Genomic DNA, 57,671 nt, shown 5'->3' with positions numbered 1-57,671 from the left:
TGACCAACCTATTGCATCTGGCCGAATGGTTGCAACGCAGCGCAGCCGAACTCGATGGCGAGCATGCGTTGATCCGTCACCTGGCCGAGCAGGTCGATGGCCAGAGCGAAGAAGAAATTCTGCGCCTGGAAAGCGATTCGGACCTGATCAAGGTCATCACCGTGCACAAGTCCAAGGGCCTGGAATACCCATTGGTGCTGCTGCCGTTTGCCTGTAGCGCCAGGGCGATCGATGGCCGAAGCACAACACCGCCCATGTTTCACGACGACAAGGGTCTGGTGATCGAGCTGATCAAGGGCGATCTGGCCAAACCGGCACAGGCGCTTGCCAACAATGAGCGCATGGGCGAAGAGATGCGCCTGCTCTACGTTGCCCTGACGCGAGCCCGTTACGCCACCTGGATCTGTGTGGCGCCTCAGGGCCCCAGGGCAGGAGGCACATCGACGGATCTGCACAAGGCCGGATTGGGCTACATGCTGGCGGGTGAGAAGCCGATCGCAGCGGCACAACTGCCTGGTGTGGTCGAGGGCTTGGCTAGCGGCTGCACGGACATTGCGGTGTGCGCAGCGCCGGTGCCGTCCGACGATGTGCATGCGGCACCAGCGCCACCGCCGGTGGGGCCGGCATTGCGACCCTTACACAAGCTAGCGGCAAACTGGTGGATTGCCAGTTACTCCGCCTTGGCCATTGCTGACGGCAATGTCCTGATGGGGGCAGAACCGTGTGTCAGTCTTGAGCCTGCGACCGCGCTGGAAGCCAATTTGCAGGAACAAGACGAAGCTGAGGCCTTGCCTGCAGGGGCCGGGATTCACGGTTTTCCTCGAGGGGCGGGCCCGGGCACCTTTTTGCACGGATTATTCGAATGGGCCGGCCGCGAAGGCTTCGCCAAGGCTGCTGGTAATCCTGAAACCCTGCATAACACCGTTGCCCGGCGCTGTAATCTGCGCGATTGGGAGACCTGGATCGAGCCTCTGTCCGATTGGCTGGGCAGCTATCTGAATGCGCCACTGCGATTCAACGGTACTCAGTGCAAACTATCGACCCTCAGCACCTATCAGGTAGAGATGGAGTTTTGGTTTTCCAGTCGCGCGGTGAACGTTCAGCGCCTTGATGCACTGGTGCGGCAATACACGTTGGGTGGTGCACCGCGTCCCGTACTGGCCGCCAATGAGTTGAACGGCATGTTCAAAGGCTTTATCGACCTGACGTTTGAATATCAAGGTCGCTACTACGTAGCGGACTACAAATCCAACTGGTTGGGCAGCAACGATCAGGCCTACGACGCCGAGGCGATGGTCGCGACGATGCTGGACAAGCGTTACGACCTGCAGCTGTGCCTGTATCTGCTGGCCTTGCATCGCCAGCTCAATCTGCGTCTTCCTGGTTATGACTATGAACAGCACATGGGCGGGGCGTTGTATCTGTTCGTCCGTGGCCACCAGGCACCGACTCAAGGGGTTCATTTCGAAAGGCCACCGCGGCAATTGATTGAACAGCTGGACCAACTCTTCATGGGGCAACACGCGGAGGCCAGCGTATGAGCCAGACCCTTAAACAACTCAGCAACAGCCAGCGCAACGTTGACCAGCCGGCGGTGTTAATAGGTGATGCCAGCGGCACGGAGCTGCTGCATCAACTGGACAATTGGGTGAGCCTTGGCTGGTTGCGCGCGCTGGATCGTTCGTTCGCCACCTTCATTCTTGAGCAGGACCCCCAGGCCAAAGCCAGTGTGTTGCTGGCCGCCGCGATGACCAGTCACCAACTGGGGCGCGGGCATTCCTGCCTGGATCTGGCCGCCACGTTGCACGCGCCGGACTTTGTGTTGTCGTTGCCACCTGAAGGTGAGGAGGGCAGTCAGTTACCGTCGCAATGGTTGCTGGGCCTGGACATCGCCCGGTGGCGTCAAGCGTTGGCCTTGAGTTCGCTAGTGGAGGATCGGGACGAGCCGCAGCGTTTCCCGGAGCGGCCACTGGTGTTGACCGGGCAGCGCCTGTACCTGCGCCGTTACTGGAATTACGAACGCAGCATTGCTCAGGCGTTGAGTCGCCGTTTGAGTGTGGAAACGGTGACGCCGCACAGCCTCTCCAGTCGGCTCGATGCCTTGTTCCCGGACGCCTTCGAGGTCAAGGGCGAGCGCGGTAGCGACTGGCAGAAAATCGCCTGCGCCCTGGCGGCGCGGGGCAATTTCAGTGTCATCACCGGTGGCCCCGGCACCGGCAAGACCACCTCTGTCGTGCGTCTGCTGGGGCTATTGCAAACCCCCGCCGTGGAGGAAGGCAAACCGCTGCGCATTCGACTCGCGGCCCCCACCGGCAAAGCGGCGGCACGCTTGTCCGAATCCATCGGCAAGGCGGTGCGTGAGTTGCCTGTCAGTGCCCCGGTGCGAGAGGCGATTCCCACCGATGTGTCCACGTTGCACCGATTGCTGGGCAGTCGACCGGATTCGCGCAACTTCATCCACCATCGCGATAAACCACTGGAACTGGATGTGTTGGTGGTCGATGAAGCGTCGATGATCGACCTGGAAATGATGGCTTGCCTGCTCGATGCCTTGCCCTGGCAGGCCCGCCTGATCCTGCTGGGTGACAAGGATCAGTTGGCGTCGGTGGATGCCGGTTCGGTGTTGGGCGACCTGTGTCGTGATGCTGAAGCCGGCGGCTACAGCGAGCAGACCATGGCCTGGCTGAAGACCCACAGTGGTGAGGCAGTCAGCGCGCCGGGATTGCAAACGGCGGTCGGTCTGGGCGATCCGCTGGCCCAGCAAACCGTGATGTTGCGCTACTCCCGGCGTTTCGACGCCGAGCAAGGGATCGGGCGTCTGGCGAAGCTGGTCAATGAGAAAAACGCTGTTGAAGCACGAGGTCTGCTCGATCAGCAATTACCTCAGCTGTTCAACCTCAAGTTGCGAGGCGAGCACGATGCCGCGCTCACCGATTTGATTATCAACGGTAAAGGCGATGCCCCTGGCTATCGTCATTACCTTGAGCAGCTACGAGACCTGCGCCCCGGGAGCGACACCGCCTGGGACGATGAACGCTGGGCCGCTTGGGCCGGCAAAGTGTTGACCGCATTCGATGAGTTTCGCCTGCTCTGCGCACTGCGTCGCGGGCCATGGGGCGTTGAGGGGCTGAACCAGCGTGTCGCCGCCGAACTGCGCCGCTGCGAGCTGTTGTCCGGTGATCAGGGCTGGTACGAAGGGCGGCCGGTACTGGTCACCCGCAACGACTACAGCCTGAACTTGATGAATGGTGACATTGGTATCGCCCTCTGGGTGCCGGGTCCTTCGGCAGAACGGGTGCTGCGCGTGGCCTTCCCGCGAAACGATGGCAGCGGCGGCGTGCGCTTCGTGATGCCGAGCCGGCTGGTGGAGGTCGAGACGGTCTTCGCCATGACGGTGCACAAGTCCCAGGGGTCGGAGTTCAACCATACGACGTTGGTGTTGCCCGATGCGTTGAACCCTGTGCTGACCAAGGAACTGTTGTACACCGCCATCACTCGTGCCAAGCAATGGTTCAGCCTGGTCGAAGCAAGCCCAGGGGTATTTGAAGGAGCGGTGAGTCGCAATGTGCAGCGAACCAGCGGGCTGGCGCTGCAACTGCAGGATGAACTGGCAAAACTTCAACGCACCTGAGTGGGTGCATTCAGGCATTTGTAGCCAGGGTACTGCGCTTCAGCGGTGACCTTTGCCATGGTAGAGGTCACCGCCTGAACCGTGATGGTAAAGTTGGCTTGGGGGCCTGCTGTAGCGACCACACGTTGCATGAAGGCTTTGTAGGTTTTCATGGGTTCAGGCTCTGGTTAAGGGTGTTAAGCCTTCACTGTGATGATCAGCCACGACAGGATGTGTCGAGATGCGTCTGCGACACAAAGTGACGTCGGCATTTCGATAATGGGACCTATCGAGATGATCAACCAGAAGGCTATACGAATGAGCCCTGACAAAAAAATGCTCCAGTTCCTGAACGCCCTGTTACCCGAAGCCGAGTGCATGCGGTTTGTTGAGTCGCGGTCACCATGCATTGCGGATGCAGACATTGGAATGCCGTCCTTAAGAGTGCTGAAAGCGCCTGTCGACGGCAAGCTTGCGTACCTCATGTTCAAGGCCGCGAGCCCCCTGGCCACTATGGCTGATCCCGCTTTGCTGCGCATTCTGTATCGTTCGCTACGCGATGACGCGCTCGCTTCAGACCCAGATGCGCTCAATGATCTCGGCTGGCTATGGATCAACGGTCGTCGCGTCCCTTTCAATAGCGTCCTCGCTCGGCGGTTGTTCAAACTTGCGTATGTACTGGGATCGGGTGAGGCGGCATTCAATCTTGGCGAGCAAGCCTGGTACGGCCGAGGCATGTGCGTTAACCAGGACCTTGCGGCCAGTTACTACGAACAGGCTTATGAACGCGGTGTCATGTGCGCGGCGCAAGCGCTTGGGCGTCTGTATGAAAAAGGAATGGATGGCCAGGCACCAGACTTTGCCAAGGCAACGCACTGGTACCGGCTGGCCGCCGGAGCTGCGCATGCGTCAGGAGATAAATGCTATGGGTTTTGAGAGTTGGGCATCGATGGCAATGCTGGGGCTGATCCTTTCGGTGCTGGTTGCGCTGTATGCGCGATGCGGCAAAACCTGGCGGTTACTCAGCTATTGGCATGTCACGACGCAGGAGCGTCAAACGCGCGCGAATTGGCATGCCGAGGAAAATCGCGAGCTCAAATCGGCGCTGCGAGCGGAAAAGGCTCATGTGGAACAGCTACAGCGCAAGGTAGAAATTCTGCAGGCCTTGCTGCCTGTGGCGTAAACCGAGCGGGACAGAGGAGTAATGACATGCCCATTAGACCAAGACCCTTCACATTTGTCTGTGGCAATTGTGGCTGGAAGAAAACGGTCGCGCCCCTCAGTGATGCCCTTGGACCGGGGGATTGGTGCGATCGATGTGAGAAATGTGGAAACGAAGCGCTAACCTTGCACCCGGCCAACATGATTGATCGTACGTTGGCTGAATGGTTTGGCCGGTTACGAAGGTAGGAAGAGGTCATGATCGAATTCCAGGGGCAGCGTTTGCGCGATGCGTCCCATGTGGTCGTATTTACTGGAGCGGGCGTTTCCGCAGAGAGCGGCATCCCGACGTTCCGCGACGCCATGACCGGTTTGTGGGCGCGTTTTGATCCTGCTGCGCTGGCAACTGCCGACGCCTTTCGCAATGATCCGGCGCTGGTGTGGGGACGGTATGAATGGCGACGCTCAAACGTTCTCGCCGCCAAACCGAACCCCGCCCATTTGGCTATTGCCGAGCTCGCTCGGCTAGTCACCAGGCTGACGGTCATAACTCAGAATGTCGATGATCTGCATGAGCGAGCGGGTTGTCATGGAGTGATTCATTTGCACGGTAGCCTCCACTCGCCGCGCTGCTTTGCGTGTGCCCGGCCGTATGAGCAGGGCACGAGTACGTTGAATGAACCTGAAGACGGACGCAAGATCGAACCGCCATGCTGCCGACATTGCAACGGCAAAGTGCGGCCGGGCGTGGTCTGGTTCGGTGAGTCGCTACCGGAGCAGGAATGGCGCGAAGCGCTGACGGCTGTCAGAGGTTGTGATCTGCTGCTTTCGGTGGGGACTTCGGGGCTGGTACAGCCAGCGGCGCAAATTCCCCAGGTAGCCAGGGAACATGGCGCTGTAGTTGTGCATCTTAACCTGCAGCGAGAATCGGTCCAGGGAGAAAAGGAGTTCAGTCTCGTCGGCAAAGTGGCGGAAATACTGCCGCGGTTGCTTGCTCAGGCAAACGGATAACGGGTGTCATGGGTGCTCGGCGAACGGCTTAACGAGCACCTTGTCTACCGAACATGGGCTTGCTCGAAGCCCACAACCCATCTTCTATCGCCTGGACGACGGCCCCGTTGGTCTGGTTGCTGAATCTCCAGGCCCGGATAAACAACTCGCCCTCCCGGTCTGGCAGCCAATGGCAGAGTTGCATGGCGTAGGTGCCCCTATGGCCGAAGCCCAAGTGTTGTTTGATCCGCGCATCCAGACTGGCGGAGCTTCCGACATACAGCAGGCGTGACACCGGATTCAGGCGGCAATACGCCCGATCATTCTTCCGCGCGTCCTTGGCCTCTGCAAATGCCAGGTAGAGGTCTTCGGGTGCATCGTCTTCGACTGAAAACTGATAGATGTAGCGCGCTGCAGGCGAGGACCACTCCTTGAGTGTAATCAATGCCTGAGCTGGATAGCCGTTGCGGATCTGGTCGAAAGCAATACGCACATCATGGCAGCTATCGACTTTTGCTCCTTCGACATTTTCAGCCAGTTCGCGAAGATTGCCGGCGATGTCTGTCAGCGTGGATTGAATTAGCATGTTTTCTACCTTTGGCAGCGGGCGTTGGTGGGCAGCACGGGCTGATTACAGTGAGCTGTCGACAGGTTCATACGCCGCTGCGGCACGGCGCAATGTATCGCCCACTTGCTGGCGCAGCGCGAGCGGCTCCTGCACCACCAACGAGTCGCCCAACGACAAAATCCACCAGTGCAGTTGCCAGGTATTGGTTACCGTCGCTTGAACCTTGAAACCATCCGACAGCGGCTCAAGCACCATGTCCGTGCTCAAAGGTGTCTCTCGAATCAGTCGAGCCTGGTGATCACTCACCCAAGCTTCGAAGCGGATTTTCTCGGGTTTGCCGAACTGCAAAGCGTCGGTGGCAAGGTAGGTTTGCAGCTCGAACGAATCCAGCCCCTGGCATGACGTCTCGAGCGCTGTTACCGCGCGAAAGCGATGCACCGCGAATTGACGGACGTCGGTATAAGGTGCGGCGGTGGCGATGAGATAGGTGATCAACCCGCGCTGGACAATGGCCAAGGGGTTGAGGGTCAGTTCGCTGATTTTGTCATTGTGCGCCGAGTAGTACTGACAGTGAACCTGCTGCTCGCTGATTAGGGCGTGCTGCAGTGCTTCCAGGGTTTCTGCCTGGATTTCCGGAGCTCGAAGATTGAAATCCGGCCGAACGCTCGCAACTTTGTCGGGCCAGCGGGCAGCGGGGTTGCCGTCTTCGAGGCCTTTGAGTTTTTGCCGGGCATGCTCGAAGCGCGGTTCCAGCACGCTCAACATGCTGCCCGGAAGTAGCGGGCGCACTGCATCTTCGACCAGCGCCAGACTGACGGCTTCAGTCAGGGTGATGCCCTGCAACTCGACGCTCACGCCCGGTTTCCAATACCAACCGAATGGCGTTCCACCATCGTTGCACTGCAATGGAAACACTAGAGACAGGTCACGCAGGTCGCGCTCGATGCTGCGGCGGCTGATGGAGTAGCCTGCGGCCGTCAGGCGGGTCAGCAACTCACTCACTGTGATACCAGGGGCGCGTTTGGGCAACTGTTGCAGCAGCTCCCATTGACGACTCAACGCGGTATGGGTCTTGGCTGAAGGCAAGAAAAATCATCCTTGTATTGTTGAAGCTGGCCTGTGGCCAGCGAATTTGCCGGGTTGTCTGCCTATCGGCGATAACCCGGCAACCTTTAGTTTGGTTAATGTATAAAGCCGATTGGGCGCTGCTGCCCGGCGGATTTGAGTCGACACTCGGCCAGCAACGCCCCCGCCAGCTCATCGGCACTGGTGAATGGCTTGAAACGCCCTCGGCGTGCCACTGCCGCAAAGTCACCCGGGGTCAGACGCGCCTCACCTCGCAAGCGATTGGCGGCGCTGTGGTGCGGGTCTTTCAAGGCTAGCGCTTTTAAGTGTGCGGCAAACAACGCCTGGGCCTGGGCGGTGACCAGATAGCCGAAATGCACCTTCAGATCGAAGCGCCGCAAGGAAGCCTCGTCCAGGTCTCGGATCAGGTTGGTCGAAGCAATGAACAGCCCTTGATAGCTCTCCATTTGCGTGAGCATTTCATTGACCGCAGTCACCTCCCAGCTCTGCCGCGCCTTGCGCCGGTCCTGCAAAAAACTGTCGACTTCATCGAGTAGCAGCACTGCATCTTCCTGCTGCGCGCGCTCGAAGGCGCCCGCCAGATTCTGCTCAGTCATTCCGACATAGGGTGATACCAGGTCGGAGACGCGCTTGATCATCAACGGCTTGCCCAACTCCTGCGCCAGCCATTGGCCAAAGGCAGTTTTGCCAGTGCCTGGCGGACCGTAGAAGCACAGGCGTGCCTGGGGATGGACACGTAGTCCGTCAACCAGACCGTCAAGAGCATGGTCTGCGTTGATCCATTGTGGAGAGTAGAAGGTGGGCAAGCCGCTACCGCCGTCATGTTGCAGCTTCTCGAGACCCTGTGCTTTCAACGTACCGTCGACGATGCAACGGATCGTCGTGTCCAGCGTCTTGCTCGCGCGGTTTCCTAAGCTGCGGCCTACTCGCACGGCTCGCTCCAGCACCGCCGGTGTCACCTGTTCATGGGCGCTGAGATGCTCTATCAACTGATCACTCAACTTGCCCCCGCCACACTCACGGAGCATCTGCTTGCGCTGCGCCAAGGGCGGGTTGGGGATCTCGATAACCAGATCGAAGCGACGTATATGTGCCGCGTCGATAGCCTCAATGCTATTGCTCAACCAGAAACACGGCAGCGCATTCTCCTCCAGCATGCGATTGATCCAACCCTTCTGCGAGCGACTATGAGCGTCGGTGCTGGCGGTTTGAAAAATGTCTTCGATCTCATCCAGTACGAGCAGGGCCCGTTGCGAGCGCAGCACGCTATTGGCCGCACGCAGGGAGCAGAGACGCTGTTTTGCATGCACGGGGTCGCCATCGCTGTCCGTGCAGGCCACTTCATAAAGCGCTCTGTTCAGGCTCTTGGCGAGCAGTCGACTGAGCTGAGTCTTGCCGGTGCCTGGCGGACCATAAAGCAGAATGTTCACGCCTTGACGGCCCTGCGCCAAGGCTTTGGCCAGGTAGCGTTCAGCGATGTTAAGTGGCTGTTTGATGTGTCGGTAGTGTTCCAGGCTCAGGCTGCCTGGCGGACTCAGGCGGAAGGCATAAGCAAACAAATCCAGCGATGTACCCTTGCTGAATCGCAGCAGTCCGGGAAGCTCCTGATTGCTCACCGATAACATCGAGCTCAGTGCTGTTGAGGCGCGGGAATTGCTCCCCACCTCCAGCAAGCCCGCCCGGATCAGGGGGCTATTACTCGCTAGGCAGGCCTCGACCTCGGGGAGTTGCAGGCCCAACAATACCGCGAGGACTTTCATGGCACGGTTGAATCCCACCATGCCCAACTGATCGGTAGCATCACAGAGCACCGGGTCGATATGCATCAGTACGCAGAAACCCAGTACCCGCAACTCTGCCTCTCCCATTCCCAACAATGTCCCCAATGCCTCCAGATTGCTACCCAGGCGAGCCGGGTAGGGTGTATCCGGATTGCTTGCCTTAAAAGCGCGTGCGGCTCGACGCAGGGCAGACAAGGCCAGCGGCGGGCTGTACTCGTCTCGGTCCACCCATTTGGCCAGGCCTAGTTCGCGTGCCAGATCATCGTCATTGAGCCCGTGTCGACTGATCAAATTCCGGTGTCCTCCCAGATCCAGCAGCAGTTGGTAACTCCACTTCAGCGAGAGTGCACAAGTGTCGGCAGCGCGGCGGCTGTCGTGGGCGAAAGGGGTGAGGCGGGATCCCATGCTGAATATCCTGATGCTGTGGAGGTGGCAGGATGGGGTGAGTGGTGGTCAGAATGTGTCGTGGTAATTGTGGCTAGTGAAGATTCAGGCCCGACACAATCTGTCGTGCCTGAGTCTTAGTCTGGAATCCACAAAATGGACCAGAGAGAGATGGGCAATGCTAAAGAACGTACTGGCAACCGTGGGTTTGGTCGTGGTGCTCAAAAAGAGCTTTGATTTTTACCAGAAGTACAAGCAGATGGAGCGAGAGAACGATGTTTGGCGAAAGGCCGCCAGTGGCAGGGATTGATTACCTCTGACCCTCAAGACTGCACGACCGGATAGCATGCGTCACCCCAGAGCGTGTCGGGATTCTTCAGCATCAGATGGATGATCAAAGGCACCAGCTTACCGAGCAGTTTCCCGCAATCGCGCAATTGTGGTCGGTTGATGCTGCTATCCCAGGTCGCGCCGCCATGCATGATCTGATTGCGCAAGGTGTAGATGCGATTGAACAGCACCGCGAGTACATCGGCAGTATCGCGTTGTGCCAGAGCGGACTGTGCTTTGCGTCGGCCGTCGGCGAAACGTTCGCTCCATTGTTGCTCGGTGATCTTGCCGTTCTGGTGATCCCAGAAGCTCTGGAAAACATATGGGTTATCCAGTAGCACGCGGATGCTTCCCGAGAACTCGGACCAGACCAGTTTCTCTATCTGTCGTTCGCGATCCAAATCGCAAAGCTTGCGCAGAAAGGCGCGGAAGGTTTCCTGTTCGGATAGTCGATAGTTCTCGTCGATGTCAGTTGCGTAAGCGGCATTGAAGGCAATCCACAGGAACACGAAACGACCGTCCGGATCATCAGCTTGTTCGGCGCGCTGCAACCAGCTCAATGACCGGTGCACACGCAATGTCAGGTTGACGTGATGGTTGTCGCGTTCAAGTCGGTGACGCGCCTTGAGGGTTTGGTAATCCATGAGGCTGACTCTGCAGGAAGAATGGAATGGGGTGGGTCATGGTTCAGGGCCATGCCATGACGCTGATGGTTACACCTGTTCATGTTAAAGCCTTACTCCCAAACGGGACTTGGAGTAAGGCTTGCACTTAAATCAGGAAAACCACTGCTTCAATGTTTCCTTCGCCTTGGCCACGTGTTCGGCCTTGATATGGCTAGCGGTCGCTGCCAACGCTGCGCACAACACGCCGATGTCGTCGGAGTAGCCCACGATTGGCGTGATGTCGGGAATGACGTCGATCGGAGAGATAAAATAGCCGAGCGCACCATAGATGGTGGTTTTTGCCCAGGTCGGGGTATCTGAGTCGGTTGCGGCGTAGTACATCTTTAGCGCCGGTTCCAGTGCCGCCTCGCCGGCGGATTTCGCATAGTTTTTAACTTTGTCCCAGAACGAGTCGTCTGAGTAATCCTTTTCAAATGCGCTGTCTGACATGGTGTGCTCTCTACGGTTTTTTGGTTTTGAAGAGGTGTGTGTAATTAATAGGGACGCTGAAGCGGTTTTCGCCAAACCCGCTTCACAGCTTGAGTTCCCTCCATTCATAACCGTTGTACTTCTCCCAGACTGCGCCGTTCTCAAAGTGCAGGTACACCCGCCACTCATCCGAATTTACCTGGATTTCTCCACCAATACGGGCGCAGTTACCGAACTGTGAGCGTAGAAAGCTTTCCAGTTGCAGAAAAAACGCATCGGGCAACCTGGTGCTGCCGGAGACGTAGCAAGACGACCCATTGGCAAAAAGACTGCAGGGTTGAACGCTTGACCATAGCGTTGCTGTTGCCTGGTCCGGATGTTTCTTGCTCCAGTCCAGAGCGAACCTTTGAAGCAGGACATGCCAGTTTCCGTCGGCGTACTCGCCTTCAATCCCCCACATATCGATGGCCAGGAACATGGTGGGCTGCTTCGAGCGTTTCTGCGACGGATAGAAGGACTCATGCATGGGGATATCTCTCGCTGGTTCAGATGTAAAACAAGACGAGTAAATGTCGAACATTCCCACGACATATTGTGTCGCACGCGACATCTGGATTGCATGGGCGGCGATGTGTAGCACTCACCGCGAAGTCAGCCGGATCGACGCCTGTCGTTTCGTGGCAAAGGAAGGGGGAACGAGAAAAGGTGCGAGGGACGGATATATCAGAGGTGCTACAGACATTCGCAACTTCCTTGTGCGTGTAGGCGTTCATGGCTACGAAGTGAGTTCCACTACACGATATCGGCATGAGTCCAACAAGCTTTAATGGAAACCCGTATTAACGAAGATGGATAACGCCATTGTCGGTTTCTGCTTGATAAGGCAGGCCTCTTGGATGTGGGTTACCAAGTTTTTTTGATCTCTATTCGCAAGTCAAAGCAGCCCTGAAGCTGACGTGGACACGACTACGGCATTTTGCTAGCGTTCTTGGCCATATGTAGGCACAAGTATTGATTCGCTTTGAATTTATGCGCTTCATGCATCCCCACCTTTCAGGTGCAGATTTATTTAGTGGCTGGGCTTTGCGCGTCTGCGGTTGCAGTGGCTGTTCGGTTTTTGATGTCAAGCGCTGCCGAGGTGTCCGAGCGTGTTGCTGAATGAGTTTCTGACAGAGTATGACGACAGTCTTGGCAGTGAGCTGAATATCGATCCGTTGGGGTTGCAGGTGATTTGGTCGGCGTTCGGCCAGCAGATTTTTCAGAACCGGATCAGCTCGATCTCCAACGATATCCGCAACTACACCCTGAATCTGTTCAATCACTGGTTGATCAAGAACTTGATTGATGACGACTCGGTCGCGTTAGGCAGCGGTTTGAAAAAAGTCTACGCCGGCAAAAATGATCTCAACTTTAAGCATGCTTGCCTGGTATACCTGGAAAATCTGTACGTCTATAGCGTCATCGCTCATCAAGACACTGCCGGCCTGGAAAGCACCGGTGTGCTGGGAATCAGCAAGGCACGACGCAGGTGGTATGAACGCGGAGCGAACCCTCGGCTTTCGTTCAGCCATAACAGCGAGGCTCAGGTACTGGTTCGTCAAACCATGCTTGGTGTGAGCGGTCGCTATAAGACTCCGCTGGTGGAGATGGGCTTTTTCGATCGTCAGTATCACTACAGTTTGCCGACGGCCGCACCGCTGTGGAAAAGCGCAGAGACACTGATCAAGAGTGTCCCGACACTCTCCCGCCTTTACCACGTACTGCGCCTGCATCTACGGGAAATACTGGCGAGCAACAGTGGCGAGCCGAAGCGGGATTTTTCCGACATACCCACGACGCTCACGCTGGCTCTGATTGAGGCCTTTCCTTCTTCGACGGTTGTCGGCGCCAGGACGTGCGACTTCTGGCTTTCCATCACGGAGTTGGATCAAGGCGCACCGGGAGCGTTGTACAAGGTGCTCTCACCCGCCAAGCGCGGCGAGGGGCTCAGCAGCGCATCCGCTGCCGCCGTGTTTGAGAAGGCGGTGAAGCAACCGCTGTCGCTAGAAGCGCAGGGCAAGCTTGAACACGTGCGCCTACTTGAGCCTTTACTAGGCGAGCTGGATCTGTTGTTCAACCTGATGCTGGCCGAGAAGTCCCAATCCTTGAAAGAGGTTCAACGACGCTGGGAGGCCCTCGGCCGTAATGCCGCCACCCTGAAATCCTATGCCGACCCCATTGAAGAGAACGTAGCGATGTCTTCAGTGCTTTCGGCAACCGGACAATCACGACTGAATCGCTTGCTGATATTGGCCCGGCAGGGTGACGCGCCGGCCCAGATATGCACATTGCTGAACTACCATGCGAAAGTCATGGAAAGCCGCGGGCAGTCGCCGTGGCTGACATTGGTCAATGGCGCGCAGCTCAAGCTACATGTACGGCCACGGGCCGAGCCGACCCTCGCCGACAGGCCGTTGGGTTGTTGGGTGCATCAGTATTATATTCCTCAGTTTCGTCATTTGCTCGGCGGCTTGCAGGGAGTAGCTGCATGAAGCTACTCGATGCCTTCAAGCAGCAGTTGGAGGAACTGGGCGAAATACGCCGGGTCTGGCTGACTACCTTCAATCTGAATATCGGTTTTGTCGAAACTTACCTGCTTCCGGCAGTGCTGGGCATGGATCAGCCCCGCAATCGCATGGACTACGAAAGCTTCCAATCGTATCTAGTAGAAAAAGACATCGATTTTCGGATTTTCTGCGACAAACGCATGCTGGGGGCCGAGCAGTACAAGCGTACGGCCATCCATGTTCATTGCGTGTCAGCGCGCGCATTCAGTGAAGACGATGGCTTCACAGACCAGACACTATTTCATCCGAAAGTCATCTACCTGGAGAGCAAGTCGGGACAGATGGTGTTAGGCGCGGGCAGTGCCAACCTGACTGTCGGTGGCTGGGGGCGTAATCAGGAGGTGTTCACTTTTCATCGGGTCTGCAATGTCGGTCAATACAAACAGATAAAAACTTTTTTCAATGCATTGATCGAACCGTGGGAGTTGACGTTCAATTGGCCCGACAGACGCTTTGCGAACAACGGTTCCGATTGGCAGTTCGTGCACAGCTTTGACCGAGACACTTTTCTCCAACGACTCATGGCGCAGGACAGGATCTCTTCGTTGCAGGTGTGGTCACCTTACCTGGCGGCGGACCTGCCCGATCTACTGGCTCGACTTCAGCAAGTGTCGGGCAATCCCAGGTTGAAGGTGGCACTAGTCGCGGACCGGCTTGAGGGCCGCTACTTCCGAACGCCTTGGAGCGAAGCACTGGCAACGAGTATTGACGATGAGAGCCTGGCTTTTCATCACAACCCTTCCTTTCGCCATAACCTCGTCGAAATAACTCACGCCAAGGCATGGTTGTTTCGCTCAACCAAGGGTTGCCGCCTGGCGATCGGCTCGTGGAATTTCACGCACGCAGGTACCAGCAGTTTCGAGCATCGCAATATCGAAGCGGGCATCGTACTGAACTACAAGCGCAACGCAGACATGCTTGGAGACCCCATCGATGTCACCGAGGCTGACTTTGCCAGCGACCAGTTGTTGCTAGAGGACAGCCTGACCCTTCCAGAGGAACTGCCATTCGACCTGAACGTGCATTACGACTGGAAGAGGGCCTGCTTTACGGTGACGGGCCATTGGTGCGCAAACAAACCCAATAGTGATTATTGGTTGAAGCTGCCGGGTGTGAACGAACCGATGCCCCTGCACTGGAGGACACGACGTCAGGGTGGAACCTTTTCGCTGACGCCGATCGAGCGGATTACCCCGGATAACGAGGCAATGCTGGCGGATCACAGCTACAGCATTCTTCTGCGAAACCAGACTCCTCCGGTCTATCGGGGGATTATTGTTGAAAGTGGTCAGTCTTTCCGGCGTGCGCAAGGTTTCGAGTCGCTCAAGGATTTGCTCGACAGTTTGGTCACTCAAATTGATCCGCAGAGCGATAACAATACGGTGCTCCGCGCGTGCCTGCGTACAGGTGCCGGGCCGGATGAAGACCTGCCGATACCTTCGGCCTCTATCGAACATGACGCGTTGTCTTATTTCCGACTGTTCCAAGCGATTGAGCACTTTCGGGAGCGCCTTAAGGCAGCCACGGAAACGGTACAGCTGGAGAAGTGGCTTTTCGGCTACCCAGGTTGTCTGCAGGAGCTGGCGGCCAAAACGCGCCAGCAACTTCAAGGGAGTCAACCCAGCGTGTTCAACTGGTTTCTCGCACAGGAAGTCAACTCGCTTTATGACCAGGCAGTGCGGTCATACCGGAGCTATGAGCGCCGCAACCCTGCACAGACATTGTGGTCGACATTGCGAGTAGTGCCGCCAAAATTGCCGCAGGGATTGGAAAAGCATCTGGGCTATCTTCGTTGCGTCGAAAAGGAATGTGACTATGCGCCGCAGTGAGTGGGGGGGCTTGAAGCCAGAACAGGTCGCGGACTGGATCAACTTCGACGCGACTGATCGCGACTGGCATTACGCAAGCAGCGAGCGTATTTCAATGCCGGCGCGTCAGGCCGAAGGCGTCGCTGGTTTGTGGAACAAACTGTCTATGCACAACGTGGCACTGCTGGCCGATGAGGTCGGCATGGGCAAGACGTTTCAGGCGCTAGGTATAATGGCGCTGCTATGGAAACTGAAGCCCTCTGCCCGGGTGCTGGTTATGGCACCCAATCGGGACATTTGCCATCACTGGGCGCGGGAATATGCGGCCTTCCTACGCGACCATTACCGGGGCGGTGAGCATTTGACCAGCGATGCGCCCCACCGCAGACCGCGACATGAAGCGCAAATGCACTGGCGGCTTGCGGATCTGGCGGAGGCGGTCAGTGAGGGCAGTGGACAGCTCTATCTCACCACGATTTATTCGCTCAGCAACCTGGTTCTGAAATGCGAAAAAGAAGAGGGTGATGTGTTGGCAAAAGCGCAGCAAGCCGCTGCCGGCATTCACCGAGAACTCAAGTCATCGCTGGGAGATAATGGGTTCGATCTTATCGTCGTGGATGAAGCCCATTATTTTCGCAACGCTGATGGAGGGTCACAGCGTGCCAACGCAGCCAGAAAACTCTTCGGTGAACCGGGCAATCGACTGGGGCAGAAAGTCTTGCTGCTGACCGCTACGCCCAGTCATTCCTCGCTCAAGGATATAGCGGCCATTCTTGGCTACTTCATCGATACTCCGGCCGACGGGCGACAACTAGAGCCGGATGAGCTTCTAACCAAATATGCGTTGCGGCGTCTACGTCTGATGCAAGGTGCACAGGGCTACCGCAACAAGTACAACTATCGTCATGAAAAAGCCTTGCCGGCAAGCTTCCAGGACAATCCTGAAGCCGAGATGTTCTTCGCGTTGTATCAGAAAAAACTCGTGCAACAACAGGGGCAGGCTGGTGGCAATCGCAGGTTTTTGTATGGCTACCTCGAAGGATTCGAATCCATTGGCGCCAAGCTGGATGCCGACGTTATGGATGCTGCACAGGCGGAACAGGATCACTCCACACAGGCATTCTCTGGAGCTCCGGATACGAAGATTCTTAATCATCTAACCCAACTGCACCGTGAGTATTTCCCCAGCTATCCCGAGCATCCTAAATACGACACGCTGATGTGCGAGTGCCAGCCTGAAGATGTTTTTGATACGCGCATAGCTTTGCACGAACACAAGCATCTGGTGTTTGTGCGGCGGATCGCTTCGGTTCGGGAAATCACCCAGCGCTTGAATGCAGCGAGTGACCAGATGCTGGCGCGACGAATTGTCCAGGCCTGGCAACCGGAAGATCAGGAGCGAATAATAGAGCGGTGGCGGAAGAATGGTTGGTCGCGTAGTTATTTCAATCAGTTTGTTAGGCAGCAGGCATCTGAGGATTTGGGCGATCAGGATCTGTTGGATGATCAGGATCAAACAGATGTTGCCGATGCTCAGGAAGGCGATGAAAAACTGGCCTCCCGCATTGCTGATCTGTTTGTAGTGAAGAAGAATCGCAAGGAGCGCAGTACGGACTGCTCGAATTTCAGTTTGCGATTGCGCAAGCCCGAGAGCCTGTTCTCTTTATTGTTGGAGCCGGCAAGTGATTACCGTCGAGGCGGGTATACGCAGTATGACCGCAAACATGTTGGCGAGCGTGATCGCGACGACTACGGTACGGCGGCGCTGCAGGCGCGTCTTGCATCGCACCAAGGGGGAGCGAGTAGCAGCGAACTGGGGGATCGGGCCGGCCGAATACAAATCGATTACGACAGACCAATGCCGAGCCTGTGGAGTCTGATGTATGAAGGCCTGCCCGAAACTACGCGACAGAGATTGAATGTCTGGCTGGACCCCGAGACGGGAAATCGAGGTATCGCCGAAAACTTCGGCAATTACGTGAAAGCAGGCTTCCTGTTTGCCAGCCCCGTAATCATCGAACTCTATAGCTGGTTCACTGAGTTTCGTCGCACCTCTCATGGTGGCGATGCTCAGCAGCGTTACCTTGCTTTTGTCAATTGGATGACACCGCGTTTGCCAAGTTCGCTGATCCGGAAATACTTCATCGCGGCCCTGGATTCTTTCGAGCAAATCTGTGAAAAAATAACCGATCATGCGCTGGCGGACTGGCAGAAAGATTGGCGCACGCTCACCAGTTTGCAAAGCCCTACCTGGTTCGCCAGTGGTCAGTCAGGTAACCGGCAGCGGCTGATTCTTGGCTTCAACAGTCCTTTTTATCCAAACGTGCTAGTGGCGACTTCGGTATTCCAGGAAGGAGTGAATCTGCATCTGCAATGCCGCAAGGTGCATCACTATGGTATCGCTTGGACGCCTGGTGACAACGAGCAGCGAGTAGGTCGTGTGGATCGGCTGTTCGGTCGAATAAACCGGCAGTTGCAAGAGCACGGAGAGGCTGAACTGGCGATTCACTATCCCTATCTCACACGTTCGTTCGACCAGGAGCAATTAGCCTCATTCGTATTGCTCAAGCATGCGGTCGAGACGCGTATGGACGCCTGCCGTCACACCGAGTTTAACGACGAGATAGATCTGCGTAATGTGACGGACGATTGGGAACAGTACTTGCGCAAACCGGTTGGGGGCATGCATACCGATGACCCATTTCCTGCGTGTTTTGAGGATAAGTTTTTGCCAAAAAAAGCCTATCTGCCGCGTGCGTGAATCTTCTCGGCAATCCTTCAGGGGTTTTTAACTGCATTGATTAGCCCTCTCCGCTATGTAGGAAAGACAAAGCTGGTGTCAATAATTTTACTCGGACCCTCTGGTCAAAAAGGCCCAAATTGGCAAGGTGGAATTATTCCTAATAGCTAGCCTCATAATCAGCTTCGGTGAGCGGGATTAGCTGTGTCGCTACTGCACTGAGCTTGACTTGCATTTGCGGCCGGAAGGTAAGTTCTCTTGGGAAAGTACTGCTTCAATAGTCCGTTCAGTTTCTCATTCGTCCCAGTGCAGTCGGGGTGTCTTTTCTCCACGGGCCGTCGGGGACCACCTTTCTACTCTCGAAACCTTCAGTTTGTCGCAGCAAATACTGTCCGGTGATGGAAGTAATAGTCTTCGTAGCGGCTTTGCAGCAGTGACAAGGACAGCAGCGTGGCAATGCGGTTTTCGACACCATGTTCCTTGCACAGCGCCGGCAGGCTTTGAACCAGACAGGCGAAGCTGCCGGTAAGGGCGGACTTGGCCACCTCATACGGTGCTGCAAGCTGCTGATCAAGGTGCTGCTGCAAGTCTTCGGTATCGTGTGCCAGGCGATTGATCGTGTGCTGTGCCGTTGCGAAGAAATTACGCACCGGGCCGATTAACTGTTCCATCTCCTTCTGCCAGTAATGCAACCACCATTGCGTTAACGGGTGCCCCGGTGCAAGGGTAGGCACGTTCCAATCTTCGAGCGTTGCGGTGTCGGCTGCCAATTGCCGAAGCCAAGTCTTGAGAACCTTTTCGCGAAGTTGTGGGGCCTTCAAATCCATTAGCCGGTACATGTTCATACCCGCCACGAATTCCCCACCGAGGCGTGCCTTGTCCAGCAGAAGCTTGCCCCGCTCCAACAGTTCTACGGACTCGAGTAACCCTGGACTTATGTCCCATTCGGCAGGCCAGCTTTTGAGCGTCACCGCCCATGGGTTAGCATCGAGAGGGGCCGCAGAGTGTCCGAGCGGGGCGAGCAGTCGGTTCCAGAATTGATCGCGAAAGCGTTGAAGATTGTCGGAGGGCAGGTCTTGGAAGTCGATGCAGAAAACGTCCAGTTCCAGTTCATCCGCCACACGATCAAGCTCCTCCCATAACCGGTAGGCCAGATCCTGCGCGCGTTTTTTGAGGTGAACCGCATCCATGTCCGGGCAGGCGGTAATCACCATGAGCAGCTTGGCCCGGCCTAAAAACCTCACATCGTCGTAGGCTTCGGCCAGGGCCGACATGAAATCCTTCAGGTGATCGGCATTGGTTGCGCCATCAAGCCGGGCGGCCTGACTCACATAGACCAACGCCAGGTTGTGGAAACCGGTCATCAGTGATGCCGCGTTCAACTCTGCGATCTCATCGTCACCGGAGTTCCAGCCGGGGGTGTCGATCACAAAAAGGCGTTTTGGGCTCTTGTCGTCACCGTAGCCATCGCCGTTGGGCAGGATTAGCCGCGGCTCATTGATCGTCAGGCGCAACCTGTGCAGCATCGGGTCCAGGTGGGTGAGCTCATTGCGTTCGGGAAAATGGTCAAAGGCTTCGAGGGTAATGGCCGGTGAATAGTCATGCTCACGCTGGATCAAGGTCAACGCTGGCGAGTCGCCGCAGGTGATTTCCAGTGGCAAACGGGTCTGGCGCTCAAGGGAGCTGATCGGGAACAGTGCCTGTGGAATTTGATCGCCAAACAGCTCTCGCAGCAGGCGCGTTTTGCCGGCGGAAAACTCACCGACGAACCTGGCGGTGAGGACTCCGTCTTGCACAGGGGGAGTGTTCATCACGCTTGCGCTGAAGGACAGCAGGTGCTGCTGTACCGCCAGCGAACGGGTGAAGCCAATGTTTCTAGGCACTGCATTGGAAGTCATGGCATTCATACACAGAAAGGTTCAGAGAGCACGCCGATCAATTGATCTGCGTTCCAGACGATGCGTTTGGCAGCATCTTGCCAACCCAGGCGGGAGAGGGTGGCCAGTTGTTCGGTATCCAGGCACTGCGTCACGAAACCGAGCAAACGGTTTCGCAGCGTGGGATCAGCCAGAACGCCTTGTTTCCATTCATCGCCTGCTTGTACCAAGGCGATGAGATTTGATAATCCGCTGCGGCACGCTTGATACGCCTCGCTGTTATCCGACAGCAACAAAGGTACAAGCAAAAGGTGATGATTTTTCGGACCCCAGTATTGCGGATCACGGCAAAGGTCATCGTTTTGCACCGCCGACACGGTTTGGTAAATCAACTGTTCGGCTTCACCGGCGACCGTGGCCGAAACGTTTGCCCCAATACGTTGCACCGCTTGCCAGAACATCGGTTGCGCGCGAAGCAGGTTCTGCCGGCACACGGTCAAGCCTTCATCGAGCGCATCATCAAGGACACGGGCATAGAGATGAATGCGCGCGCAGTCGAGCAGCAACTGTTGTGTCCGTTCACTCACGGGGCCATCGAGCCAGGGCTCGGCCAGCACGGCGAGTAAGGCGGGAGCGTGCTCGGCCACCGCCTTTAGTCGCTGAACGGCATGGCGGGATGCAACATTGTTGTCGGTCAGATGAATGCGGCTGATGTCGTCGGACAGCTGCTGTTCAAGACGGCTGACGATGTCTTGCATGGACGTTCTCTTTTATTCGCCCTGATGGGGCAAGGTCGGCGAAGCGACAGTTCTCATTCAATTGCCATAAAGCTGCTTGAGTAAACGGCCCAATTGTGGGGGAAGTCCCGAGGTGCTTTCGGCAGGTTTTTTCACCTCGTGATTTTTTGGCTGAATGTTTTGCCATTGAAGCAGTTGCGCTTGCATCGTTGCGATTTCGGCCACCGTTTTAACGTGCACCGCCGTCGTGGCCAGTTGCCTGAGGTAATCATCGCAGTGGCGGTGCAGTGTGTGCTCAAGCAACTGACAAAGCCGGTTGTGCCTTGCCTCCTCCAATGAAGCAACGGCCTGCAGTTCGGCAGTCTTTGCCGACGATGACCTGCTCGCCCGTGATTTCCCAGCTTTTGGTTGTGCTTTAGCTTTGGTTTGACGCGATGCCATGGGGGAACTCACTTATCCAGATCCAGAAGCGACAGGTTGTCGAGATCATCGTCTTCGATGGCCTGACGCGATATGGCCGAGCAAATTTCGATCATGGAAGGCCCGACGATGCGGGCAAAAACCCGTTGACCTTGAAGATTTCCAGGTAAGTCCAGGCGTTTCTTGAACAAACCAGGATCACCCTGTTTCAACGCACCGGTATGCGCTTGTGGCGACTGGGAGTGATAGAGATTGAACACCCCCTCGCTTGGCGCGCCGAGTTCGTGCCACTGCTCATACTCACTGCCTTGAGCGACGACCACCTGAAAGTGCCCCTGGCGAATTCGGCCCAAATAATGTGCAAAGTGCGCGTCGTCGCCCGATTGCTCCTGCGAACGGTTGATCACTTTGACCGCACTGCCCGGACACAGGCGTAACAGCCCCAGTGCGACACCGGTCTTGGCGGTCGGCGTAAACGGCGTTTTCTCGCAAGCCGGTAACGGCTCATGGATAGTCAGCGACAGGCTTTGCCCGGGGAACAACTGATTGGCATAGCGGCACACCCGTGCCAGGGATTCGCTGGCATGAGTCTCGGCCTGACGGCCGGTTTCGAGCGCCTTGAAGGTGCCCAGAACCCAGTGCGATCGACTGGCGTTACCGGCCAGTAATACCTGAACGTGATCAGGTTTGCGTTTGGCGAAGGCTTTTTCGAAGGCCGCAAGGAAATTGTAAATACCCTGTTCGACACGCTGTTCCAGATAGGCGTTGAGTTCTTCGAGGGGAATGGTCAATTGACAAGGAACCTTTTGCCCTTCGCGGTCCAGCAGGTCCAGGGTTTCGATGCCGCAAGTGCTGTCCAGTGCGCCGTTCTCCCACAGCGGGCGCAGCCGCGCCATCAGCATTACTGTATTGGTTGATGCGGCCTGGGTCTGTTCGAGGAACATTTCGCTGCCGGCAAAGTCGTCAGCATCCAGCGGTCGGGTGAAGGCGATGCGATGTTTACGGCAGGTATCGAGGTTGTGACGAAACACCCGGAACGCCAGGTGCTCCAGCAGATTTTCGCCGCCGAGGAACTTGTCTCCGGCCGCGCCGAAGTGTTCGAACACTTCCTCCTTGCCTTCGTCCTCTTCCTCTGGGGTGGGCAGGCGATAGTAGCCAAAATCGAAATCGGTGGTGCCGCCGCCAAAGTCGAACACGGCGTAAGCAACGCCCTCAGGATGAGGTTTGATACCCAGGTACGGCATGATACCAGCGGCATAGGCGGCCGGCTCCGAAGCACGCTCTTCAACGGCGAATCGAGCGAACACCGGTTCGCCGACCAGGCTCGCAGGCAGGCTGCGCAACAGGCCACGGCGAAATGAGGCGAGGATCTTTTCCTTGACCTCGCGCGGGTAGCCGACCGGGAAAGTCATGTAGTAGCGCAGGAACAGGCCGCGACCGCGCCAGTTGATATTCAGGCCAAGAAACCAGGCGTACAGCTCAATCGGATCGAACGGGTCCTGCGGGCTTACACTCATGGCCTGGCCGCGCACCGGATTACGCAAGGTCAGGGCGGCGAGTTCGTGCTCCATCCCCTGAGGTTCCTGCCGATCGCTCAAGCGTACGCGAGGGGTGGTGCTTTCGCGCAAGGCCCAATGTTTGATTTTGGCCAGGGTGCTGGCGACGACGCGTGGGTTGCCGTTGTTGTCGCGAAACGTCTGCAATGCCGCGTGGGAGCAGCGTACATGGTCCCAGGACACGCCAGGGCGAAAGGTCTCGCTCTGCCAGGCTTCGAGCAGTCCGGGGAAATTGATGAACTCCAGCAGCGTCGGGTTCTCGTAGTGCTCCGGGCGCTCCTGCTCCCAATAGTTGCCCAGACCGACCCGCAATAGCTTGTGCTGGTCATTGTCGTCGTAGGCCACCACCGTACTACTGGTGCCAAAATCGATGGCCACATTGCAGTCCTGGACATCCAGTGCAGGGTTGCGGGCACGTACGCCTTGCTTGGTCAGCAGCTCTTCATCCTTGCCCCAGAACTCCCACAAACCTTTGTTGGGATCGGTGAATTGCATGGAGTCTAGCTTGGGCAAGCGGGCCGACACGTAATCGATATCGAAATACGCTGCCTGAAGGTCGGGCACGTCCTGCAGCATGTTCAGCGCCAGCAGCTTTTCCTGGGGCGTGCATTCGCGTAACTGCCACCCTCGTTGAAGCGCTGTCCCCACGACTTCCATCTTGCCCTTGCCCACCAGCCAATCGTTACAAGCCAGCAGGGCGCCCGAGCGATGCCCAACCAGCTCACAGCTATCGAGGTCGACATTGCCATTTGAGGTGACCCAGTTATCCTTATCTAGCAGACGACTTTTTACCCCCTTTCGCAGAGGGTTGGCAGCGTCATTGGCGAATGCGGTTAGTTCGCGCTTGGTCGGCAGGCGCCAGTTCGACAATCTTCCGACCTTCGAGGCGGCTGCCTTGGTTTTTCCTTCGGCGACGTTGAATGTTGTGCCGATGTCCGGAGTGGCATCCCACAGCAGTCCCGTGTTGCTATCGTAGATCATGGTTTTCTGGCTGGAGTCGTCGAGCAGCACCCACCAGAACGGCTGCTTGTTCAGCGTTTCAGCGACGATTTGGGTCAACGTTGATATGTAATGCTTGTACAGAAAGTCGGGGATGATCTTTTCCAGGTTATCCATGCGCAAGTGTCCTTGGTCTGCAAAATAACGATATCGGCACGCTAGGTGCGAACCAGTGGTTTGCGCTGTAGTTGTCCGGCCGCGTTGCGCAGGCCAGGCAGCCATTGCGCGCTTACGGTGTCGCCATGCAGCGTGCCGCGCTCGTGGGACAGCGGATCGAAAGGCGTGCCGGTCTGTACGGGTTGCAGACTGGCCTGATGCTCATGCCACACGAGATTGTGCAGCGCCAGGCAACGGGCCAGGATTTGCTGCTCGGTCGCTGATGCATGGCGTTGTTCGTCTTTGCATCGTGCGGCCAGGCGATCCCAGAGCAGTAGCAGTCGATCCCACTGCGAGGCGACGGCGATCAACCGTACCAACTGACGCTCGACCGGTTCGTCAACGCTTAGCCAAGCTTGCTTGAGGGCAGGGTCCATATTGATGCAGTCGAGCAATTCGCGCTCCGGGCCAAAGGCTTGACACTCAACGGTAAGGGGGGCAGGCGAGGGTGATGGGGCGCAGAGCTCGCGGAGCGCCTGCTGCACCTGTTGGTCGGACGCAAGCAAGGCTAGCAAGGTTGTGCGGACAGTGCCTTGCAGCGCGGAATTGGGGAGCTGTGGCTTATCTTCGTTCACGCAGAAGTCTCCAGCAACATCTGCATTGAACGGCGAACCTTCAGTTGGTAAGGCAGTTGGTGACAGAAGGCCACGATGCTGGCACGGTCTTGATTGCTCAATTGAAGGAAGCGCTGTTTCATGTCCAGCACTACCCATCCATCCGGTTCCTCGTAAGGTGAGGGGATCACGGGGACATATGTGCTGCCGGCCAGTACGGCCAGTTGGTCGGGGGGCACCGTATTCCAGAAGTTGTGATAGATGATGGGCAAGTAAAGGCTCAGTAAGTCCATGCTGGCGGCGGCCCTTTTCTTCCGTTCACGCAGTTGCTTGTTTTCCTGACGCAACTGATTCAGCTCGTTGAGTCCAATGCGCTGTTCCAAGGCCTGGGTGCGCTCGGCCAGCAAGTCGAGGTAACGGAACACCACCGCAGTTTCGGTGAATGATCCGAGAAAGCGCTCCAACTGTTCGGACGGGGCGGAGTCAAGAGTCTGCTGGGCTGATGGGTTTGCAGAGGTCATACAGGGTTGCTCTCGGGCGTATACGCAATGAGCCCGCTTCGCCTTTTATGGGAAGCGGGCTGGGCGGTTCAGTGCAGCGTTTGTAGGGTATGTTCCAGAGCCAGCGCCTGCTCGCGCAAACGAACCAGGGTGACCTGTTTGTCGTGAGCGCTGGCCTGGGATTGGGCAGTGAGCAGATCAATGTCCTGCAGGCGCTCATTGAGCAGCGCTTCGACGCGATCCTCCCAATAACTGCGAACTCGATTGTGCAGAAGCTCGTCCATGGCCGAGGCCTGACGGTCGAAGCTTTGCAGCCATTGGGTCCTGGCTTTTTCCGAACTGCGCCGCAGTTGGTTGAGGCGCTCCTGCTGCAAATGCTGCAGAGCCTCACGATGCTTTTGTTCGGCTTGCAGCTTGAATCGCTCCAGCTCGTTCTGTAAGCGTATTTGTTCTTTCTGGCTCTGTTCCAGTGCCCAGCCGGTCAACTGGCGTTCGTTGGCGATGTCTTCATTGCGAGCCAGGGCTCGGCGCAGCGTCTGACGTTGTTGCTCCAGTTCGGCGATTGCCGCTTCGCGCTCGGCCATGGCATGAGCGTCGACCACCTGAACTTCGGTGGGGCCACCCAAGGCATTGCCGACGCGTTCGCCCCAGTAGCTCAGAGACAGCATTTCCAGGCCGCCGAGCTTGTCCATGATCGGTTGCGGGATGCCTTTGACGGTGGAGCTTCCCTGCTGAACACCTTTGACGACCTTGACGGTAGTACTGATGGTCTTGGCCAGTTTCCCGGTATTAACCGCGATCTTGGCAACCTTGGCCCCTTTACCGATCAGTGCCGCAATCTTCGCTCCGGCCGATGCAGGGTTGACGAGCATCAGGCCAATGTCGGCAACCTCTCCTACCATCCGTCCAATGAAGGCCCCACTGAAATTGCCCGTCTGTTGCAGCGTCATCGGCAGTGGTTGGCTCGTGAGAGCCTGTTGCTGATGGGTCAGCACCTGCAGGCTCTGCTCATGATCGTCCATGTCCTGGACCTGCAAGGCTGCCTGCTTCTGCGTCATCACTTGCTGAGCTTCCTGCTGCTCGTTCAACGCCTGTTGCAACTGAGTCAGTCGGCCGATATCGATAAAGTCCTCGGCGGTCACCGTTTCCGGGGCGGGCAGGCGCAGGTTGAACTCGACGATATCGGCCGCGGGCAGTTCGAGGGTGCCGTAGCTCTGCGAGAGCTCGCTGAACTGTCTGGCGATATTTCGTATGGCGGCCGCCAATTGCTGGCTACCTTGCTGACCGAAGCGCTCCCATTCGGATTCTTCAGAGAGGCTGACGGCCTGCTCATCGAGTTGCTGCGCCAGGTGTTTACGTTGCTGGCCCAGGCTGACGGTGGCTTGCTGGCTGAGGCGGGCGCGGTCTGCTTGCTGGTCGCCATACAGGTTGGACTTGAATTCGGCCAGTCGCTGTTTGCGCTCGACCAGTGCTTGATGCAGGGCTTGTGCCTGCTGTTCCGAGTCGACCTCGCAAGCGCGTTGCTGATCGGCGTTTTGCCCGAGAGCATTCTGCAAAACCGGGCGCAGCTCTGCCTGAAAACGACGCAGGCGTATGCTCTGAAGATCGTCGCGTGCACGCTGCACGAACTCCAGAATGTCTTCGCGCCCCAGGCCTTCGCGATGGCTGGTCGCCAAGCGTGCACGCAAGCCAGTGGTGCTTTCGATCTGCTGGGCCCACTGTTCGAGCGACGGGGCTCTTTCACCCCGCGCAATAGCCGCTTCGATTTCATCCCAGTGACTGACCAGTACTTTCACGCGCTTGCCGGACTGCTGCACGATTCTTAGCGTGTCCATGTCAGCGGCGGAGGGACCACGGGGGCTCAATAGGTAAAGCACTGCGTCAGCCTGACGAACCTGAGACAGGGTGTATTCGCGATGGTTGGCAGAGGTGCTGCCCAACCCCGGCAGGTCGATGATGGATACGCCTTTGAGCCAAGGCTGAGGCAGTTCCAGCACCGCGCACGCCGCGCCCTGAGGGGCATGGGTGGTGACGTCGGCAAATTGCGCCTCATCCAGTGGCGATTGACTGCCATCCCGACCAACCAACGACATGCCCCGGTCGGCGGCATATTCAATGAAGGTGGGCAGTGCGGTTGTCTCTTCGAGTGCGGTTTGCAGCAGCGGCTCTTGCAGCAGCATGTTCAACAGGCTGCTCTTTCCTACGGAAAAGCCCCCCAGCAGAGCCAGGCGCAAAGGGGTATCGGCATGAAGGACTTCAGCGGCCAGGGCCTCGACCGGCTGTTGCCAGTCGGTCGGCAGACTGGACAAGAGTTCATTCAGAAATGCATTAGGCTGTGACATGGTCGCTCCTTCAGGCCTTCAGCGCATTTTGGGTGATGGTCATCAGGTCGTCGATATCTTTACAGGCTTGCTCCAGACGCGATCTGCGCTGGGTAACATTCAGCTTGCCCTGTTCCAGCAGCGAATGGATTTCTCGGCGCTTCTCCAGCTTTGCGTTCAGCGGCTCGAGATACTGCTCTTTCACGCAATCCTGCAGCGCCTGCATTTGATCGGCGAAAACGTTGTTAATGGCATCCTTCACATGATTTTCCAGATGGCGAATGCGCTGTTCCAGCTGACCGGCGGTGTTTTTGATCAGGCGTCGGGTCGTTTCCTTGATCAACTCGCCCTCGGCGGCCTGCGACTTTTGTTCGAACAGCGCCTTCTTTTTCTCGAACTCGGACACTTCGCGCTCGTACTTCTTCTGAGCCTTTTCCATTGTCATGCGCATGCCGGTCTTGCGCTCTTCCTCGGCGGCGATCTGATGCAGACGTTTTTCTTTGTCCTTCAGAGAATCCATCAGTTTGTCCCGCTCCTCCTTCCAGGCTTGCACGTTGCTGTGGTCGGTGTACGGTACTTCGCCATAGGTATCGTCGCTGTACATACCGCCTTTTTTCACCACTTCGCGGCGCGAAGACGCTCTCGGGCTCGGCTGCCCGCCCAGGCTGTCGTGCATGCGCTCGACGCGAGACAAGGCCTGGCGTGCCAATTCCAGTTGGGCTGCGTTGGACATGTATTTGGACATGTCGCTTTCGATGCTGTCGATCTGCTCATTGCGGGCGGCAATTTCCTGCTCCAGGGCCATTGCTTGCTGGCGGTGCTGTTCGATTGCGCTGAAGTCGAGCATGAATTGGGTGTCGAGCGATGGCATCTGAACATCCATCTTGCTCATCTCACCTCTGATTCGACCTGCGTGTTTTTCCATCTGCTTGCTGTAATCGGAACTCAGCCCGTCCAGCGCCTTGGCCAATTCCTGCTTCTGCCTATTCCATGCGTCGCCGACCTGTGCTGAGATGGATCGGAACTGCTCGTGCAGATCGTCCGGCAGGGTCACGGTCTTGACCCGTTTCTTGATCTGTCGCTCCACATAACCGGCGTCGACCTGGTTCTCGATATCGGCTTTGAGCTCGGCCAAGGGGCTGATCAATTCGCGCTGAATTTTTTCGACCAGTATCCGGGCCGCGCGATCATGTTCTTCTCGCGAATCTCGTGCGACGGCTTCGGACTCCTGTTCGAGCAACTGGGTTTCCAGGTCAAACTGAGCAAGTTCACGTGCTCGCTCTTCAAGGCTCTTGTCCGACTCCAGTTGTTGCAGCTCATCTTGTAGCGTTTCGGCCAGTTGTTGCTGGATGTGGGACATCTGTTGCATCGGCTTGCTATAGATCTGTTCCAGCGCTTCACCGTTGGTAAACATTTCAGCAATACGCAACGACAGTTGTTCAATGCCCGACTGTTTGCGCTTTTCTGGATCGCTCTCCATCGCCCAGTGAGCGCTGACCGGGATCAGATGATTCTTGTCAGTCAGTTGCTTGTACTCATTATCGTCTTGCAGATGGCGGCGGAAGTTCTGCCGCACAACGTCCAGCTTTTCCTCAATACGCTGCTCCACCGGCACGCGACGCTCACGTGCGTCGTCGGGTGCCAGTACCTTGTCCCACCAACCAATGACAGTGACAAATTTTCGGAAGTTGTTGCGCAAGGTTTCTGTTAGAAATTCCCATTCCGTAGCGGCGCCACCGAGCTGTGTGGTGTTTTGAACCCATAGGGCTATGTGGGCTTCGGCAATGGCTTTGCGAGTGATGGCTTCGTGGTGTTTGATCACCGTTTCCAGGCCTGGGGTGTCCACCAAAACCAGCCCCTTTTCGAGCAAGGGGTGGTCCATGAACGCCTCGATATAGTCCAGCGTCTGCCGAACATCGGCGTGGCTTTCATCCAGTTCGGTGCCCCAACGCTCGAGCGCCATGTCGTCATTCCATGGCACTTCCCGCACTGGTCTTCCATCTTGGAAATGGATGCGAATGAAGCGCTCGGTGCGATCGGCAGGCAGCATGCGTACGAAGGTGTTGATGGCGGTGGTGGCTTGCAGGGCGGTCGGCAGCAACTCAATCCCCAACAGCGCGTTTACCAGGCTTGACTTGCCACGGGAAAACTCACCCAGCACGACCAGGCGTACGGCATCTGCATTCAATGCATCCAGCAATTCGGCAAAACGGGCATGGGAAGTGCGTAGCTTGTCACTTCCGAACTCATTGAACAGGCTTTGGGTGCGGCTGAGGAACTCCTTGGCCACTTTGATTTTCTGCTGACGCTGTTCGAGGCCTTGAGTCAATATGTTGGTCATGGATTGTTATCTTTCTCAGGTTGTCTGGCGGCCTGAAGCTTGTGCCGATAAGTAAGAAAAGGTCTTCCGCGAGGAGATGCACGACGATTGTTTAAGCATTCAGCAGTCGGTGGCATTTAACCTGACGTGCAGGAAGATAATTGACGGATCAACGCGCAGGGTGTCGGAAGCGAATTCGGTTGGGACCGATGCTCAGAAAATTGATTAGGGTTGAGCAGCATGACTGTGTCTCCTGACAAAAGGTTGTTCCTTACCCGAGAGGCATCTCACTGGTCTGGGTGCGTCCGAATTGCTGACTTGGTCAAACCTGAAGTTTGAGTTTGACAGGTGTTCGCGACAGGTTGTGTCGTCATGCGTTGACAAAGTATTCCTGGCTGACATCCTCCGGATGTCACGTATGCAATGTGTATCTCGGCAGCACATTGTTGTTAGTCGTTAGGAAGTGTCATGGATCCAAGCCACTAATTTATGGCTTTTTGATATTGATTGTCCATTTCAAGACTTGCTTAGACGGAGCGACGTTAGCTCAGCCGAGGTGAGTCCTAGAGCAGGATTCAGAAAAATTACTGATGGGGGGATCGTGCCGATGACCGCCTCAGTATCAGCCAAGGTGTAGTCTATCGGGGTGTGTGAGCATAGGCGTTTTAGATAAGCGCCGAGCTGTTTCATTTTCTTCGTTCACCACATTCCGTCGTTCGTAGGGCTGCCGTCTCGGCTCTGCTGGTCGCCGTAGATTAGGACATCACTGTTGACTCGCTCTAGGTCTCGGGCGTCGAAGTCGACGAAGGGGGGCGGGAATAATCTTGCTCAAAGGGGTAAATGATGTGCGCGAAGCCACTGATATCCTGCTAGCCGGCCGTAAACATGTGCTAGAAAAAGTCCAAGTGAAATTCGCTGGCCTTAATAAGACCGTCGCCATTCAGCTGTCCAATAACGGCGCTGCGAAGCTCCCCGTAGTGCTACCGAACGATCTTCTTCGTCATTTCGTACTTCCTTTCCTCGCGGAGACAGCTGAAGGAGTTCATTTAGGTGGCTCTATCGCTTCTCTTGGCTGCTTGGCATATACACTGAGAGTGCGGGGCCGAGCCCGATGCACAGTCCAGGCAGCCGGCTGTCATGGTCGAGTGATTGTTTATCACTGGTTGAAGTCTCTCGTTAGCGTATTGAGACGACTTTTCGATCTTGGTTCTGGCAGAGGGCCGACACTGACAGGCTCCCAGTGGCTGCTTCCTGAATGTGCTTGCTCCACCAGTCCATCATAGGGCGTCTGCGTTCGATATAGTCCGCCCGGTTGTAGGCACTGCGAACCTCGTCCTTGTCCACGTGGGCAAGCGCCACCTCGATCAACTCAGGATCCCAGCCGTGCTCGTTGAGGATGGTGCTAGCCATTGAGCGCATGCCATGGCTTACCAGGCGCCCTTCGAAGCCCATGCGCTTCAGCGCCATGTTGGCTGTCTGGCTGTTGCAGTGGGTGCGAGGGTTCCGGTCTGCAGGGAAGACGTACTCCCGGTGTCCACTGTAGGGTTTAATCGCTTCCAAGAGCGACAGAGCCTGCTCCGTGAGCGGAATGATGTGTATCCGACGTTTCTTCATGCGCTCCGCCGGTATTGTCCAGATCTTCTTTTCGAAGTCGATATCAGCCCAGCGGGAAGTGGCAGCCTCGGCTGGCCGAGTCATGGAGTGAAGTTGCCACTCAATTAGGCAGCGCGTAGTTCTTTTTATGCTGGCATTGGCAATTGCCACCATGAGCTCATTCAGCTCATCGGGTGCAAGGGCCGCCATATTTTTCTTTTTGGGCTTTTTAAAGACGGCTCGAATGCCACTGAGCGGATTCGCGTGAATCAATCCCGAGTTGACGCCGTAGGTCATGATTTCATTGAGGCGTTGGGTTAGACGTTTAACGGTTTCGAGGCTGCCCTTCGTCTCGAGGGGGCGAAGCAAATTTATGACTTTAGGGGCGGTGATAGCAGAGATTGGGGTGGTGGCCAGATCAGGGAAGACATGCAGCGTGAGAGAGCGCCAAATATCCTCGGCGTACGCAGGGGTGACTGAATCCTTTTTGAGCTCGAACCACGCTGCCGAGATATTTTCGAAAGTGTGTTCCGTCGCCGCTTTTTTCGCGTGCCTTTCGGCGTCGCGTTGTTCTTTAGGGTCCAGCCCCTGGGCGACAAGCTCTCTCGCTTCCACGGTTCTCTTACGTGCTTGTGCCAGACTCACCTCAGGAAAGGTGCCCAATCCCATATTTATCCGCTTTTTCGTCACGGGTTGGATGTAGTTGAAATTCCATAACTTTGAGCCATTGATTCTCACTCGCATCTGAAGGCCGTTGCCGTCGGTGAGTATGTAATCCTTTTCCTTTGGCTTCGCGGCTTTGACTTTTACGTCCGAAAGGCGCGTGGCTTGGGCCCCCATGGTGTATTCCAGTGCTGTTTATGTATTCCAAAAAATAGCAGGTGAGGGCTTGGAATACCACTTGGAATACACGAAATAGAAGATGGTCACGGATGCTGGTGGACGCTCGTGGACTTTAGAACCCCGTATTTACTGGATTTCAGGCACAAAAAAAGACGTCCTCGGACGTCTTTAGATGATCATTTGGTGGAGCCGGGGGGATTTGAACCCCCGTCCGCCAGTACTCCGCTGTCGGTACTACATGCGTAGCCGTGTCTATTAAGTTAACCCTCAGCGACCCGACGGGCAGGGTGCTTTGGGCGAGTTGTGTAAGTTTTAGCCGCTTCGTCCACAACGTACTGCACGGCGATTCTGTTCTATATGACAATCATTTCGGGTTTACAGACATCCCCTGATGATTGCTGGACCCGAAGGTACCAGGAGTGCATGTCAGCTGCAATTAAGCAGCGAGAGCAGCACCGTATTGGTCGTCATTGGCAACTATAAGTAGTTGCAACAGTGGATTTACGAGTTCTGTTACCAACTCGGCATGCACCTAAAGTTTCGCGACCGGCGTCGAATCCTAAACGGCCCCGAACTCATTGCTCGTGAATCTGAATGAGCAACAAGCCTGCGTAGTCTACGCCAATGTGGGGTGGAAGGCCAACCCGAAGGTTGGCCCCGCCTGGCATCAGTTACGGGTTGGATTTCGAATCTGCATTTTGGTGATTATGCCGGAGGAGATTTCCACGCAATCCTTGTCGTTGCCGGCTGCCTGGGCTGCTTTGGCTTTTTGCAAAGCATCCTTGACGTTGTTCAGGGAGCCTTCCGGTATGGAGGGTGCACTGTCCACGAAATCGCTTATCTGTTGAATGTTCGCCGTACAAAGATCCTTGTCTGCCGCGAAAACCGGGGATGCCAGCAGTGCCGCAGCGATAAACAATCCAGCCATTGCAGAGTGCTTCATGGGTATCTCCTTGCACATGAGGGCTCGGTGCTGCCGGTAATTCGGGCCGCTGGCCGAGGTGGTTATAAGCCCTTTCACGTGGGCCTAGCTAAATGACTATAGCCGCGCGCAGGAATTCGGTTTTTTTTTGCTGGGTCGGTGTCATGCGGGGGGGCAGTTGCTTCGATGAACGAGGGGCGAAAAACGCCCCTCGTTCAATCCATCACCCTCGTGCCGGGCGTGCCTGGGTCACGCGGTCCACCAGATAGACCAGCCCGTGATAGTCGATCCCGCCATGCTGGCTCAGGCCGATTTCACACGTGCGACTGGTGGAGATGCCTTCGCCACAGTACTGAACGGCGTCTTTCAAGGTGCGCAGCGAATGGGCATTCAACTCGGGTGTGGTGAACCCTTTGTCGCCGGCAAACCCGCAGCAGTGAATGCCTTCGGGGATGATCACGGTTTTGCTGCATTTGCGCGCCAGGTCGATCAGCGCCTGGCTTTCCCCGAGGTGCTGGGTACTGCAGGTGACATGCACCGCGATCGGTGTGTCTTGCGGGGTGAAGTCCAGTCGGTCCATCAAATGCGTACGGATGAAGCGTACCGGGTCGTACAGGTCCAGTCGGACATCACCCAGGTCCTGGGTCAGGCGCAAGGTGCAGGGGCTGGTGTCGCAGTAGATCGGATCGAGTCCGCCACGGCTGGCGTGCAGCAGCGCGCCGATCAGTTCCTGGCGTTTGTGTTCGGCTTGTTCGGCATAGCCTTTGGAGGCGAAGGGTTGGCCGCAGCAGAGGTTGTCCAGATTGTCCGGGAACACCACCTGATAACCGGCCTTTTCCAGCAGGCCGCGGGTTTTGTCGTACAGCGACATTTGTTCCTTGTCGCCGGCCGCCGGCCCCATGGCCCGTGAGACACATGCGGCCAGGTACACCACTCGCGGGCGCTCGTCCGACACTGTCGGGCTGAAGCGAATCGCCCGTTCAGGCTGCGGCATGGCATTGGTCCATTGCGGGATTTGCCCTTTTGAAAGTCGCGTGACCGCAGCGGACAGCCTGGTCAGCCGCGGTGCGCCGAGCAACATTCGTGCGCCATTGGCCACGTGCAGGGTGAAGCGCGCACCTTGCAGTGCCGTAGCGAAATTTCCTTCCAGCCAATTGGCGGTTTTCGTATGTGTGGCGTGCCGGCCGCGAAGCTTTTTCACCAGTTCGCCAGTGTTGATGCCTACAGGGCAGCGTTGAGCACAAAGACCGGTGGCGGCACAGGTGTCGATGCCTTGATATTCGTAAGCCGCTTCGAGTTCGGTGGTGTCCACACCCGCGCGTTTCTTCGCCTGGATGTCACGCCAGATCACGATGCGTTGGCGCGGGCTCAGGGTCAGGCCTTTCGACGGGCAAACCGGTTCGCAGAAGCCGCATTCGATGCACTTGTCCACAATCTCGTCGGCGGCCGGCAAGGGCTTGAGATGCTTCAGATGGATCTGCGGATCTTCGCTGAGCACCACGTCCGGGTTGAGAATGCCGTTGGGATCGAGCAGGCGCTTGAGTTGCCACATCAACTGATAGGCATCGCTGCCCCATTCCAGTTCGACGAACGGTGCCATGTTGCGCCCGGTACCGTGTTCGGCCTTCAGCGAACCCCCGAACTCCACCGCGACCAACTGCGCGACGTCGTCCATGAACGCCTGATAGCGTGCGACTTCTTCCGGGTTATTGAAGCCCTGGGTGAAAACGAAGTGCAGATTGCCTTCCAGTGCGTGTCCGAACAGGATCGCTTCGTCGTAATGATGTTTGTCGAACAACTCGATCAGCCGGTTCACGCCAATGGCCAGTTGTTCCACCGGGAAGGTCACATCCTCGATGATCACCGTGGTACCGGTTTTGCGCACCGCGCCGACGGCGGGGAAGGTGTCTTTGCGGATCGCCCAGAGACGTGCGTTTTCCAGTGGGTCCTCAGTGAAATCGACCTGTTTTTCCACCGGGAACGATGCCAGCGACGCCATGATCTGCGCCAGTTGTTCATGCAGTAGCGTGGACGACGCCGCGCGGGATTCGATCAGCAGGGCGCAGGCATTATTCGACAAGTGTTGTACGAAAGCCGGCATGCCGGGTTTGTCCTGCACCGAGCGCAAACTGCGGCGGTCCAGCAGCTCTACCGCCGACACCGGTTGGCTTTTCAGCACGGTGACCGCGTTGCAGCAGGTTTCCACATCCGGGAACACAATCAGCGCCGAGGCCTTGTTCGGGTGATCGATCACCGTGTCGTAAGTCACGGCGCTGATGAAACCGAGTGTGCCTTCGGAGCCCACCAGCAAGTGGCTCAAGATATCCACAGGCTCGTCGAAATCCACCAGGGCATTGAGTGACAGGCCAGTAGTATTTTTCAGGCGGTATTTGTGGCGAATCTTTGCTGCCAGTTCGGTGTTTGCGCGTGTCTCGCGACCCAATGTCGCCAGACGCTCCAGCAGCGGGGCATGGCTCTGGCGAAATGCCGCGACGCTGGCGGCGTCTTCGGTATCGACGCGACTGCCATCGGCCAGCACCAGACGAATCCCGGCCAACGTGTGATAGGTGTTTTGCGCCGTGCCGCAGCACATGCCGCTGGCGTTGTTAGCGACGATGCCGCCGATTTTGCAGGCATTGATCGAGGCCGGATCGGGGCCGATCTTGCGCCCGAACGGCGCCAGCCAGGCATTGGCCTGGGCGCCGATCACGCCGGGTTGCAGGCGGATTTGTGTGCCCTGGCCACGGATCTCGCGACCGTTCCAGTTATCGCCCAGCACGATCAGCACCGAATCGCTGATCGCCTGGCCAGAAAGACTGGTACCGGCAGCGCGGAACGTCACCGGCACCCGGTCACGCTGGGCCAGTTTCAGCAGCGTGACGACTTCTTCTTCGGATTCGACGCGAATCACCAGTTTTGGAATCAGTCGATAGAAACTGGCGTCGGTGCCGAAGGCCAGCGTCGACAACGGGTCGTCGAAGCGTCGTTCCTGTGGAATCAGTTGCTGTGCATCACGCAGAAAATCGGCCGGTAGACTCATTGGTCCTCCAGGATCAATACCACCAGGTCTTTCGGACCATGGGCGCCGTAGGCCAGCACCTGTTCGATGTCGGCAGTCTTCGACGGGCCGGACACCAATAACGCATTGGTCGGCATGCCTTCGGCCCATTCGAACTCCTGCTGCACCTGATAGAAGTTGTCGCGAATCCCGCTCGCCTTGAGCAGGGCGAAATGCACCGGTGGCGCGAGGCTCATCAATCGCGGTTCTTCCCGCGTCGGCCAGAGGATCAGGCTGCCTGTGGCAGCGATTGCGCCGAGGGTGGCGGTCAGGCTGGCCGGGGTGTCGTTGAACAGTTCGGCTTTCCACTCCTCGACGGGACGGTCGTAGGCTTTGAGTGTCGGCAGGTGCGGATTATTCGACCAGTGTTGAGTGATGCGTTGACCATGGGGCGTCGTCGGTGCGATCAGCAGACTCGGTAACTGCCGCTCTTGCAGCAATTGCGCGAGCAGCGCAGGCCAGTCTTCACCCGAGGTCAGATGGATTTCCGTGTGCACTGCTTCCATCAATTTGCGTAATTGAGCGATGCGTTGCTCCGGCGCGTAGGTGTAGGGCTGCGTCACCAGATCGACGTCGAAGTTGTCAGTTACCGGCGTGGTGCCTGTCAGGCTTTTACGCAATTTGGCGAGGATATTTTGCTTGGCGCTCATCAACGATCTCCCTGTTTGGCCAGATGCTCGCGGGCCATGTCATGCAATGAGCGGGCAGCGGGTTTCGGTGCGCTGTGGTTCTGTGTCCACGGGCCAACATTGTTCGGTGTGAGGGCGCGCAGGCGTGTGGCGAAGAATCCGAACAGGCGATACAGCGTCGGCGAACTGTTTAGTTTCGCCCAGGCGTTCCAGATGAATCTCTCTTTGCGCGAATACTTGCTGCCCTGGCCGCGCATCACTTGATGGGGGCTGTCCGGGGCTTTGACGTTCTCTTCGCGCAGGCGACGCAGCAATGAAGGGATCGGAATCTTTACCGGGCACACTTCACCACAGGCGCCGCACAGCGACGAGGCGCTCGGGTGGTCCGGGACTTTCGCCAGGCCGACCATGTGCGGGGTGATGATTTTTCCGATAGGGCCAGGGTAAACCTCGCCATAGGCATGGCCGCCGATTCGGGTGTAGACCGGGCAGTGGTTCATGCAGGCGCCGCAGCGAATACAGTTCAGGGTCTGGCGCAATTCGCTGTCGGCAAAGGCCTGGCTGCGACCGTTGTCGAGCAAGACCAGATGCACTTCCTGCGGGCCGTCGAGCTCATGCGCCTTGCGTGGGCCGGAGATCATGTTGACGTAAGTGGTGATCGGAATGCCCAGGGCCGAGCGGGTCAGCAGTGACAGCAATGGCACCACGTCGCGCAGGTTCTCCACGACTTTCTCGATGCCGGTGACGGCGATATGCACCGGCGGCACCGTGGTGGTCATGCGGCCGTTGCCTTCGTTTTCCACCAGCAGCAGGGTGCCGGTTTCGGCCACGGCAAAGTTGACACCGGAGACGCCGATGTCCGCTTCGAAGAATTTCTGCCGCAGGACCCTGCGACCGATCTGAATGAGTTGGTCAACGTCCTTGGTGTATTCCACGCCAAGTTTGTCGTGGAACAAGGACGCGACCTGACCGGCGTTCTTGTGGATCGCCGGCATAATGATGTGTGAAGGCTTCTCGTTGTCGAGCTGGACGATGTATTCGCCCATGTCCGATTCAAGGCATTCAATGCCCTGATCAGCGAGGAAATGGTTCATCTCCATTTCTTCGCTGACCATCGATTTGCCCTTGATCACTTGCCGCCCCTCGTGAGCGCGGATGATCGAGAGGACGATGCCATTGGCTTCGTCCACCGTTTCCGCCCAGTGCACTTTCACACCGTTGCGGGTCAGGTTCTGTTCAAGTTGCTCGAGCAGGTCGGGCAACTTGGATAATGCTCGGGCGCGGACGGCATTGCCCAGTGCTCGCAAATGTTCTCTTTCATGGGCATCGCTGAACGCCGCTGCCCGTTTTGTCATCAGTGAATCCATCGCCTTGCGAAAGTTGTTTCGCAATTGCGTGTCACCCAACGCTTCGTGAGCGCGGGTGCGGAAATCTTCTTCTACGGCGACCGTAGGAATAATCGTGGAAGTGCTCATCGGGCACCTCCGGTACGCTGCCAAAGGAAACTGGCCAGATGTTGGCCGCGCAGCGCTTCCTTCTGTTTTTCCAGCGAGCCATTGATGTTCATCAGGCAACCGCAGTCGGCACTGAGTACCTTGTGCGCGCCGGACTCCTTCAACGACCGGGTCTTGTCGGCCACCATCGCGCCGGAAATGTCCGGCATACGGACGCTGAAAGTCCCACCGAAGCCACAGCATTCACTTTCGTGGCTGTGCTCCACCCGCTCTACATTGCTCAGTTGCGCGAGCAACTCGCGGCCATGCAAGTGGGTGTTCATTTCCCGGCGTGCCGAGCATGAGGTATGCAACGCCACTTTCACGGGCTCGCCACTGTCCTTGAGCCGCACCTTGCAGACATGCAGCAGGAATTCGGCGAGTTCGTAGGTTCTGGCCGCCAGTGCCTGAACCTGTTTCAACGTTTGCGGCTCGTCCTTGAACAAGTCGGCATAGTGTTCACGCAACATGCCAGCGCACGAACCGGACGGTACCACCACCGGATAATCCCCGGCGAACAGCGCCAGTTGCGAGCGTGCCACGGTCCTTGCCTGCTCGGTGTAACCCGAGGTGTAGGCCGGTTGGCCGCAGCAGCTTTGCCCCTGCGGGTACTCGACACGGATGCCTTCGCGTTCCAGCAAGTGGATCGCATCCATTCCGGCTTCCGGGTAGAACAAATCCACTACGCAGGTCCCGAACAGGTAGACCCTTTGCGGTTTTTCGCTGGGGTATTGCCGAGGCTCGGGCAGTGGCGGGGCGACACGGGTCGCATTCGGCACAGCGTTGTAAAAAAGTTCGCTCATCAGGCGTGTCTCCGGGTGATCCCGGTTATCCGTCCGCTGAGGCTGCTGAATATAGAGAGTGATTCTTTCAGCAGCCTTACAGACCGGGTGGTGAATAGCTGACGCCGGAATCGTGGTCCGGCGTCGGTTTTTTCCATGCCGCTTGTGGCTTTTAGTGCACCAGCATGCCGGTGAACCAGTAGGCCTGGGCCAATGTGATCAGGCCGACGATCGTTGCAAAGAATAGGCTGTGCTTGAGGGTGAAGCGGAACAGGTCCGATTCTTTGCCCACCAGGCCCGTCGCGGCGCAGGCCACGGCGATCGATTGTGGCGAGATCATCTTGCCGGTCACGCCGCCGCTGGTGTTCGCCGCCACCAACAGGGTGTCGTTAACGCCGATCTGGTGCGCGGTGGTCGCCTGCAGCGAGCTGAACAGGGCGTTGGACGAAGTGTCGGAACCGGTCAGGAACACACCGAGCCAGCCGAGGAATGGCGAGAAGAACGGGAACGCGGCGCCAGTGGCTGCCAATACCAGGGCCATGGTCGAGGACATGCCCGAGTAGTTGGTGACGAAAGCGAACGCCAGCACCATGCCGATGGACAGGATCGGCCAGCGCAGTTCGTAGAAGGTCTCTTTCAAAGTGGTCAGACCAGTTTTGATGTTGATCTTCAGAATCAGCATCGAGATCAGCGCCGAGAAGAAAATCGCCGTGCCGGTCGCAGAGATCGGGTCAAGCTTGAACACCGCCGGAATAGCCGTCGGCGTTGCGACGATCGGTGCAACTTTGATCACCATCTGGTCCAGGTGCGGAATGGCGAAGTTGAACACCCAGCTGTACATCGAGCCGCCGGCGGCGAACATGGCCTTGAACGGTTTCAGGGTCCAGATGGTGACCAGTACGGTCAGGATCAGGAACGGCGACCAGGCTTTGAAGATTTCACCCAGGCTGTAAGGCGAAGCGACGGTGGTGCGCTTCTGACCAAAGCCGCCGGCGCTGGCGGTGACCACGGACGCCGAGACGGCGCCGGCGATGTGTTGGCCGGCGGCGCGTTTCGGCTGCCAGACCTTCAGGAACAGCGTCAGGGAAATCAGGCTGGCGAGGGCCGAGGTGATGTCCGGCAGTTCCGGGCCAATGAAGTTCGAGGTGAAGAACTGGGTGACGGCAAAGCTCAAGCCCGCCACCAGTGCTGCCGGCCAGGTCTCACGGACACCCCGCAGGCCGTCCATCATGAACACCAGCCAGAACGGCACGAACAGCGACAGCAGCGGCAGTTGACGACCGGCCATGGCGCCGATCTTGAACGCATCGATACCAGTCACTTGCCCGGCAACGATGATCGGAATGCCCAGGGCGCCGAACGCCACTGGCGCGGTGTTCGCGATCAGGCACAGGCCTGCGGCGTACAGTGGATTGAAGCCCAGCCCGACCAGCAGCGCGGCGGTAATTGCGACCGGCGCGCCGAAACCGGCTGCACCTTCCAGGAAGGCGCCAAAGCAGAAGCCGATCAACAGCACTTGCAGGCGCTGGTCGTCGGTAATCGACAGCACGGAGCTGCGAATGATTTCGAACTGCCCGCTCTTGACCGTCAGTTTGTAGAGGAACACGGCGGCCACGATGATCCAGGCAATTGGCCACAGACCGTAGGCGAAGCCGTATCCGGCGGCGGCGAATGCCATGTCGACCGGCATCTGGAAGGCAAAGATTGCCACCAGAATCGACAAGGCCAGGGTGATGCTGCCGGCCACGTGGCCTTTGAGGCGGAATACGGCCAGGGCCAGGAAGAAAAATACGATAGGGATAACGGCCGCGAGGGCGGACAAGCCGAGGCTGCCGAGCGGGCTGTAGAGCTGTTGCCAGGTTTGCATATGGGGTGGCCCCTAATTGTTGTTGGTCAGGCACTGATCAGCGTTCTTGGTTAATTGGTAATACCAATTTACAATCGCTGTTGGCTAGGGTAAAAGCCTTGGAGGCGGTGTGTCAATTTGCCGCTCTAAAATTCTTGTCGAATGCCTGCGTGTTCGGGTCGTCTGATCTGCTTGTGCAATTGCTGTCTGGCAGGTGTCGGCGCTGCGCCGATAGGCCAGAATAGAGCCGCCGGCGAATCGTCGGGATCGTGGAGAAATTGAGTTATGGGGTTTGATCAGATTCGTCAGCGCCGTTTGTCTGACGATATTGTCGAGCGGCTTGAGGGCATGATTCTCGAGGGCACGCTGAAGGCAGGCGAGCGCTTGCCGGCCGAGCGCGTATTGGCCGAGCAGTTCGGTGTGTCTCGCCCTTCATTGCGTGAGGCCATACAAAAGCTGGCTGCCAAGGGGTTGTTGGTCAGCCGTCAGGGTGGCGGCAACTACGTGGTGGAGTCCCTGGGCACAACCTTCAGCGATCCATTGCTGCATTTGCTGGAGAGCAATCCTGAAGCGCAGCGCGATCTATTGGAGTTTCGCCATACCCTTGAAGCGTCCTGTGCCTATTACGCTGCGTTACGCGCCACGGATGTTGATCGTGAGCGGCTCACGGCGGCGTTTAACGAGTTGCAGGACTGCTATTCACGTCACGATGAAGTGAGCCGGGCGGAAGAGGGCGCGGCGGACGCGAAGTTTCACCTGGCGATCGCTGAGGCCAGCCATAACGCCGTGTTGTTGCACACCATTCGTGGGTTGTTTGATTTGCTCAAGCGCAACGTGGTGACCAACATCGGCGGCATGTACAAGCAGCGTACCGAAACCCGGGACATGCTGATCACACAGCATCGCGAGCTGTACCTGGCGATTGTCGAGGGTCGTGCGGAACAGGCGCGCGAAGTTTCCAGCCGACACATCCTGTATGTGCAGGAAGTGCTGGAGGAAGTGCGTCAGGAAGTGCAGCGCATGGCTCGGGCGGAGCGGCGCAAGGGGATGTAGCTGTCGTCATGAGATTCAATGTGGCGAGGGAACAAGCTCCCTCGCCACAAAAGCAGCGACCAGGCTGGAAAATTACTCTTCCTTGCCCTTGTTGCGCACCGCACGCTGCAACTCGCGGCCGGCATCGCGCTCGCGCTCGGTATCACGCTTGTCGTATTCCTTCTTGCCCTTGCCCAGAGCGATCTCGCACTTGACCATGTGCTTGCTCCAGTACCAGGACAGACACACGCAGGCGTAACCCTTTTGCTGCACGGCGGCGGACAGCTTGTCCAGCTCGCGCCGGTTGAGCAGCAGCTTGCGGGTGCGGGTCGGGTCGGCGATGACGTGGGTGCTGGCGGTCATCAGGGGCGTAATGTGACTGCCGAGCAGCCAGGCTTCGCCATCCTTGAGCAGCACGTAACTGTCGACCAGTTGCAGCTTGCTCGCCCGCAGACTTTTTACTTCCCAGCCGGCCAGGACCAGACCAGCCTCGAACCGATGTTCGATGAAGTAATCGTGTCGCGCCTTTTTATTTTGCGCGATGGTCCCTGTTGGGTGTTTCTTCTGTTTAGCCATAGGGGCGGCATTATAGGGAGTTGCACGCGAGTCGGCTACGGTGTTGCTGCGTGCTTGAGCAGGTTGATTGAATCCCGGACAATGCGCGCTCATTTTTGAACGCTTGGTCGTAATAACGATGTCGACAGACAAGGTTTCTGTCCACGGCAGTTGGGCTAGCCGCTGGGTCTTCATACTCGCTGCGACCGGTTCGGCCGTGGGCCTGGGTAGTATCTGGAAATTTCCGTACATGGTTGGCGTCTATGGCGGCGGCGCCTTCGTGCTGATGTTCCTGGCCTGTATTGCGTTGATCGGGGTGCCAGTCATGCTGGCTGAAACCCTGATTGGTCGGCGTGCCCGACAGAGTCCGGCCAACGCGCTGAAGGCGCTGGCACGCGAAGCGGGGCATTCGGGCAAGTGGTCCTGGGGGGCCTTTGCCGGGATGATCACGGCTTTGCTGATCCTGTCCTTCTATAGCGTCGTTGGCGGTTGGTCGCTGGATTACATCATCGATATGGGGCGTGGCGACTTCCAGGGTGTGACGCCGGATCAGGTGGGCGCTTACTTCGGCAATGTGATCGCTGATCCATGGCGACTGACACTTTGGCACACGATTTTCATGCTGTTGTCTGCCGTGGTGATCGCCAAAGGCGTGGTGGCAGGGCTTGAGCGCAGTCTGCGGATCATGATGCCGTTGCTGTTCGTCATGATCCTTGTACTGCTGGGGTACAGCATGACCACCGGGCATTTCATGGAGGGCGTGCATTTCATGTTCGACTTCCACCCGGAAAAAGTCCTCGATGGTTTGTTGCCAGCCATGGGGCATGCGTTCTTTTCCCTGAGCGTGGGCGTCGGCTCGATCATGATCTACGGCGCCTATATGCCGAAGAGCTCGTCGATTACGCGCACTGTGGTTGGCGTGGCGCTGCTCGATACCCTGGTTTCTCTCGTGGCCGGCATGGCACTTTTTCCGATTGTGTTCGCCGCAGGCCTGAATCCGAGCGAAGGGCCTGGCCTGATGTTTGTCAGCTTGCCATTTGCCTTTGGCAACGTGGTCTTCGGCCAATTGATGGGCGTCGTGTTCTTCGTGCTGGTAGCCATTGCGGCATGGAGTTCGGCAATTTCTCTGCTCGAGCCGATGGTGGCTTACCTGGTCGAGCGGACAAAAGTCAGCCGCGCCTGGGTTACCTTCTGGCTGGCGTTCAGTTGCTGGTTTGTCGGTCTCGGCACGGTGTTTTCTTTCAATATCTGGAAGCAAGCCAAGTTTTTCGTGAACGAAGGCGGTTTTTTTCACCTCTACCAATGGGGAGCCGCGGGCGGTCTGGATTTCTTTGGCGTGATCGATTTCTTTACCTCGCGGATCATGTTGCCACTCGGTGGTTTGTGTTTCGTGGTGTTCGCAGGCTGGGTGATGGGGCGGGAGGCGGTGCGCGACGAGTTGGCGACCCGCAACCCTGCGATTTTCGCCCTGTCCTTGTTCTTGATGCGCTATGTGGCGCCCATCGGCATTCTCGTAGTGTTTGCCGCACAGCTGTGGAAATAACGCTGACATGACGACACACATTTCACGTTCGGCCTTGCTGCCATATCCGGCGCAAGCGCTGTATGACCTGGTTAACGACGTAGCACGGTATCCGGAATTCCTGCCGTGGTGCTCGACAGCCGAAGTGCTGGAAGCCTCCACCGAGCATATGCGTGCGAGTGTTGGGGTGGCCAAGGGGGGGCTGAGCCAGCATTTTGTGACGCGTAACACCCTGGTTCCCGGTCAGTCGATTGAAATGAACCTTGAAGAGGGGCCGTTCACTCAGTTGCATGGTGTGTGGGTGTTCAAGCCGCTGGGTGAGAAGGCCTGCAAGATCAGCCTGGATCTGTCATTCGACTATGCGGGGCCGATTGTTCGCGCGACCCTGGGGCCGTTGTTCAATCAGGCGGCCAACACACTGGTCGATGCATTCTGTCAGCGAGCCAAGCAAATGTATGGTTGAGGCATTGAAAGAAGTCGAAGTGGTGTATGCCGCGGTTGATCGTCAAGTGCTTCTGTCAGTGACGGTGCCGGCAGGAACGACTGTTCGTGCGGCACTGGTGGCATCCGGTATTGGAATGGTATTTCCGGACCTTGACTTGGCCGGGTGCCCGGTGGGGATCTTTGGAAAGGTGATCACCGATCCCGATACGCGTGCGGTTCAGTCAGGGGATCGCATCGAGATTTATCGGCCATTGCTCGCCGATCCGAAAGAGGTTCGACGGCTGCGTGCGGCCAAGGCGGCCGAGGCCAAATCGCGGACTCAGTAACTCGTATGAAACCAGGCAATAAAAAACCCGGCATGCCGGGTTTTTTATTGTGTTGCAGATTATTGCGGCGAAGTGTCCAGCGGTTGTGGCGTCGGGACCGGAACGGTTTCTACACCGTCGACGTCTTTCTGGATCTGATCGAGCAGCGAGCCTGGTTTGACCGGTTTTTCCGGTTTTGGCTTCTCGGCGTTCTCTGCTGGAGCGGTCACTGTCGTGGCGCTGTCCTTGCCGAGAATTGCCTCGTCGCGACTCACGCCTGGCATGAAATCACCAGAGAGGCTGACAAGCTGGTCATTAGGGTTGAAGATGACGCTAATGCGTTCTTGTTGGCGTTCACCGCCACCCGGTTGCAGGCTGTACAGATAATCCCAGCGATCGGCATGGAACGTGTCGGTCAGCAGAGGGTTGCCCATGATAAACCTTACTTGCTTACGGGTCATTCCCGGGCGCAACTGGTCTATCATGTCCTGCGTGACGACATTGCCCTGCTGGATGTCGATTTTGTAAACCCCGGGGAATGAACAACCGGCGAGTGCGAGCAGTCCCACAAAGGTGAAACTGGTTAGCAAGAGCTTGGTGTTTTGCATCGGTGGGCGACTTCCACTATCTTGGCTGGGACAACGTAAACGCCGATCATACCCGCATTAAGAGAAGCTGCGAAGCAGCATCGCGAGAAAGCTGACCATGGTTGAAAATAGCGAACTACGCAAAGCCGGCCTCAAAGTGACCCTTCCACGGGTCAAAATTCTGCAAATGCTCGATTCCGCCGAGCAGCGTCATATGAGTGCCGAGGATGTGTACAAGGCATTGATGGAGGCTGGCGAGGACGTCGGTCTGGCCACGGTTTACCGTGTACTGACTCAGTTCGAGGCAGCTGGCCTTGTGGTGCGGCATAACTTCGACGGAGGCCACGCGGTCTTCGAACTGGACGACGGTAAGCACCACGACCATATGGTCAACGTCGAGACCAGCGAAGTGATCGAATTCTTCGACGAAGAAATCGAGCGCCTGCAGAAAGCCATCGTCGAGAAATATGGTTTCGAAATGGTTGATCACAATCTTGTGCTGTACGTGCGCAAGAAAAAGTAAGCATGTCGCGCGAATCTGAGATTCGTGAAACGAACGAAGGCGACCCCAGGGTCGCCTTCGTGCTTTCGGCCGAACTTAAATCTTCGCGGTGACGACCATTTTCCTGGCGTGAGCCAGGGATTCCTTGGTGAGGTCGATGCCTCCCAGCATCCGTGCGACTTCTTCGACACGATCATTTTTGCTCAGTCTGGAGACGGCAGTGTGGGTGGCGTCGTCGCCGCGCACTTTGTGCACAAACAGATGTTGATGACCTTGTGCGGCTACTTGTGGCAAGTGGGTAACGGTCAGAACCTGCCCTCGTTCCCCCAGGCGACGTAGTAGCTGGCCGACGATTTCGGCTGTTGGGCCGCCGATGCCCACGTCCACTTCGTCGAATACAAGGGTCGGTACACGGGACGTTTGTGCGGTGATCACCTGAATGGCCAGGCTGATACGCGACAGCTCGCCGCCTGAAGCGACCTTCGCCAAGGCTTTCAGTGGCTGGCCGGGGTTGGCGCTCACCAGCAGTTCTACCTGCTCCAGGCCGTTGGGCAAGAGTTCGTCACTGCTGTTAGGGCGTAGCTCGATAGTGAAGCGTCCACCGGGCATGCCCAGTCGCTGAATTTCCTGCTCCACGGCACTGGCCAGACTGCTCGAGGCCTGGTGGCGCAGCTCGCTGAGTTCCCGGGCTTTTTCCCGGTAGTGACGCGCATAGGCGGCCAACTCATCGCTCAGTCGCTCGATGGATTCGTCGTTGGCATTCAGGGTTTCAATCTCATCCAGCAGCTTCTGTTGCATCTCGGCGACTTCGGTCGGTTGGATGCGGTGTTTGCGCGCCAGGGTATAGATCGAATCAAGTCGCTCCTCGAGATATTGAAGGCGTGATGGGTCGGCATCGAAATTGTCGAGGAAGCGATTCAGTTCGCCCATGGCTTCTTCAACCTGGATTTGCGCGCTGGTCAGCAGGCTGCTGGCTTCGCCCAGGGCGCCGATCGAGTTGTTCACGCTCGACAAGCGGTTGAGGCTGGCGGTCAGGGCGTTCAGGACATTGCCTGAATCACTCTCGCTGCATTGCTCGACGACTTGTCGGCAGATGCCCAGCAAGGTTTCGGCGTTAGTCAGGTTCTTGTGTTCCTGTTCCAGCTGCTCCAGCTCATTGTCGCCCAGGCCCAGGTTTTCAAGCTCTTCGAGTTGATAACTGAGCAATTGATGGCGGGCTCGCTGCTCGTCGCCCGAGTTGGAGAGGCGCTCCAGTTCCTGGCGGGTCTGGCGCCAGCGTTGGGCGGCCAGTTGAACCTGGCGGGCGAGGTCCGTTGCGCCGGCGTATTCGTCGAGCAGGCGGCGGTGAGTGTCGGTCTTGAGCAGGGATTGGTGTTCGTGCTGGCTGTGGATGTCGATCAGCAGCTCACCCAAAGCCTTGAGATCGCCCAGGGGGCAGGGCGTGCCATTGATGTAGCCGCGCGAACGACCTTCGGCGGTGATCACCCGGCGCAGGATGCACGGGCCGTCATTTTCCAGGTCGCGCTCGGCGAGCCAGATGCGGGCTTCGGGAATGTCACACAGGTCGAAGGTGGCGAGGATATCGGCCTTGTCGGCGCCGGGGCGGACCACGCCACTGTCGGCGCGATCGCCCAGGGTCAGGCCCAGCGCGTCGAGCATGATCGACTTGCCGGCGCCGGTTTCCCCTGTGATCACGCTCATCCCGCGATCGAGTTCGAGATCGAGATGTTCGACGATGGCGTAGTTATGTACTGACAGGTGCACCAGCATAAAGGCCGCTCCCAGGCGTTAGGTCTGGTTATTTATACAGTGTTTTGTTTCGGACTGACAATGCCCCTCATTAGCTCGATTTGCTTGATCCGACGAAATCCTTAGTGCGCCCCGGAATGGTAATGCAGGTGTTTTTTGTAGGGTTAATGCAAGGAGATCCCTTGAAGCTGGATTTTGCGGCCCCATATAGCTGGGCAGAAGCGTGAGTTGAGCTCACGGACGATATTGAAAGGAGAATTCTATGGCTGACGAACAGGCAGTGGATACGCAAAATCTGGACGCCGATCAGGCCTCCCAAGCCTCGGGTGATGACTTGGCGGCTCGTGTAAAAGTGCTCGAAGAGCAACTGGCAGGTGCGCAGGATCAGGCTTTGCGTGTGGCCGCCGATCTGCAGAACGTCCGCCGTCGCGCCGAGCAGGATGTAGAAAAGGCTCACAAATTCGCGCTGGAAAAATTCGCCGGCGATCTGCTGCCGATCATCGACAGCCTGGAGCGTGGCCTGGAATTGTCCAGCCCGGATGACGAAAGCATCCGTCCGATGCGCGAAGGTATCGAGCTCACACTGAAAATGTTCCAGGACACCCTGAAGCGTTATCAGTTGGAAGCGATCGACCCGCACGGCGAACCGTTCAATGCCGTTCTTCATCAGGCAATGGCAATGCAGGAAAGCGCCGACCTCGAGCCGAACAGCGTGCTCAAGGTGTTCCAGAAGGGCTACCAGCTCAACGGACGCCTGCTGCGCCCGGCGATGGTCGTGGTCAGCAAGGCTCCGGCACCTGTTTCGCCTTCGATTGACGAGCAGGCTTGAAATTAGCCGCAAGGCCCCCATTTAGAAGTCAAGCGTTTAATTACTACCGCAGTTATCCATCACTGCTGCGGCAACCAAATCCAAAGTTTCGGGAGAGTGAACATGGGCAAAATCATCGGTATCGACCTGGGGACTACCAACTCCTGCGTCTCCGTACTTGAAAACGGCGTAGCCAAAGTTATCGAAAACGCCGAAGGCGCGCGTACCACGCCGTCGATCATCGCTTACGCCAACGATGGCGAGATCCTGGTTGGCCAGTCGGCCAAGCGTCAGGCAGTGACCAACCCGCACAACACCCTGTACGCGGTGAAGCGTCTGATCGGTCGCAAGTTCGACGAAGAAGTCGTACAGAAAGACATCAAGATGGTCCCTTACAAAATTGCCAAGGCTGACAACGGCGACGCCTGGGTTGAAGTGAACGGCCAGAAAATGGCTCCGCCACAAATCTCGGCTGAAATTCTGAAGAAGATGAAGAAAACCGCCGAAGACTACCTCGGCGAGCCAGTGACTGAAGCGGTGATCACCGTTCCGGCCTACTTCAACGACAGCCAGCGTCAAGCCACCAAAGACGCCGGTCGCATTGCTGGTCTGGACGTAAAACGTATCATCAACGAACCAACCGCAGCTGCGCTGGCTTACGGCATGGACAAGGCCAAGGGCGATCACACCGTGATCGTTTACGACCTGGGTGGCGGTACTTTCGACGTTTCCGTAATCGAAATCGCTGAAGTCGATGGCGAGCACCAGTTCGAAGTGTTGGCCACCAACGGTGATACTTTCCTGGGTGGTGAAGACTTTGACATCCGTCTGATCGACTACCTCGTCGACGAGTTCAAGAAAGAAAGCGGCATGAACCTCAAGGGTGACCCGCTGGCGATGCAGCGCCTGAAAGAAGCTGCTGAAAAAGCCAAGATCGAGCTGTCTTCCGCTCAGTCGACCGACGTGAACCTGCCGTACATCACTGCAGACGCCACCGGTCCTAAGCACTTGAACGTGAAAATCTCGCGCGCCAAGCTGGAAGCGCTGGTTGAAGACCTGGTTCAACGCACCATCGAACCTTGCCGCATCGCTCTGAAAGACTCCGGTATCGACGTTGGCGCAATCAACGATGTGATCCTGGTCGGCGGTCAGACCCGTATGCCACTGGTGCAGAAGCTGGTGACCGAGTTCTTCGGTAAAGAAGCTCGTAAAGACGTTAACCCGGACGAAGCGGTTGCCATGGGTGCTGCTATCCAGGGCGCGGTACTGGCCGGTGACGTGAAAGACGTTCTGCTGCTCGACGTCAGCCCGCTGACCCTGGGTATCGAAACCATGGGTGGCGTGATGACTGCGCTGATCGAGAAAAACACCACGATTCCTACCAAGAAATCGCAAGTGTTCTCGACAGCCGACGACAACCAGGGCGCCGTGACCATTCACGTGCTGCAAGGTGAGCGTAAGCAAGCGGCGCAGAACAAGTCCCTGGGCAAGTTCGACCTGGCCGAGATTCCGCCAGCACCACGTGGCGTGCCACAAATCGAAGTGACCTTCGACATCGACGCCAACGGCATCCTGCACGTAGGCGCGAAAGACAAGGCTACTGGCAAGACTCAGTCGATCGTGATCAAGGCCAACTCCGGTCTGTCCGATGAAGAGATCGAGCGCATGGTGCGTGATGCCGAGGCCAACGCCGAGGAAGATCGCAAGTTCGAAGAGCTGGCCGCTGCCCGTAACCAGGGTGATGCACTGGTTCACTCGACTCGCAAAATGGTTGCCGACGCTGGTGACAAGGTGAGCGCTGAAGAGAAGGCTGCGATCGAGGCTGCTGTCGTTGCTTTGGAAGCCGCTGTTAAAGGCGACGACAAAGCTGCGATCGAAGCCAAGGTTGAAGAGCTGTCCAAGGTCTCCGCGCCAGTGGCTCAGAAGATGTACGCCGAACAGGCTCAACCCGCTGAAGGCGCTGCACAGCACGCTGAATCGGCTGAAAAAGCTGACGACGTCGTCGACGCTGAGTTCGAAGAAGTCAAAGACCACAAGTAAGTTGTTGGTCGGCCGGTTGGCTGCCTTGGGGCGGTGACTGGTAGGATGTCGCCGCGCGGGAGCTTGCTCCCGCGTTGGCGTGTCTGGAGCAAGCGAATTTTTACAGCATGCGACAACGTTCGAGTGCTGATGGTATGGCCGGGAATGCTCCTGCTTTCCGAGCCGCAAGTACCGCATCGAATCAAAGACCAGGATCGTTGAATTGACGTGAGTTGGGTCCGGGCCTGTATTGGGGCTCAACGAGTTTGGCGAGGCTCAGGAGAGGTTTGTCGAACGTCCTCAAGAGTGCAAAAGACTTATGGCAAAGCGTGACTATTACGAAGTATTGGGTGTTGAACGAGGCTCAAGCGAGGCAGACCTGAAAAAGGCCTACCGCCGCCTGGCGATGAAGCACCACCCGGACCGTAATCCCGATGACAAAGCGTCGGAAGAGAAATTCAAAGAGGCCAACGAGGCCTACGAAGTGCTGTCCGATTCCAGCAAGCGTGCGGCCTACGATCAGTATGGTCATGCGGGTGTTGACCCGAGCATGGGTGGCGGTGGTGCCGGTTTTGGCGGTCAGAACTTCTCCGATATCTTTGGTGATGTCTTCAGTGACTTCTTCGGTGGCGGTCGCGGTGGTTCCCGTGGCGGCGCCCAGCGCGGCAGTGACCTGCGTTACACGCTGGAGCTGGACCTGGAAGAAGCGGTGCGCGGCACGACCGTGAATATCCGCGTTCCAACGCTGGTCAACTGCAAGCCGTGCGATGGCTCTGGCGCCAAGAAAGGCTCCTCTCCGGTGACCTGCCCGACCTGTGGTGGTATCGGCCAGGTGCGCATGCAGCAAGGTTTCTTCTCGGTGCAGCAGACCTGCCCGCGGTGCCATGGCCAGGGCAAGATTATTTCCGATCCGTGTGATTCCTGCCACGGCGAAGGTCGCGTCGAAGAGTACAAGACCCTGTCGGTAAAAGTGCCTGCCGGTGTTGATACCGGTGACCGCATTCGTCTGTCTGGCGAAGGCGAGGCGGGTGCGCAGGGCGGTCCGACCGGTGACCTGTATGTCGTGATCAATGTGCGCGAACACGCGATCTTCCAGCGTGACGGCAAGCATCTGTTCTGCGAAGTACCGATCAGCTTCGTCGATGCCGCGTTGGGTGGTGAGCTGGAGATTCCGACCCTTGATGGTCGGGTCAAGCTGAAAATTCCTGAAGGGACTCAGACCGGCAAGCAATTCCGTGTTCGTGGCAAGGGCGTTGCGCCTGTGCGTGGCGGCGGTGCCGGTGACTTGATGTGCCGCGTGGCGGTCGAGACCCCGGTCAACCTGAGTCGTCGTCAGCGCGAAATGCTCGAGGAGTTCCGTAGCTCGCTGGCGGATGACAACAGTCACTCGCCGAAAACCACTGGCTGGTTCGAAGGCGTGAAGCGCTTCTTCGGCGATCTGTAAGGAGTCGTCATGCGACGTATAGCTGTGATGGGCGCTGCCGGGCGCATGGGCAAGATTCTGGTCGAGGCGGTGCAGCAGCGCGCGCCGCTCACCGGTCTGACCGCGGCCATCGTTCGCCCCGGCAGTACGCTGATTGGCGTGGATGCCGGTGAGCTGGCTTCGCTGGGGCGTATCGGCGTGCCGTTGTCCGGTAACCTGGATGCGGTAGCGGATGAGTTCGACGTATTGATCGACTTCACCCTGCCGGAAGTCATGCTGAAAAACCTGGCGTTCTGCCGCAAGGCAGGTAAAGCCATGGTGATCGGCACGACGGGGTTGGACGCTGCGCAAAAGCAGTTGCTGGCCGAGGCCGGTAAAGACATCCCGATCGTGTTCGCTGCGAACTTCAGCGTGGGTGTGAACCTGTCGCTGAAGTTGCTGGATATGGCGGCTCGCGTATTGGGCGATGAGGCGGATATCGAAATCATCGAGGCTCACCACCGGCACAAAATCGACGCGCCTTCAGGCACGGCGTTGCGCATGGGTGAGGTCATTGCCAGTGCTCTTGATCGCGACCTGCAGAAGGTTGCCGTCTATGGTCGCGAGGGCCACACCGGTGCGCGCGAGCGCGAGACCATCGGTTTTGCCACTGTTCGTGGTGGTGATGTGGTGGGTGATCATACCGTGCTGTTTGCCTGTGAAGGAGAGCGCCTGGAGATCACTCACAAGGCGTCCAGTCGCATGACCTTCGCCAAGGGTGCGGTGCGTGCTGCATTGTGGCTGGAGGGGCGTGAGCCTGGTCTTTACGACATGCAAGACGTGCTCGATCTGCGTTAAAATGTTGTTTAAACCGGGCTTGAGTCATGTGCTTGAGTCCGGTTTTACACCGCCAAGCGACGTCCTGTCGCATTCTCTGGCCTTTCGGGCTCATTGGCGGTAGACCAAAAATGCCTTTTTCTGTAAGCTACAGCTTTAGTGTGTCCACTAAAAGCGCGCAGAATAATTCAGTGAAGAAGCGGGGTGACGTGTCCATACGTCACTCCGCTTTTTTACAACCTGCGATCGCCCTTTCAGGCTTTATTTACGGGAGGTCTTCTTGACTAAGCCAGCCATACTCGCCCTTGCTGATGGCAGCATTTTTCGCGGCGAAGCCATTGGAGCCGACGGTCAAACCGTTGGTGAGGTGGTGTTCAACACCGCAATGACCGGCTATCAGGAAATCCTTACCGATCCTTCCTACGCCCAACAGATCGTTACCCTGACTTACCCGCACATCGGCAACACCGGCACCACGCCGGAAGACGCCGAGTCCAACCGCGTTTGGTCCGCTGGCCTGGTCATCCGTGACCTGCCACTGGTTGCGAGCAACTGGCGTAGCACCATGCCTCTGTCCGACTACCTGAAAGCCAACAACGTTGTGGCAATCGCCGGTATCGACACTCGTCGCCTGACCCGCATCCTGCGTGAAAAAGGCGCACAGAACGGCTGCATCATGGCCGGTGACAACATTTCCGAAGAGGCCGCCATCGCCGCCGCCCGGGGCTTCCCAGGCCTGAAAGGCATGGACCTGGCGAAAGTCGTCAGCACCACAGAGAATTACGAGTGGCGTTCGACTGTCTGGGACCTGAAAACCGACAGCCATGCCACCATCGAAGCCTCCGAGCTGCCGTATCACGTGGTCGCCTACGACTACGGCGTCAAGTTGAACATCCTGCGCATGTTGGTCGAGCGCGGCTGCCGAGTTACTGTGGTGCCGGCCCAAACGCCAGCGGCTGACGTGCTCGCTCTGAAGCCGGACGGCGTATTCCTGTCCAACGGCCCTGGCGATCCGGAGCCTTGCGACTATGCGATCCAGGCGATCAAGGATGTGCTGGAAACCGAGATTCCGGTGTTCGGCATCTGCCTTGGTCACCAGTTGCTGGCCCTGGCCTCCGGCGCCAAGACCCTGAAAATGGGTCATGGTCACCACGGTGCCAACCACCCGGTCCAGGATCTGGACACCGGCGTGGTGATGATTACCAGCCAGAACCACGGTTTTGCCGTAGACGAAGCCACCCTGCCGGCCAACGTTCGTGCGACCCACAAATCGCTGTTCGACGGCACCCTGCAAGGGATCGAGCGTACCGACAAGAGCGCCTTCAGCTTCCAGGGTCACCCTGAAGCCAGCCCTGGCCCGAACGACGTAGCGCCTTTGTTTGATCGCTTCATCAACGAGATGGCCAAGCGACGCTGATCGCTCGCCCTGATGTTGCAAAGCTTGAGGGTGGTCCCGATACCGGCGGCCCCCTCAAGTCTTCAGAGATTGAACAAGACGGCTTGCCGACTGACCTGCGGATTTGAGTGACAAACCCATGCCAAAACGTACAGACATTAAAAGCATCCTGATTCTCGGCGCTGGCCCGATCGTGATCGGCCAGGCCTGCGAATTCGACTACTCCGGCGCCCAGGCCTGCAAGGCCCTGCGCGAAGAGGGTTACCGCGTCATCCTGGTGAACTCCAACCCGGCCACCATCATGACTGACCCGGCCATGGCCGACGCTACCTACATCGAACCGATCAAGTGGCAGACCGTTGCCAAGATCATCGAGAAAGAGCGTCCGGACGCGCTGCTGCCAACCATGGGCGGCCAGACCGCCCTGAACTGCGCCCTGGACCTGGAGCGCGAAGGCGTTCTGGAGAAGTTCGGCGTTGAGATGATCGGTGCCAACGCCGACACCATCGACAAGGCTGAAGATCGCTCGCGTTTCGACAAGGCCATGAAATCTATCGGCCTGGCGTGCCCACGCTCCGGTATCGCTCACAGCATGGAAGAGGCCAACGCGGTCCTCGAGAAGCTTGGCTTCCCGTGCATCATTCGTCCGTCCTTCACCATGGGCGGCACCGGCGGCGGTATCGCTTACAACCGTGAAGAATTCGAAGAAATCTGCGCCCGTGGTCTGGACCTGTCGCCGACCAAAGAGCTGCTGATCGACGAATCCCTGATCGGCTGGAAAGAATACGAAATGGAGGTTGTCCGCGATAAGAAGGACAACTGCATCATCGTCTGCTCCATCGAAAACTTCGACCCGATGGGCGTGCACACCGGTGACTCGATCACCGTGGCGCCTGCACAGACCCTGACCGACAAGGAATACCAGATCCTGCGTAACGCCTCCCTGGCGGTACTGCGCGAGATCGGCGTTGAAACAGGTGGTTCGAACGTTCAGTTCGGCATCTGCCCGAACACTGGCCGCATGGTCGTGATCGAGATGAACCCGCGTGTATCGCGTTCCTCGGCGCTGGCGTCGAAAGCCACTGGTTTCCCGATCGCCAAGGTCGCGGCCAAACTGGCTGTGGGCTACACCCTCGACGAGCTGTCGAACGACATCACTGGCGGCAAGACCCCGGCGTCCTTCGAACCGTCCATCGACTACGTCGTCACCAAGCTGCCACGCTTCGCCTTCGAGAAGTTCTCCAAGGCTGACGCGCGCCTGACCACTCAAATGAAGTCGGTCGGTGAAGTGATGGCCATCGGCCGTACCTTCCAGGAATCCCTGCAGAAAGCACTGCGCGGCCTGGAAGTCGGTGTTTGCGGTCTGGACGAGAAAGTCGACCTGGCCAACCCGGAAAGCATGAGCGTGCTCAAGCGCGAGCTGACCGTGCCGGGCGCCGAGCGTATCTGGTACGTGGCGGACGCCATGCGCGCCGGCATGAGTGTTGAAGACATCTTCGGCATGACCATGATCGACCCTTGGTTCCTGGTGCAGATGGAAGACCTGATCAAGGAAGAAGAGAAGGTCAAGACCCTGGGCCTGACCAGCATCGACCGCGACCTGATGTTCCGCCTCAAGCGCAAAGGCTTCTCCGATCAGCGTCTGGCCAAGCTGCTGGGTGTGACCGAGAAGAGCCTGCGTGCCCATCGCCACAAGCTTGAAGTGTTCCCGGTCTACAAGCGCGTCGACACCTGCGCCGCCGAGTTCGCTACCGACACTGCTTATCTGTACTCGACGTACGAAGAAGAGTGCGAAGCCGCGCCATCGGGTCGCGACAAGATCATGATCCTGGGTGGTGGTCCGAACCGTATCGGCCAGGGCATCGAGTTCGACTACTGCTGCGTACACGCGGCGCTGGCTCTGCGCGATGACGGGTACGAGACCATCATGGTCAACTGCAACCCGGAAACCGTTTCTACCGACTACGACACTTCCGATCGCCTGTACTTCGAACCAGTGACCCTGGAAGACGTGCTGGAAATCGTCCGCGTCGAGAAGCCGAAAGGCGTGATCGTCCAGTACGGCGGCCAGACCCCGCTGAAGCTGGCACGTGCCCTCGAAGCCGCAGGCGTGCCGATCATCGGCACCAGCCCTGATGCCATCGACCGTGCCGAAGACCGTGAGCGCTTCCAGCAAATGGTTCAGCGCCTGAACCTGCGTCAGCCGCCAAACGCTACCGTGCGCAGCGAAGACGAAGCGATCCGTGCAGCTGCCAAGATCGGCTACCCGCTGGTGGTGCGCCCGTCCTACGTACTGGGCGGTCGTGCGATGGAAATCGTTTACGAAGAAGAAGAGCTCAAGCGCTACCTGCGTGAAGCGGTTCAAGTGTCCAACGACAGCCCGGTGCTGCTGGACCACTTCCTCAACTGCGCCATCGAAATGGACGTTGATGCTGTCTGTGACGGCAAAGACGTGGTGATCGGCGCAATCATGCAGCACATCGAGCAGGCTGGCGTTCACTCCGGTGACTCCGCATGTTCGCTGCCGCCGTACTCGCTGCCTGCGCATATCCAGGACGAGATGCGCGAACAGGTCAAGAAAATGGCCCTGGAGCTGGGTGTGGTCGGCCTGATGAACGTACAGTTGGCGCTGCAGGGCGACGACATCTACGTGATTGAAGTCAACCCGCGTGCTTCGCGTACCGTTCCTTTCGTATCCAAGTGCATCGGTGTTTCCCTGGCCATGATCGCGGCCCGCGTCATGGCCGGTAAAACCCTGAAGGAAATCGGTTTCACCAAGGAAATCATTCCTAACTTCTACAGCGTGAAAGAGGCGGTGTTCCCATTCGCCAAGTTCCCTGGCGTTGACCCGATTCTCGGCCCTGAGATGAAGTCCACCGGTGAAGTGATGGGCGTGGGCGATACCTTCGGCGAAGCGTTTGCCAAAGCCCAGATGGGTGCCAGTGAAGTGCTGCCGACCGGCGGTACTGCGTTTATCAGTGTGCGCGACGACGACAAGCCACTGGTTGCAGGCGTGGCCCGTGATCTGATCAACTTGGGCTTCGAAGTGGTCGCTACCGCCGGTACTGCCAAGCTGATCGAAGCCGCAGGCCTGAAAGTGCGCCGCGTGAACAAGGTGACCGAGGGTCGTCCGCACGTGGTCGACATGATCAAGAATGACGAAGTCACCTTGATCATCAACACCACTGAAGGTCGTCAATCGATCGCTGACTCCTACTCCATTCGTCGCAACGCCCTGCAGCACAAGATTTACTGCACCACGACCATTGCTGCTGGCGAAGCGATCTGCGAAGCGCTGAAGTTCGGTCCCGAGAAGACCGTACGTCGCTTGCAGGATCTACACGCAGGATTGAAGGCATGAGCATAACGAAGTACCCCATGACCGTTCAGGGCGCTCGCGCCCTGGAAGAAGAACATGCTCACCTGACCAAGGTCGTTCGTCCGAAGCTCAGCCAGGACATCGGTACGGCCCGTGAGTTGGGTGACTTGAAGGAAAACGCCGAATACCACGCTGCTCGCGAGCAGCAGGGTATGGTTGAGGCGCGGATCCGTGACATCGAAGGCCGCATGCAAAACGCCGTGGTGATTGATGTCACGACCATTACCCACACCGGCAAGGTGATTTTCGGCACGACCGTGGAGATCGCTAACGTCGAGACGGATGAAAGCGTGACCTACCAGATCGTTGGTGAGGACGAGGCAGACATCAAGCTCGGCAAGATCTCCGTCGGTTCGCCCATCGCCCGCGC

General features: G+C 57.5%; 46 protein-coding genes and 1 other RNA gene (2 of these 47 running past the window's edge). 21 read left to right on the top strand and 26 right to left on the bottom strand.

Annotated elements, in window-relative coordinates; genetic code table 11:
• Together recB and recD are read left to right on the top strand one after the other, a co-directional pair.
• Nucleotides 1-1,541, top strand: the end of a protein-coding gene (gene recB / locus ACX3YF_RS03145) for an exodeoxyribonuclease V subunit beta (RefSeq protein ID WP_458973392.1). The gene continues 2,134 nt to the left of window position 1, outside the view; only the last 1,541 of its 3,675 coding nucleotides appear in the window; its start codon lies beyond the left edge, outside the window; the stop codon is at nucleotides 1,539-1,541.
• Nucleotides 1,538-3,631, top strand: a complete 2,094-nt coding sequence (recD, locus tag ACX3YF_RS03140; RefSeq protein ID WP_458973391.1) for an exodeoxyribonuclease V subunit alpha — start codon at nucleotides 1,538-1,540, stop codon at nucleotides 3,629-3,631. Before recB ends, recD begins: the two co-directional genes overlap by 4 nt.
• On the opposite strand, the gene ACX3YF_RS03135 is transcribed toward recD, so the two are convergent.
• Complete coding sequence (locus tag ACX3YF_RS03135; protein WP_177333579.1) at nucleotides 3,619-3,783, bottom strand: hypothetical protein; 165 nt, start codon at nucleotides 3,781-3,783, stop codon at nucleotides 3,619-3,621. The genes recD and ACX3YF_RS03135 overlap by 13 nt on opposite strands.
• A 145-nt stretch (nucleotides 3,784-3,928) precedes the next feature.
• Between ACX3YF_RS03135 and ACX3YF_RS03130 the strand changes: the two genes are divergently transcribed.
• The 3 genes from ACX3YF_RS03130 (at nucleotide 3,929) to ACX3YF_RS03120 (ending at nucleotide 5,782) form a co-directional block, all read left to right on the top strand.
• On the top strand, nucleotides 3,929-4,546 hold the full coding sequence (locus tag ACX3YF_RS03130; RefSeq protein WP_258695075.1) for a tetratricopeptide repeat protein: 618 nt from the start codon (nucleotides 3,929-3,931) through the stop codon (nucleotides 4,544-4,546).
• Nucleotides 4,515-4,793, top strand: a complete 279-nt coding sequence (locus ACX3YF_RS03125; protein ID WP_258695074.1) for a hypothetical protein — start codon at nucleotides 4,515-4,517, stop codon at nucleotides 4,791-4,793. The genes ACX3YF_RS03130 and ACX3YF_RS03125 overlap by 32 nt, the downstream gene beginning before the upstream one ends.
• Before the next feature lie 236 nt (nucleotides 4,794-5,029).
• Nucleotides 5,030-5,782 (top strand): SIR2 family NAD-dependent protein deacylase, encoded by a 753-nt coding sequence (locus ACX3YF_RS03120; protein ID WP_458973390.1) that lies wholly within the window; start codon nucleotides 5,030-5,032, stop codon nucleotides 5,780-5,782.
• Between the two features lie 28 nt (nucleotides 5,783-5,810).
• On the opposite strand, the gene ACX3YF_RS03115 is transcribed toward ACX3YF_RS03120, so the two are convergent.
• From ACX3YF_RS03115 to ACX3YF_RS03090, 6 genes are all read right to left on the bottom strand, one after another.
• Nucleotides 5,811-6,347: a GIY-YIG nuclease family protein gene (locus ACX3YF_RS03115; protein WP_458973389.1), complete on the bottom strand. Its 537-nt coding sequence runs from the start codon at nucleotides 6,345-6,347 to the stop codon at nucleotides 5,811-5,813.
• A 45-nt stretch (nucleotides 6,348-6,392) separates the two neighbouring features.
• Nucleotides 6,393-7,415 (bottom strand): helix-turn-helix transcriptional regulator, encoded by a 1,023-nt coding sequence (locus ACX3YF_RS03110; protein WP_258695073.1) that lies wholly within the window; start codon nucleotides 7,413-7,415, stop codon nucleotides 6,393-6,395.
• Between the two features lie 95 nt (nucleotides 7,416-7,510).
• The gene (locus ACX3YF_RS03105) at nucleotides 7,511-9,601 is read right to left on the bottom strand and encodes an AAA family ATPase (protein ID WP_458973388.1); all 2,091 of its coding nucleotides are present in this window, start codon (nucleotides 9,599-9,601) and stop codon (nucleotides 7,511-7,513) included.
• A 302-nt stretch (nucleotides 9,602-9,903) separates the two neighbouring features.
• Complete coding sequence (locus tag ACX3YF_RS03100; RefSeq protein WP_458973387.1) at nucleotides 9,904-10,554, bottom strand: hypothetical protein; 651 nt, start codon at nucleotides 10,552-10,554, stop codon at nucleotides 9,904-9,906.
• A 132-nt stretch (nucleotides 10,555-10,686) separates the two neighbouring features.
• Nucleotides 10,687-11,025, bottom strand: a complete 339-nt coding sequence (locus tag ACX3YF_RS03095; protein WP_054920563.1) for a YkvA family protein — start codon at nucleotides 11,023-11,025, stop codon at nucleotides 10,687-10,689.
• An 82-nt stretch (nucleotides 11,026-11,107) separates the two neighbouring features.
• Entirely contained in the window at nucleotides 11,108-11,530 is a 423-nt protein-coding gene (locus ACX3YF_RS03090) for a hypothetical protein (protein WP_458973386.1), read from the bottom strand.
• A gap of 622 nt (nucleotides 11,531-12,152) precedes the next feature.
• On the opposite strand from ACX3YF_RS03090, the gene ACX3YF_RS03085 reads away from it, so the two are divergent.
• From ACX3YF_RS03085 to ACX3YF_RS03075, 3 genes are read left to right on the top strand one after another with little or no spacing between them, the layout of a single operon-like run.
• Nucleotides 12,153-13,535 (top strand): hypothetical protein, encoded by a 1,383-nt coding sequence (locus ACX3YF_RS03085; RefSeq protein ID WP_458973385.1) that lies wholly within the window; start codon nucleotides 12,153-12,155, stop codon nucleotides 13,533-13,535.
• Nucleotides 13,532-15,439, top strand: coding sequence for a phospholipase D-like domain-containing protein (locus ACX3YF_RS03080; protein ID WP_258695070.1), 1,908 nt, complete (start codon nucleotides 13,532-13,534; stop codon nucleotides 15,437-15,439). Before ACX3YF_RS03085 ends, ACX3YF_RS03080 begins: the two co-directional genes overlap by 4 nt.
• Entirely contained in the window at nucleotides 15,426-18,179 is a 2,754-nt protein-coding gene (locus ACX3YF_RS03075) for a DEAD/DEAH box helicase (protein WP_458973384.1), read from the top strand. Before ACX3YF_RS03080 ends, ACX3YF_RS03075 begins: the two co-directional genes overlap by 14 nt.
• 347 nt (nucleotides 18,180-18,526) lie before the next feature.
• Here the strand turns inward: ACX3YF_RS03075 and ACX3YF_RS03070 are convergent, their stop codons facing one another.
• Nucleotides 18,527-19,777 carry a hypothetical protein gene (locus ACX3YF_RS03070; protein WP_458973383.1) on the bottom strand — a complete coding sequence of 417 codons (1,251 nt, stop codon included), beginning with the start codon at nucleotides 19,775-19,777 and terminating at the stop codon, nucleotides 18,527-18,529.
• Between ACX3YF_RS03070 and ACX3YF_RS03065 the strand changes: the two genes are divergently transcribed.
• The gene (locus tag ACX3YF_RS03065) at nucleotides 19,760-20,101 is read left to right on the top strand and encodes a hypothetical protein (RefSeq protein ID WP_458973382.1); all 342 of its coding nucleotides are present in this window, start codon (nucleotides 19,760-19,762) and stop codon (nucleotides 20,099-20,101) included. The two genes, ACX3YF_RS03070 and ACX3YF_RS03065, sit on opposite strands and share 18 nt — an antisense overlap.
• On the opposite strand, the gene ACX3YF_RS03060 is transcribed toward ACX3YF_RS03065, so the two are convergent.
• From ACX3YF_RS03060 to ACX3YF_RS02990, 15 genes are all read right to left on the bottom strand, one after another.
• Nucleotides 20,062-20,793 carry a hypothetical protein gene (locus ACX3YF_RS03060; RefSeq protein WP_054920573.1) on the bottom strand — a complete coding sequence of 244 codons (732 nt, stop codon included), beginning with the start codon at nucleotides 20,791-20,793 and terminating at the stop codon, nucleotides 20,062-20,064. The genes ACX3YF_RS03065 and ACX3YF_RS03060 overlap by 40 nt on opposite strands.
• 57 nt (nucleotides 20,794-20,850) lie before the next feature.
• Nucleotides 20,851-21,213: a hypothetical protein gene (locus tag ACX3YF_RS03055; protein WP_458973381.1), complete on the bottom strand. Its 363-nt coding sequence runs from the start codon at nucleotides 21,211-21,213 to the stop codon at nucleotides 20,851-20,853.
• An 8-nt stretch (nucleotides 21,214-21,221) separates the two neighbouring features.
• Nucleotides 21,222-23,864, bottom strand: a complete 2,643-nt coding sequence (locus ACX3YF_RS03050) for a hypothetical protein (protein ID WP_458973380.1) — start codon at nucleotides 23,862-23,864, stop codon at nucleotides 21,222-21,224.
• A 41-nt stretch (nucleotides 23,865-23,905) separates the two neighbouring features.
• Nucleotides 23,906-24,298 carry a hypothetical protein gene (locus tag ACX3YF_RS03045; RefSeq protein WP_258695065.1) on the bottom strand — a complete coding sequence of 131 codons (393 nt, stop codon included), beginning with the start codon at nucleotides 24,296-24,298 and terminating at the stop codon, nucleotides 23,906-23,908.
• 176 nt (nucleotides 24,299-24,474) lie between these two features.
• Nucleotides 24,475-24,978 (bottom strand): hypothetical protein, encoded by a 504-nt coding sequence (locus ACX3YF_RS03040; protein WP_458973379.1) that lies wholly within the window; start codon nucleotides 24,976-24,978, stop codon nucleotides 24,475-24,477.
• A gap of 68 nt (nucleotides 24,979-25,046) precedes the next feature.
• On the bottom strand, nucleotides 25,047-27,299 hold the full coding sequence (locus ACX3YF_RS03035; RefSeq protein ID WP_458973378.1) for a dynamin family protein: 2,253 nt from the start codon (nucleotides 27,297-27,299) through the stop codon (nucleotides 25,047-25,049).
• Between the two features lie 10 nt (nucleotides 27,300-27,309).
• On the bottom strand, nucleotides 27,310-29,619 hold the full coding sequence (locus tag ACX3YF_RS03030) for a dynamin family protein (RefSeq protein ID WP_458973377.1): 2,310 nt from the start codon (nucleotides 29,617-29,619) through the stop codon (nucleotides 27,310-27,312).
• Between the two features lie 1,155 nt (nucleotides 29,620-30,774).
• Complete coding sequence (locus tag ACX3YF_RS03025; RefSeq protein WP_458973376.1) at nucleotides 30,775-32,031, bottom strand: integrase domain-containing protein; 1,257 nt, start codon at nucleotides 32,029-32,031, stop codon at nucleotides 30,775-30,777.
• A gap of 184 nt (nucleotides 32,032-32,215) precedes the next feature.
• Nucleotides 32,216-32,605, bottom strand: a transfer-messenger RNA (tmRNA) gene (gene ssrA, locus ACX3YF_RS03020).
• Between the two features lie 96 nt (nucleotides 32,606-32,701).
• Entirely contained in the window at nucleotides 32,702-32,977 is a 276-nt protein-coding gene (locus tag ACX3YF_RS03015; protein WP_130203894.1) for a hypothetical protein, read from the bottom strand.
• 202 nt (nucleotides 32,978-33,179) lie between these two features.
• Complete coding sequence (locus tag ACX3YF_RS03010; protein ID WP_458973375.1) at nucleotides 33,180-35,996, bottom strand: FAD-binding and (Fe-S)-binding domain-containing protein; 2,817 nt, start codon at nucleotides 35,994-35,996, stop codon at nucleotides 33,180-33,182.
• Complete coding sequence (locus tag ACX3YF_RS03005) at nucleotides 35,993-36,664, bottom strand: LutC/YkgG family protein (RefSeq protein ID WP_130203896.1); 672 nt, start codon at nucleotides 36,662-36,664, stop codon at nucleotides 35,993-35,995. The genes ACX3YF_RS03010 and ACX3YF_RS03005 overlap by 4 nt, the downstream gene beginning before the upstream one ends.
• On the bottom strand, nucleotides 36,664-38,118 hold the full coding sequence (locus ACX3YF_RS03000) for a LutB/LldF family L-lactate oxidation iron-sulfur protein (protein ID WP_090467099.1): 1,455 nt from the start codon (nucleotides 38,116-38,118) through the stop codon (nucleotides 36,664-36,666). Before ACX3YF_RS03000 ends, ACX3YF_RS03005 begins: the two co-directional genes overlap by 1 nt.
• Nucleotides 38,115-38,939: a (Fe-S)-binding protein gene (locus ACX3YF_RS02995; protein WP_047537444.1), complete on the bottom strand. Its 825-nt coding sequence runs from the start codon at nucleotides 38,937-38,939 to the stop codon at nucleotides 38,115-38,117. The genes ACX3YF_RS03000 and ACX3YF_RS02995 overlap by 4 nt, the downstream gene beginning before the upstream one ends.
• Before the next feature lie 151 nt (nucleotides 38,940-39,090).
• Entirely contained in the window at nucleotides 39,091-40,785 is a 1,695-nt protein-coding gene (locus tag ACX3YF_RS02990) for a lactate permease LctP family transporter (protein WP_458946160.1), read from the bottom strand.
• Between the two features lie 264 nt (nucleotides 40,786-41,049).
• Between ACX3YF_RS02990 and ACX3YF_RS02985 the strand changes: the two genes are divergently transcribed.
• Complete coding sequence (locus tag ACX3YF_RS02985; protein ID WP_047537454.1) at nucleotides 41,050-41,817, top strand: FCD domain-containing protein; 768 nt, start codon at nucleotides 41,050-41,052, stop codon at nucleotides 41,815-41,817.
• A 72-nt stretch (nucleotides 41,818-41,889) separates the two neighbouring features.
• On the opposite strand, the gene smpB is transcribed toward ACX3YF_RS02985, so the two are convergent.
• Nucleotides 41,890-42,372: an SsrA-binding protein SmpB gene (smpB, locus tag ACX3YF_RS02980; protein ID WP_047537457.1), complete on the bottom strand. Its 483-nt coding sequence runs from the start codon at nucleotides 42,370-42,372 to the stop codon at nucleotides 41,890-41,892.
• 118 nt (nucleotides 42,373-42,490) lie between these two features.
• Here smpB and ACX3YF_RS02975 point away from each other — a divergent pair, with 118 nt between their 5' ends.
• Genes ACX3YF_RS02975 through ACX3YF_RS02965 form a run of 3 tightly spaced genes read left to right on the top strand, consistent with a single transcriptional unit; the run spans nucleotide 42,491 to nucleotide 44,643 of the window.
• A complete protein-coding gene (locus ACX3YF_RS02975) occupies nucleotides 42,491-43,894 on the top strand; it encodes a sodium-dependent transporter (RefSeq protein ID WP_130203898.1) in 1,404 nt (467 codons plus the stop codon).
• A gap of 7 nt (nucleotides 43,895-43,901) precedes the next feature.
• A complete protein-coding gene (locus ACX3YF_RS02970) occupies nucleotides 43,902-44,336 on the top strand; it encodes a type II toxin-antitoxin system RatA family toxin (protein WP_130203899.1) in 435 nt (144 codons plus the stop codon).
• Nucleotides 44,329-44,643, top strand: coding sequence for an RnfH family protein (locus ACX3YF_RS02965; RefSeq protein ID WP_130203900.1), 315 nt, complete (start codon nucleotides 44,329-44,331; stop codon nucleotides 44,641-44,643). Before ACX3YF_RS02970 ends, ACX3YF_RS02965 begins: the two co-directional genes overlap by 8 nt.
• 59 nt (nucleotides 44,644-44,702) lie before the next feature.
• On the opposite strand, the gene ACX3YF_RS02960 is transcribed toward ACX3YF_RS02965, so the two are convergent.
• The gene (locus tag ACX3YF_RS02960; RefSeq protein WP_047537469.1) at nucleotides 44,703-45,230 is read right to left on the bottom strand and encodes an outer membrane protein assembly factor BamE; all 528 of its coding nucleotides are present in this window, start codon (nucleotides 45,228-45,230) and stop codon (nucleotides 44,703-44,705) included.
• Between the two features lie 97 nt (nucleotides 45,231-45,327).
• Between ACX3YF_RS02960 and fur the strand changes: the two genes are divergently transcribed.
• Complete coding sequence (gene fur, locus ACX3YF_RS02955; protein ID WP_026013299.1) at nucleotides 45,328-45,732, top strand: ferric iron uptake transcriptional regulator; 405 nt, start codon at nucleotides 45,328-45,330, stop codon at nucleotides 45,730-45,732.
• A 75-nt stretch (nucleotides 45,733-45,807) separates the two neighbouring features.
• Here the strand turns inward: fur and recN are convergent, their stop codons facing one another.
• Nucleotides 45,808-47,481, bottom strand: coding sequence for a DNA repair protein RecN (recN, locus tag ACX3YF_RS02950; protein ID WP_448645792.1), 1,674 nt, complete (start codon nucleotides 47,479-47,481; stop codon nucleotides 45,808-45,810).
• A gap of 241 nt (nucleotides 47,482-47,722) precedes the next feature.
• Between recN and grpE the strand changes: the two genes are divergently transcribed.
• The 7 genes from grpE to greA all read left to right on the top strand — a co-directional run.
• A complete protein-coding gene (gene grpE / locus ACX3YF_RS02945) occupies nucleotides 47,723-48,289 on the top strand; it encodes a nucleotide exchange factor GrpE (protein WP_047537475.1) in 567 nt (188 codons plus the stop codon).
• 102 nt (nucleotides 48,290-48,391) lie between these two features.
• Nucleotides 48,392-50,308 carry a molecular chaperone DnaK gene (gene dnaK, locus ACX3YF_RS02940; RefSeq protein ID WP_288101097.1) on the top strand — a complete coding sequence of 639 codons (1,917 nt, stop codon included), beginning with the start codon at nucleotides 48,392-48,394 and terminating at the stop codon, nucleotides 50,306-50,308.
• A 298-nt stretch (nucleotides 50,309-50,606) separates the two neighbouring features.
• Nucleotides 50,607-51,731 carry a molecular chaperone DnaJ gene (dnaJ, locus tag ACX3YF_RS02935; protein ID WP_090315903.1) on the top strand — a complete coding sequence of 375 codons (1,125 nt, stop codon included), beginning with the start codon at nucleotides 50,607-50,609 and terminating at the stop codon, nucleotides 51,729-51,731.
• Nucleotides 51,732-51,740: 9 nt separating this feature from the next.
• Nucleotides 51,741-52,547, top strand: coding sequence for a 4-hydroxy-tetrahydrodipicolinate reductase (dapB, locus tag ACX3YF_RS02930; RefSeq protein WP_047537484.1), 807 nt, complete (start codon nucleotides 51,741-51,743; stop codon nucleotides 52,545-52,547).
• A 259-nt stretch (nucleotides 52,548-52,806) separates the two neighbouring features.
• On the top strand, nucleotides 52,807-53,943 hold the full coding sequence (gene carA / locus ACX3YF_RS02925) for a glutamine-hydrolyzing carbamoyl-phosphate synthase small subunit (protein ID WP_103404035.1): 1,137 nt from the start codon (nucleotides 52,807-52,809) through the stop codon (nucleotides 53,941-53,943).
• 118 nt (nucleotides 53,944-54,061) lie between these two features.
• Nucleotides 54,062-57,283, top strand: coding sequence for a carbamoyl-phosphate synthase large subunit (carB, locus tag ACX3YF_RS02920; protein ID WP_130203903.1), 3,222 nt, complete (start codon nucleotides 54,062-54,064; stop codon nucleotides 57,281-57,283).
• Between the two features lie 2 nt (nucleotides 57,284-57,285).
• Nucleotides 57,286-57,671, top strand: the 5' portion of a protein-coding gene (gene greA / locus ACX3YF_RS02915) for a transcription elongation factor GreA (protein ID WP_130204036.1). It continues 91 nt past the right edge of the window; only the first 386 of its 477 coding nucleotides appear in the window; it begins with the start codon at nucleotides 57,286-57,288; its stop codon lies off the right edge, out of view.

The organism is Pseudomonas fluorescens group sp. PF-69 (assembly GCF_054481235.1).
This window is presented reverse-complemented; position numbering and strand designations above follow the sequence as displayed.

Bases quoted from the DNA above. Each gene is read 5' to 3' on its own strand.
- recD (WP_458973391.1), top strand. From the start codon at position 1,538: ATGAGCCAGACCCTTAAACAACTCAGCAACAGCCAGCGCAACGTTGAC.
- ACX3YF_RS03135 (WP_177333579.1), bottom strand. From the start codon at position 3,783: ATGAAAACCTACAAAGCCTTCATGCAACGTGTGGTCGCTACAGCAGGC.
- ACX3YF_RS03130 (WP_258695075.1), top strand. From the start codon at position 3,929: ATGAGCCCTGACAAAAAAATGCTCCAGTTCCTGAACGCCCTGTTACCC.
- ACX3YF_RS03125 (WP_258695074.1), top strand. From the start codon at position 4,515: ATGCGTCAGGAGATAAATGCTATGGGTTTTGAGAGTTGGGCATCGATG.
- ACX3YF_RS03120 (WP_458973390.1), top strand. From the start codon at position 5,030: ATGATCGAATTCCAGGGGCAGCGTTTGCGCGATGCGTCCCATGTGGTC.
- ACX3YF_RS03115 (WP_458973389.1), bottom strand. From the start codon at position 6,347: ATGCTAATTCAATCCACGCTGACAGACATCGCCGGCAATCTTCGCGAA.
- ACX3YF_RS03105 (WP_458973388.1), bottom strand. From the start codon at position 9,601: ATGGGATCCCGCCTCACCCCTTTCGCCCACGACAGCCGCCGCGCTGCC.
- ACX3YF_RS03100 (WP_458973387.1), bottom strand. From the start codon at position 10,554: ATGGATTACCAAACCCTCAAGGCGCGTCACCGACTTGAACGCGACAAC.
- ACX3YF_RS03095 (WP_054920563.1), bottom strand. From the start codon at position 11,025: ATGTCAGACAGCGCATTTGAAAAGGATTACTCAGACGACTCGTTCTGG.
- ACX3YF_RS03090 (WP_458973386.1), bottom strand. From the start codon at position 11,530: ATGCATGAGTCCTTCTATCCGTCGCAGAAACGCTCGAAGCAGCCCACC.
- ACX3YF_RS03080 (WP_258695070.1), top strand. From the start codon at position 13,532: ATGAAGCTACTCGATGCCTTCAAGCAGCAGTTGGAGGAACTGGGCGAA.
- ACX3YF_RS03075 (WP_458973384.1), top strand. From the start codon at position 15,426: ATGCGCCGCAGTGAGTGGGGGGGCTTGAAGCCAGAACAGGTCGCGGAC.
- ACX3YF_RS03065 (WP_458973382.1), top strand. From the start codon at position 19,760: ATGCTCACGCTGGATCAAGGTCAACGCTGGCGAGTCGCCGCAGGTGAT.
- ACX3YF_RS03060 (WP_054920573.1), bottom strand. From the start codon at position 20,793: ATGCAAGACATCGTCAGCCGTCTTGAACAGCAGCTGTCCGACGACATC.
- ACX3YF_RS03055 (WP_458973381.1), bottom strand. From the start codon at position 21,213: ATGGCATCGCGTCAAACCAAAGCTAAAGCACAACCAAAAGCTGGGAAA.
- ACX3YF_RS03050 (WP_458973380.1), bottom strand. From the start codon at position 23,864: ATGGATAACCTGGAAAAGATCATCCCCGACTTTCTGTACAAGCATTAC.
- ACX3YF_RS03040 (WP_458973379.1), bottom strand. From the start codon at position 24,978: ATGACCTCTGCAAACCCATCAGCCCAGCAGACTCTTGACTCCGCCCCG.
- ACX3YF_RS03035 (WP_458973378.1), bottom strand. From the start codon at position 27,299: ATGTCACAGCCTAATGCATTTCTGAATGAACTCTTGTCCAGTCTGCCG.
- ACX3YF_RS03030 (WP_458973377.1), bottom strand. From the start codon at position 29,619: ATGACCAACATATTGACTCAAGGCCTCGAACAGCGTCAGCAGAAAATC.
- ACX3YF_RS03025 (WP_458973376.1), bottom strand. From the start codon at position 32,031: ATGGGGGCCCAAGCCACGCGCCTTTCGGACGTAAAAGTCAAAGCCGCG.
- ACX3YF_RS03015 (WP_130203894.1), bottom strand. From the start codon at position 32,977: ATGAAGCACTCTGCAATGGCTGGATTGTTTATCGCTGCGGCACTGCTG.
- ACX3YF_RS03010 (WP_458973375.1), bottom strand. From the start codon at position 35,996: ATGAGTCTACCGGCCGATTTTCTGCGTGATGCACAGCAACTGATTCCA.
- ACX3YF_RS03005 (WP_130203896.1), bottom strand. From the start codon at position 36,664: ATGAGCGCCAAGCAAAATATCCTCGCCAAATTGCGTAAAAGCCTGACA.
- ACX3YF_RS03000 (WP_090467099.1), bottom strand. From the start codon at position 38,118: ATGAGCACTTCCACGATTATTCCTACGGTCGCCGTAGAAGAAGATTTC.
- ACX3YF_RS02995 (WP_047537444.1), bottom strand. From the start codon at position 38,939: ATGAGCGAACTTTTTTACAACGCTGTGCCGAATGCGACCCGTGTCGCC.
- ACX3YF_RS02990 (WP_458946160.1), bottom strand. From the start codon at position 40,785: ATGCAAACCTGGCAACAGCTCTACAGCCCGCTCGGCAGCCTCGGCTTG.
- ACX3YF_RS02985 (WP_047537454.1), top strand. From the start codon at position 41,050: ATGGGGTTTGATCAGATTCGTCAGCGCCGTTTGTCTGACGATATTGTC.
- smpB (WP_047537457.1), bottom strand. From the start codon at position 42,372: ATGGCTAAACAGAAGAAACACCCAACAGGGACCATCGCGCAAAATAAA.
- ACX3YF_RS02975 (WP_130203898.1), top strand. From the start codon at position 42,491: ATGTCGACAGACAAGGTTTCTGTCCACGGCAGTTGGGCTAGCCGCTGG.
- ACX3YF_RS02970 (WP_130203899.1), top strand. From the start codon at position 43,902: ATGACGACACACATTTCACGTTCGGCCTTGCTGCCATATCCGGCGCAA.
- ACX3YF_RS02965 (WP_130203900.1), top strand. From the start codon at position 44,329: ATGGTTGAGGCATTGAAAGAAGTCGAAGTGGTGTATGCCGCGGTTGAT.
- ACX3YF_RS02960 (WP_047537469.1), bottom strand. From the start codon at position 45,230: ATGCAAAACACCAAGCTCTTGCTAACCAGTTTCACCTTTGTGGGACTG.
- fur (WP_026013299.1), top strand. From the start codon at position 45,328: ATGGTTGAAAATAGCGAACTACGCAAAGCCGGCCTCAAAGTGACCCTT.
- recN (WP_448645792.1), bottom strand. From the start codon at position 47,481: ATGCTGGTGCACCTGTCAGTACATAACTACGCCATCGTCGAACATCTC.
- grpE (WP_047537475.1), top strand. From the start codon at position 47,723: ATGGCTGACGAACAGGCAGTGGATACGCAAAATCTGGACGCCGATCAG.
- dnaK (WP_288101097.1), top strand. From the start codon at position 48,392: ATGGGCAAAATCATCGGTATCGACCTGGGGACTACCAACTCCTGCGTC.
- dnaJ (WP_090315903.1), top strand. From the start codon at position 50,607: ATGGCAAAGCGTGACTATTACGAAGTATTGGGTGTTGAACGAGGCTCA.
- dapB (WP_047537484.1), top strand. From the start codon at position 51,741: ATGCGACGTATAGCTGTGATGGGCGCTGCCGGGCGCATGGGCAAGATT.
- carB (WP_130203903.1), top strand. From the start codon at position 54,062: ATGCCAAAACGTACAGACATTAAAAGCATCCTGATTCTCGGCGCTGGC.